This window comes from Flavimarina sp. Hel_I_48, assembly GCF_000733945.1.
In the GTDB taxonomy this organism is placed as follows: Bacteria; Bacteroidota; Bacteroidia; order Flavobacteriales; family Flavobacteriaceae; genus Leeuwenhoekiella.
Window position 1 is genome coordinate 586,717 of record NZ_JPOL01000002.1, and the last position, 57,671, is coordinate 644,387.

General features: G+C 40.9%; 57 protein-coding genes and 1 other RNA gene (1 of these 58 running past the window's edge). 23 read left to right on the forward strand and 35 right to left on the reverse strand.

Going from position 1 to position 57,671, the window contains the following annotated elements; genetic code table 11:
* Positions 1–828: 828 nt before the first annotated feature.
* Genes kdsB through P162_RS02640 form a run of 3 tightly spaced genes read right to left on the reverse strand, consistent with a single transcriptional unit; the run spans position 829 to position 3,590 of the window.
* Positions 829–1,569 (reverse strand): 3-deoxy-manno-octulosonate cytidylyltransferase, encoded by a 741-nt coding sequence (kdsB, locus tag P162_RS02630; RefSeq protein ID WP_031425667.1) that lies wholly within the window; start codon positions 1,567–1,569, stop codon positions 829–831.
* Positions 1,569–2,159, reverse strand: coding sequence for a DUF4126 domain-containing protein (locus P162_RS02635; protein WP_031425669.1), 591 nt, complete (start codon positions 2,157–2,159; stop codon positions 1,569–1,571). Before P162_RS02635 ends, kdsB begins: the two co-directional genes overlap by 1 nt.
* 3 nt (positions 2,160–2,162) lie before the next feature.
* Positions 2,163–3,590 (reverse strand): ATP-dependent RecD-like DNA helicase, encoded by a 1,428-nt coding sequence (locus P162_RS02640; protein WP_031425671.1) that lies wholly within the window; start codon positions 3,588–3,590, stop codon positions 2,163–2,165.
* Positions 3,591–3,712: 122 nt separating this feature from the next.
* Between P162_RS02640 and P162_RS02645 the strand changes: the two genes are divergently transcribed.
* The 4 genes from P162_RS02645 (at position 3,713) to P162_RS02660 (ending at position 6,228) form a co-directional block, all read left to right on the forward strand.
* Positions 3,713–4,363: a hypothetical protein gene (locus P162_RS02645; RefSeq protein ID WP_031425672.1), complete on the forward strand. Its 651-nt coding sequence runs from the start codon at positions 3,713–3,715 to the stop codon at positions 4,361–4,363.
* Positions 4,350–5,129 (forward strand): DUF3822 family protein, encoded by a 780-nt coding sequence (locus P162_RS02650; protein WP_051907749.1) that lies wholly within the window; start codon positions 4,350–4,352, stop codon positions 5,127–5,129. The genes P162_RS02645 and P162_RS02650 overlap by 14 nt, the downstream gene beginning before the upstream one ends.
* Before the next feature lie 8 nt (positions 5,130–5,137).
* The gene (locus P162_RS02655; RefSeq protein WP_031425674.1) at positions 5,138–5,671 is read left to right on the forward strand and encodes an RsmD family RNA methyltransferase; all 534 of its coding nucleotides are present in this window, start codon (positions 5,138–5,140) and stop codon (positions 5,669–5,671) included.
* A 179-nt stretch (positions 5,672–5,850) separates the two neighbouring features.
* Positions 5,851–6,228, forward strand: coding sequence for a hypothetical protein (locus P162_RS02660; RefSeq protein WP_031425675.1), 378 nt, complete (start codon positions 5,851–5,853; stop codon positions 6,226–6,228).
* 152 nt (positions 6,229–6,380) lie between these two features.
* Here P162_RS02660 and rnpB read toward each other — a convergent pair.
* Positions 6,381–6,745, reverse strand: an RNA gene (rnpB, locus tag P162_RS02665) — RNase P RNA component class A.
* 169 nt (positions 6,746–6,914) lie between these two features.
* On the opposite strand from rnpB, the gene P162_RS02670 reads away from it, so the two are divergent.
* Both P162_RS02670 and P162_RS02675 read left to right on the forward strand, forming a co-directional pair.
* Positions 6,915–8,699 carry a DNA polymerase III subunit gamma/tau gene (locus P162_RS02670; protein WP_031425676.1) on the forward strand — a complete coding sequence of 595 codons (1,785 nt, stop codon included), beginning with the start codon at positions 6,915–6,917 and terminating at the stop codon, positions 8,697–8,699.
* Positions 8,699–9,280, forward strand: a complete 582-nt coding sequence (locus P162_RS02675) for a tRNA-(ms[2]io[6]A)-hydroxylase (RefSeq protein ID WP_031425677.1) — start codon at positions 8,699–8,701, stop codon at positions 9,278–9,280. The genes P162_RS02670 and P162_RS02675 overlap by 1 nt, the downstream gene beginning before the upstream one ends.
* Before the next feature lie 88 nt (positions 9,281–9,368).
* On the opposite strand, the gene P162_RS02680 is transcribed toward P162_RS02675, so the two are convergent.
* The 6 genes from P162_RS02680 to P162_RS02705 form a co-directional block, all read right to left on the reverse strand.
* Entirely contained in the window at positions 9,369–10,244 is an 876-nt protein-coding gene (locus P162_RS02680; protein ID WP_031425678.1) for a Ppx/GppA phosphatase family protein, read from the reverse strand.
* A complete protein-coding gene (gene ppk1, locus P162_RS02685; RefSeq protein ID WP_031425679.1) occupies positions 10,241–12,331 on the reverse strand; it encodes a polyphosphate kinase 1 in 2,091 nt (696 codons plus the stop codon). The genes P162_RS02680 and ppk1 overlap by 4 nt, the downstream gene beginning before the upstream one ends.
* Positions 12,332–12,817, reverse strand: coding sequence for a SixA phosphatase family protein (locus tag P162_RS02690; protein ID WP_031425680.1), 486 nt, complete (start codon positions 12,815–12,817; stop codon positions 12,332–12,334).
* 11 nt (positions 12,818–12,828) lie between these two features.
* Positions 12,829–13,473 (reverse strand): pyridoxamine 5'-phosphate oxidase, encoded by a 645-nt coding sequence (gene pdxH / locus P162_RS02695; RefSeq protein ID WP_031425681.1) that lies wholly within the window; start codon positions 13,471–13,473, stop codon positions 12,829–12,831.
* Between the two features lie 169 nt (positions 13,474–13,642).
* Positions 13,643–14,323, reverse strand: a complete 681-nt coding sequence (locus P162_RS02700; RefSeq protein WP_031425682.1) for an SIMPL domain-containing protein — start codon at positions 14,321–14,323, stop codon at positions 13,643–13,645.
* A gap of 45 nt (positions 14,324–14,368) precedes the next feature.
* The gene (locus P162_RS02705; protein WP_031425683.1) at positions 14,369–15,019 is read right to left on the reverse strand and encodes a rhomboid family intramembrane serine protease; all 651 of its coding nucleotides are present in this window, start codon (positions 15,017–15,019) and stop codon (positions 14,369–14,371) included.
* 51 nt (positions 15,020–15,070) lie between these two features.
* Here P162_RS02705 and P162_RS02710 point away from each other — a divergent pair, with 51 nt between their 5' ends.
* Positions 15,071–15,943 carry a lysophospholipid acyltransferase family protein gene (locus tag P162_RS02710; RefSeq protein ID WP_031425685.1) on the forward strand — a complete coding sequence of 291 codons (873 nt, stop codon included), beginning with the start codon at positions 15,071–15,073 and terminating at the stop codon, positions 15,941–15,943.
* A 10-nt stretch (positions 15,944–15,953) separates the two neighbouring features.
* Here P162_RS02710 and P162_RS02715 read toward each other — a convergent pair whose 3' ends face one another.
* The 5 genes from P162_RS02715 to P162_RS02735 form a co-directional block, all read right to left on the reverse strand.
* Positions 15,954–16,652 carry a gluconate 2-dehydrogenase subunit 3 family protein gene (locus tag P162_RS02715; RefSeq protein ID WP_031425687.1) on the reverse strand — a complete coding sequence of 233 codons (699 nt, stop codon included), beginning with the start codon at positions 16,650–16,652 and terminating at the stop codon, positions 15,954–15,956.
* 10 nt (positions 16,653–16,662) lie between these two features.
* A complete protein-coding gene (locus P162_RS02720) occupies positions 16,663–18,405 on the reverse strand; it encodes a GMC family oxidoreductase (RefSeq protein WP_031425689.1) in 1,743 nt (580 codons plus the stop codon).
* 265 nt (positions 18,406–18,670) lie between these two features.
* Positions 18,671–20,059, reverse strand: coding sequence for a phosphoglucosamine mutase (glmM, locus tag P162_RS02725; protein ID WP_031425691.1), 1,389 nt, complete (start codon positions 20,057–20,059; stop codon positions 18,671–18,673).
* Positions 20,060–20,350: 291 nt separating this feature from the next.
* Entirely contained in the window at positions 20,351–20,770 is a 420-nt protein-coding gene (locus tag P162_RS02730; RefSeq protein ID WP_031425693.1) for a nucleoside-diphosphate kinase, read from the reverse strand.
* A gap of 196 nt (positions 20,771–20,966) precedes the next feature.
* The gene (locus tag P162_RS02735) at positions 20,967–21,992 is read right to left on the reverse strand and encodes an alkaline phosphatase D family protein (protein WP_031425694.1); all 1,026 of its coding nucleotides are present in this window, start codon (positions 21,990–21,992) and stop codon (positions 20,967–20,969) included.
* A 78-nt stretch (positions 21,993–22,070) separates the two neighbouring features.
* On the opposite strand from P162_RS02735, the gene P162_RS02740 reads away from it, so the two are divergent.
* From P162_RS02740 to P162_RS02750, 3 genes are read left to right on the forward strand one after another with little or no spacing between them, the layout of a single operon-like run.
* Positions 22,071–23,087 (forward strand): DHH family phosphoesterase, encoded by a 1,017-nt coding sequence (locus P162_RS02740; protein WP_031425695.1) that lies wholly within the window; start codon positions 22,071–22,073, stop codon positions 23,085–23,087.
* The gene (gldI, locus tag P162_RS02745) at positions 23,080–23,637 is read left to right on the forward strand and encodes a gliding motility-associated peptidyl-prolyl isomerase GldI (protein ID WP_031425696.1); all 558 of its coding nucleotides are present in this window, start codon (positions 23,080–23,082) and stop codon (positions 23,635–23,637) included. Before P162_RS02740 ends, gldI begins: the two co-directional genes overlap by 8 nt.
* Positions 23,637–24,800: a peptidylprolyl isomerase gene (locus P162_RS02750; protein WP_031425697.1), complete on the forward strand. Its 1,164-nt coding sequence runs from the start codon at positions 23,637–23,639 to the stop codon at positions 24,798–24,800. The genes gldI and P162_RS02750 overlap by 1 nt, the downstream gene beginning before the upstream one ends.
* Positions 24,801–24,942: 142 nt before the next feature.
* Here P162_RS02750 and P162_RS02755 read toward each other — a convergent pair whose 3' ends face one another.
* The 4 genes from P162_RS02755 to P162_RS02770 form a co-directional block, all read right to left on the reverse strand.
* On the reverse strand, positions 24,943–26,787 hold the full coding sequence (locus tag P162_RS02755; RefSeq protein ID WP_031425699.1) for a CocE/NonD family hydrolase: 1,845 nt from the start codon (positions 26,785–26,787) through the stop codon (positions 24,943–24,945).
* An 82-nt stretch (positions 26,788–26,869) separates the two neighbouring features.
* On the reverse strand, positions 26,870–28,186 hold the full coding sequence (gene tilS, locus P162_RS02760; RefSeq protein WP_031425700.1) for a tRNA lysidine(34) synthetase TilS: 1,317 nt from the start codon (positions 28,184–28,186) through the stop codon (positions 26,870–26,872).
* 66 nt (positions 28,187–28,252) lie between these two features.
* A complete protein-coding gene (locus P162_RS02765) occupies positions 28,253–29,551 on the reverse strand; it encodes an anthranilate synthase component I family protein (protein ID WP_031425702.1) in 1,299 nt (432 codons plus the stop codon).
* A 90-nt stretch (positions 29,552–29,641) separates the two neighbouring features.
* On the reverse strand, positions 29,642–29,827 hold the full coding sequence (locus P162_RS02770) for a CsbD family protein (RefSeq protein ID WP_031425703.1): 186 nt from the start codon (positions 29,825–29,827) through the stop codon (positions 29,642–29,644).
* A 113-nt stretch (positions 29,828–29,940) separates the two neighbouring features.
* On the opposite strand from P162_RS02770, the gene P162_RS02775 reads away from it, so the two are divergent.
* The gene (locus P162_RS02775) at positions 29,941–30,462 is read left to right on the forward strand and encodes a SixA phosphatase family protein (RefSeq protein ID WP_031425705.1); all 522 of its coding nucleotides are present in this window, start codon (positions 29,941–29,943) and stop codon (positions 30,460–30,462) included.
* Here P162_RS02775 and P162_RS02780 read toward each other — a convergent pair.
* Positions 30,440–31,189 carry a DUF6503 family protein gene (locus tag P162_RS02780; protein ID WP_031425706.1) on the reverse strand — a complete coding sequence of 250 codons (750 nt, stop codon included), beginning with the start codon at positions 31,187–31,189 and terminating at the stop codon, positions 30,440–30,442. The two genes, P162_RS02775 and P162_RS02780, sit on opposite strands and share 23 nt — an antisense overlap.
* Before the next feature lie 135 nt (positions 31,190–31,324).
* On the opposite strand from P162_RS02780, the gene smpB reads away from it, so the two are divergent.
* From smpB to P162_RS02805, 5 genes are all read left to right on the forward strand, one after another.
* Positions 31,325–31,792: an SsrA-binding protein SmpB gene (gene smpB / locus P162_RS02785; RefSeq protein ID WP_031425707.1), complete on the forward strand. Its 468-nt coding sequence runs from the start codon at positions 31,325–31,327 to the stop codon at positions 31,790–31,792.
* A 98-nt stretch (positions 31,793–31,890) separates the two neighbouring features.
* Complete coding sequence (locus tag P162_RS02790) at positions 31,891–34,347, forward strand: DUF5686 and carboxypeptidase regulatory-like domain-containing protein (protein WP_031425708.1); 2,457 nt, start codon at positions 31,891–31,893, stop codon at positions 34,345–34,347.
* A gap of 82 nt (positions 34,348–34,429) precedes the next feature.
* On the forward strand, positions 34,430–35,701 hold the full coding sequence (locus tag P162_RS02795) for a T9SS type A sorting domain-containing protein (RefSeq protein WP_164076196.1): 1,272 nt from the start codon (positions 34,430–34,432) through the stop codon (positions 35,699–35,701).
* 55 nt (positions 35,702–35,756) lie between these two features.
* Positions 35,757–36,149 (forward strand): hypothetical protein, encoded by a 393-nt coding sequence (locus P162_RS02800; protein ID WP_031425710.1) that lies wholly within the window; start codon positions 35,757–35,759, stop codon positions 36,147–36,149.
* Positions 36,150–36,167: 18 nt separating this feature from the next.
* Positions 36,168–36,674 carry a DinB family protein gene (locus P162_RS02805; RefSeq protein ID WP_031425711.1) on the forward strand — a complete coding sequence of 169 codons (507 nt, stop codon included), beginning with the start codon at positions 36,168–36,170 and terminating at the stop codon, positions 36,672–36,674.
* Here the strand turns inward: P162_RS02805 and P162_RS02810 are convergent.
* Together P162_RS02810 and P162_RS02815 are read right to left on the reverse strand one after the other, a co-directional pair.
* Entirely contained in the window at positions 36,668–37,141 is a 474-nt protein-coding gene (locus P162_RS02810; protein ID WP_031425712.1) for a nucleoside deaminase, read from the reverse strand. The two genes, P162_RS02805 and P162_RS02810, sit on opposite strands and share 7 nt — an antisense overlap.
* Positions 37,142–37,165: 24 nt before the next feature.
* The gene (locus P162_RS02815) at positions 37,166–37,810 is read right to left on the reverse strand and encodes a protein-L-isoaspartate(D-aspartate) O-methyltransferase (protein WP_031425713.1); all 645 of its coding nucleotides are present in this window, start codon (positions 37,808–37,810) and stop codon (positions 37,166–37,168) included.
* A 275-nt stretch (positions 37,811–38,085) separates the two neighbouring features.
* Here P162_RS02815 and P162_RS02820 point away from each other — a divergent pair, with 275 nt between their 5' ends.
* From P162_RS02820 to miaA, 7 genes are all read left to right on the forward strand, one after another.
* Positions 38,086–39,045 (forward strand): Gfo/Idh/MocA family protein, encoded by a 960-nt coding sequence (locus tag P162_RS02820; protein ID WP_031425714.1) that lies wholly within the window; start codon positions 38,086–38,088, stop codon positions 39,043–39,045.
* Positions 39,046–39,125: 80 nt separating this feature from the next.
* Positions 39,126–40,013, forward strand: coding sequence for a 3-hydroxyacyl-CoA dehydrogenase family protein (locus P162_RS02825; RefSeq protein ID WP_031425715.1), 888 nt, complete (start codon positions 39,126–39,128; stop codon positions 40,011–40,013).
* Between the two features lie 27 nt (positions 40,014–40,040).
* Entirely contained in the window at positions 40,041–41,276 is a 1,236-nt protein-coding gene (locus tag P162_RS02830; RefSeq protein ID WP_031425716.1) for a DUF1015 domain-containing protein, read from the forward strand.
* Positions 41,277–41,398: 122 nt separating this feature from the next.
* Positions 41,399–42,049: a YggS family pyridoxal phosphate-dependent enzyme gene (locus P162_RS02835; RefSeq protein WP_031425717.1), complete on the forward strand. Its 651-nt coding sequence runs from the start codon at positions 41,399–41,401 to the stop codon at positions 42,047–42,049.
* Positions 42,050–42,119: 70 nt separating this feature from the next.
* Positions 42,120–43,457 carry an exonuclease domain-containing protein gene (locus tag P162_RS02840; protein WP_031425718.1) on the forward strand — a complete coding sequence of 446 codons (1,338 nt, stop codon included), beginning with the start codon at positions 42,120–42,122 and terminating at the stop codon, positions 43,455–43,457.
* 123 nt (positions 43,458–43,580) lie between these two features.
* Positions 43,581–44,426, forward strand: a complete 846-nt coding sequence (locus P162_RS02845; RefSeq protein WP_031425719.1) for an ion transporter — start codon at positions 43,581–43,583, stop codon at positions 44,424–44,426.
* Positions 44,427–44,428: 2 nt separating this feature from the next.
* Entirely contained in the window at positions 44,429–45,334 is a 906-nt protein-coding gene (miaA, locus tag P162_RS02850) for a tRNA (adenosine(37)-N6)-dimethylallyltransferase MiaA (protein WP_031425720.1), read from the forward strand.
* Positions 45,335–45,413: 79 nt separating this feature from the next.
* Here the strand turns inward: miaA and P162_RS02855 are convergent, their stop codons facing one another.
* From P162_RS02855 to P162_RS02915, 13 genes are all read right to left on the reverse strand, one after another.
* A complete protein-coding gene (locus tag P162_RS02855; protein ID WP_031425721.1) occupies positions 45,414–46,160 on the reverse strand; it encodes a response regulator transcription factor in 747 nt (248 codons plus the stop codon).
* Positions 46,161–46,164: 4 nt separating this feature from the next.
* Positions 46,165–47,730: a sensor histidine kinase gene (locus P162_RS02860; protein WP_031425722.1), complete on the reverse strand. Its 1,566-nt coding sequence runs from the start codon at positions 47,728–47,730 to the stop codon at positions 46,165–46,167.
* A gap of 65 nt (positions 47,731–47,795) precedes the next feature.
* The gene (coaE, locus tag P162_RS02865; RefSeq protein WP_031425723.1) at positions 47,796–48,386 is read right to left on the reverse strand and encodes a dephospho-CoA kinase; all 591 of its coding nucleotides are present in this window, start codon (positions 48,384–48,386) and stop codon (positions 47,796–47,798) included.
* Positions 48,383–49,330, reverse strand: a complete 948-nt coding sequence (locus P162_RS02870; protein ID WP_031425724.1) for a hypothetical protein — start codon at positions 49,328–49,330, stop codon at positions 48,383–48,385. Before P162_RS02870 ends, coaE begins: the two co-directional genes overlap by 4 nt.
* A gap of 24 nt (positions 49,331–49,354) precedes the next feature.
* Positions 49,355–50,353 carry a glycosyltransferase gene (locus tag P162_RS02875; protein WP_031425725.1) on the reverse strand — a complete coding sequence of 333 codons (999 nt, stop codon included), beginning with the start codon at positions 50,351–50,353 and terminating at the stop codon, positions 49,355–49,357.
* A gap of 68 nt (positions 50,354–50,421) precedes the next feature.
* A complete protein-coding gene (locus tag P162_RS02880) occupies positions 50,422–51,243 on the reverse strand; it encodes an enoyl-ACP reductase (protein WP_031425726.1) in 822 nt (273 codons plus the stop codon).
* Positions 51,244–51,402: 159 nt separating this feature from the next.
* On the reverse strand, positions 51,403–53,064 hold the full coding sequence (gene recN, locus P162_RS02885; protein ID WP_031425727.1) for a DNA repair protein RecN: 1,662 nt from the start codon (positions 53,062–53,064) through the stop codon (positions 51,403–51,405).
* Positions 53,065–53,328: 264 nt separating this feature from the next.
* Positions 53,329–54,216 carry a DUF4835 family protein gene (locus P162_RS02890; protein WP_031425728.1) on the reverse strand — a complete coding sequence of 296 codons (888 nt, stop codon included), beginning with the start codon at positions 54,214–54,216 and terminating at the stop codon, positions 53,329–53,331.
* Positions 54,209–55,411: a bifunctional phosphopantothenoylcysteine decarboxylase/phosphopantothenate--cysteine ligase CoaBC gene (gene coaBC, locus P162_RS02895; protein ID WP_241077720.1), complete on the reverse strand. Its 1,203-nt coding sequence runs from the start codon at positions 55,409–55,411 to the stop codon at positions 54,209–54,211. Before coaBC ends, P162_RS02890 begins: the two co-directional genes overlap by 8 nt.
* Before the next feature lie 6 nt (positions 55,412–55,417).
* Positions 55,418–55,750: a DNA-directed RNA polymerase subunit omega gene (locus P162_RS02900; RefSeq protein WP_031425730.1), complete on the reverse strand. Its 333-nt coding sequence runs from the start codon at positions 55,748–55,750 to the stop codon at positions 55,418–55,420.
* Between the two features lie 13 nt (positions 55,751–55,763).
* A complete protein-coding gene (locus tag P162_RS02905; RefSeq protein WP_051907999.1) occupies positions 55,764–56,555 on the reverse strand; it encodes an outer membrane protein assembly factor BamD in 792 nt (263 codons plus the stop codon).
* Between the two features lie 53 nt (positions 56,556–56,608).
* Complete coding sequence (dapA, locus tag P162_RS02910; RefSeq protein WP_031425732.1) at positions 56,609–57,484, reverse strand: 4-hydroxy-tetrahydrodipicolinate synthase; 876 nt, start codon at positions 57,482–57,484, stop codon at positions 56,609–56,611.
* A gap of 1 nt (position 57,485) precedes the next feature.
* Positions 57,486–57,671, reverse strand: the final stretch of a protein-coding gene (locus P162_RS02915) for a DUF6913 domain-containing protein (RefSeq protein WP_051907750.1). 336 nt of this gene lie beyond the right edge of the window; only the last 186 of its 522 coding nucleotides appear in the window; its start codon lies off the right edge, out of view; it ends in the stop codon at positions 57,486–57,488.

Here is a 57,671-nt window from a genome sequence, read left to right on the forward strand (position 1 = left end):
CAAAAACAGACTAGAATACTTCACAAATGGAAGTTTAGTAATTGAAAAAAGCTGTGAAAATTTAAAATGAAATCTCTAGTCGCCGCAGAAAAAGCGGCTCTGTCGAGATGACAAAAAACATATTAAAAAAATCACATATTTATCCCCGCGTTAGGGATTGAAGTGGAAATCATTTTTGTGAGGCACGAATAAAAAGATTGCAGCGTAAAGCCCGACCCCCAGGGTAACGCCCAAAAACAGACTAAAATACTTCGAAAATGGAAGTTTAGTAAATGGAAAAAGATGTGAAAATTTGAAATGAAATCTCTCGTCACCGCAGAAATAGCGGCTCTGTCGAAATGACAAAAAACATATTAAGAAAATCACTTATTTATCCCCGCGTTAGGGATTGAAATGGAAATCCTTTTTTTAGGTACGAACAAAAAAGATTGCAGCGTAAAGCCCGACCCGCAGGGAAACGCCAAAAACAGAATAAAACACTTCAAATATGGAAGTTTTGTAGGTGAAAAAGGTTATAAAATTTGAGATGCAATCTCTTGTTACCGAAGCAAAACGACTTGACTAGATGTCAAAAAAAATTAAAATTTCATAGAAAATACTATAAACCAAAAAAAATTATCAGAGATTATCTACGACACAGAAACGCTCTTTGCGTTAGGGATTGAAGTGGAAATCCTTTTTTTGAGGCACGAACAAAAAGATTGCAACACAAAGCCCGACCCGCAGGGAAACGCCCAAAAACAGGTTAAAATAACTAGAAAATGACTCAAAAATCAAACATTTGAGCTGTTATTTACACTTTTGCGAATATTTTAAAGTTGAAAAAAACTACGCTCTTGATACAAAAATTTTGCGTGCCTCCTCCAGATCTGCAACTGTATCAATACCCAGCGCCGGAGTTTCGCTTCGCACCATCTTAATACTGCGGCCATATTCCAGATAACGTATGCATTCAATCTTTTCGGAAGCTTCCAGCGGGCGCATGGGCAATTGTGCAAAATCCATGATCGCCTGTTTCCTAAAGGCATAAATACCTTTATGCTTGTAATAGGTAACACCTGCCTCCATATCCCGTGGATAAGGAATGGCAGCCCTGGAAAAGTAAAGTGCAAAGTCATTTTGATCTACGATCACCTTGACATTGTTGGGGTTATTGATCTCTTCCAGTCTGGACATAGGTGTCATGATGGAAGCCAGATCAATCATATGTGCATCGTCACCTTTATACACTTCCAGTACCCTGGCCATATCCGCAGCATTTGTAAAGGGTTCGTCCCCCTGTACATTGACCACTATATCAATATCCATAGGAGCTACTGCTTCGGCAATACGATCACTACCACACTCATGCTCCTTTAAGCTGCGTATGGCCTTGCCACCATGCTCCTGAATAACTTTTTCAATTTTATCGCTATCGGTTACTATATATACTTCCTCAAATAGCCCAGTCGCTACAGCGGCTTCATAGGTGCGTACGATCACAGGTTTTCCACACAAATCCTGCATTAGTTTTCCGGGAAACCGTGAGGCCTCATATCGCGCGGGTATCATGGCAATGGTTTTCAACATCAAAGCGTACGTTTAATAGATTTGTTCTGTTTTTTGCGTTTAATCTTTCTTGCTAATTTGAACACAATATAGAATGCAATAATACAAAGGATAATTGCAATAACCGGGGCGAATATCGCCAATACCGATACCCCTGTAGCAACCCCGGTCTCTGCGGTAGATACTGCGGCATTTCCCAATCCCGCTGTTGTGGCCGTGGATGCGGCACGTACGGTTGCGGTACTACCTGCAAAAAGAACCGCTGTCCCTCCACCAGCTATGATCGCCAGTGCCCATGAGATATAGGGATCAACATCCACAAGGGTGGCAAGGAGAACCAAAGTTCCCGCAATCCCTGCCAGGGGTACTGCTAGGGTATCTAAAAGATTGTCCACCCAGGGTATATAATAGCCCAGAATTTCAATAAAACTGGCCGTAGTCAATAAAATCAAGGCAGGTAAACTTCCTACCCATTGCCAGGAATCTGCAATAGGAACTATGTCAAAACGGGCGGCCAGACTGAGGACCAGCAAAGGTAAGAATACCCTGAATCCTACAGCAGTTGCAAGACCTATACCCAGCGCTGCACTTATGAGCCAGTTGACCTCCATATTTTATTTTGTTATGAACATATCATCCTTAAAACCTATAAGATAAAGCTTTTTACGAGCACGGGTTACAGCCGTATAAAGCCAGCGCAGGTAGTCTTTGTCCATTCCATTAGGCAGATAAGGCTGCTCAACAAAAATAGTCTCCCATTGCCCGCCCTGTGACTTGTGACAGGTAATCGCATAAGAGAATTTTACCTGTAGCGCATTGAAGAACTTGTTGTTCTTTACTTTTAGGAATTTCTTATATTTTGAACTTTCATCTGCATAATCTTTCATTACTTCCTGATACAGATTATTACTGTCCTCATAAGGAAGCGATGGGGTATTTGTTGTAAGCGTATCAAGCATTAAGGTTGTTTCAAACGGTTTTAGATCTGGGTAATCTGTCATTTGCACTTTTACTTCCGCAAAGCGGAAACCATAGAGCTCTTTTATACTGAAGATTTCAAGAACCTGTATGATATCGCCATTCGCTATAAAACTCGCTTCACTTTTAGGATCAAGCCAAAAATAATTGTTCTTGACCACCATGAGGTAATCGCCTGCGCTGATCTCTTCTTCGTTAAATAATATACGCTGGCGTATTTGTTGGTTATAAAGATTTGCGCGTTTGTTTGATCTTAATATGATTGCCGTACCCTCATTTCCATCATTGCCGTAGGAATCACTGATGGCATTCATGATCTCGTAGCCATCTGCCAGGCGCTCCACATCCATTTGCCCTTCAAGATCAAACCGAAAATCCTGATACAGACCGTCATTCAAAAAATCCCTGATGCGCGTCGCATTTTTGAGAATACCACTGGTTTCTGCCTGGCGCATAACTTCATCAAGTTCAATGCCGGCCACTTCTTTATTAAACTGAAGGCTGAGCGATTTCGCGTCAAGGGCCGGGCTCAGTTCCAGCTTTACAGGGGGCAACTGCGCGTCATCACCTATAAGAAGTAATTTACAGTTGTTACCACTATAAACGTACTGCATAAGATCATCAAGCAAAGATCCATTTTCAAAAAGTTTGGATTCTGCTTTTGTATCTGGGATCATTGAAGCCTCATCAACGATAAACAAGGTGTTGCGGTGACGGTTGCGCTGCAGACTAAACGAAACACCCCCGCCCCGCTCTTTCTTGGGGAAATATATTTTCCTGTGAATAGTCTGCGCGGGGCTGTCACTATAGTTACTGATTACTTTTGCCGCGCGTCCCGTAGGCGCCATTTGAACAAATGCCATTTTTACGCGCCAAAGGTTCTTTACCAGTGTACCTATGATCGAGGTCTTACCCGTCCCCGCATAACCCTTTAATAAGTAAATAGTATTGTTGCTCTTATTGAGCACAAACTCGCTAAGTTGTTGCAGTACAATATCCTGCTTCTGCGTAGGATTGTGCTTAAATTCCTCTTTGAGCTTTTTATAGAAAATATGTTGATCCAGAACGGTATATTTTTTGGTGGTCAGTAAAGATAATAATGAATTTTTGTGATAATCTGTGAACGATTGAAAAAAATTTGTAGATTTGTCTATAACCGAAATTAACACTTAAAACCAATTATCGAATGAGAATAGTTATTCAAATAGTCCTTTGGATTATAATCGTGGGGCTGGGCTACTTACTTTTCAACTCAGTATACGGCGAGGTAAAATTTAATGAACTTAAAGAGGTGCGTTATCAGAAAGCCATTGATAAACTGATTGACATTCGTGATTCTCAACTTGCCTATAAGCAGGTTACTGGTAAATTTGCAAAAAATTTCAACGATCTGGAGCGTTTTATAGACACTGCAGAATTTACAATAACTCAGCGTAGGGATTCTGTTGTGTTAGATGAAGAACGCACTAAAGCATTTGGCGTTGATATGACAAAAGAGATTATTCTTGTGGACACCTTAGGAACAAAATCTGTAAAAGATTCCCTTTTTGGTAACACAGGTCGTTATAAAACCATGATGAACGTTCCTGGAACAGATGCTAAATTTGAAATGGATGCAGGTACTATTATGAGTAACGACATTAGAATACCTGTTTTTGAAGCTAAAGTTGCAAAAGAACTATTGCTTCAAGATCAGCCTAAAGATTTTGTGAATAAAGAAAAACAAGTGGTCTCTGTAGATGGTGTTAATGGTGCCTACATTATTATTGGATCTATGACAGATGTTAAAACTGTAGGAAACTGGCCAAAGAGTTACGGCGGCAATGAAGATAATTAGTAAGGAAAAAAATATTGATGAAAATATAGTATCCATCCAAGTCAGCTTGGATGGATTTTCATTTTATGCCTATAACAAAGATACAGGTAACCGTATTGTACTCATAGATCTGACTACTGAGGATACCGGTACTCCAGACTATATACTGCAGCAGTTACAAAAGGTGTTTGATGCGAACGAGGACTATTTAAGTCGTTTTAATAATGTCCAGGTCGTTTATAGTAACGAACTATTTACGGTGGTTCCACAAGCGCTTTTTGATCCTGAGCATATCACAGATTACCTAAAATATAATACAAAAATATTAAGCACAGACTTTATTGTCTATGACGAGCTCAAGGAACTTGATCTCATAGTTGTCTACATACCTTTTGCCAATATCAATAATTTTTTCTTCGATCATTTTGGTAGTTTTTCATACCATCACAGTATAACCCTTTTTATCAAAAATATACATGATAAAGCTGTCGCAGTTGATAAGGAAATAACGATTCAGTTAAGGGATCGAAATTTTGACCTGATTGCCCAAGAGGGAAAAAAATTAGTGTTGATCAATGCTTTCACCTATCAAAATGCAGAAGATTTTCTTTATCATATACTCTTCTGTTATGAGCAATTAAACTTTGATCCTGATAAGGATAAACTTACCATTATAGGCACACTTGATGTGGAAAACGATCTATATCAATTGGCCAGAAAATATATCAGAACTATTACATTGCAGGAAGAAAATCCTTCAATAAGACAGGAAAACACCCTTCATTAGACCAGTTTATGAGAATAATTAGCGGAATACATAAGGGAAGAAAAATCATGGCTCCGGGCAAACTTCCCGTACGCCCCACGACAGACAGGGCAAAAGAATCTCTATTTAACATACTACGCAATAGTTTCACATTCAGCCAGATCAAGGTTCTTGATCTTTTTTCGGGGACAGGAAATATAAGCTACGAATTTGCGTCAAGAGGAACGCCAGTGTTAACTGCGGTTGATGAACACAGCGGTTGTGTTCGCTTTATTGCAGATACAGCGACAAAGCTTGAAATGCCCATAGAGACGGTAAAAGCAAATGTATTTGATTATCTTAGACACAGCCGTGACAAATATGACGTTATTTTTGCTGATCCTCCCTATAATCTGGAAGATTCCCAATTTAAAGACCTCGTAGACACTGTTTTTAAGAACTGTAATCTGCAAGAAGGGGGCATGCTCATTATAGAGCATGGCAAAAATACAGATCTATCAACATCTGAGTTTTTCTTCGAAGTAAGAAACTACGGAAGTAGTTCTTTTAGTTTTTTTAAATAAATATTTCCTGATTCTTCTACTTTGATCATATTTAAGAACATTAATTAAATGGGCATTATTATAATTATTTAATACACAGTTTTTTAAGTAAATTATATTCTTATCTTTACAAAGAAATAAAGGTTATTTTGATATTTATAGTGCAATCAAATATTCTTTAAGCACAAAGACTTTTCCCAATGATTGCTTTAGAAGTTATAGAACTCGATTTTGCGAAAATAGAATTTTTCGAAAATTATGTAATAACAAGTGTTCACGATAATATCACAATTGACAAAGAACATTTTGCACTTTATAAAGAATTATTTACAGCGTACTTTCAGGAAAGGCCTTATGTATACATTTCAAACCGTGCCAAAGGTTATACTGTAAATCCTATTGCCTACATTCATTTTGAGTTTTCCGATATTTTAAAGGGTGTCGCAATTGTAACATCAGGCAAAACCAAAGTTTCGAATGCCAAATTTGAAAAGAGATTCATGGCAAAACCGTTCAGGGTGTTTCTTACGCTAGAGGAAGCTATTCAATGGGCAAACGAAATATGCAGTAATCCCTAATTATTCAAGTGATCTGGAACAAAGAAAAAGCAATTGCTGAGCCGGTTAGTTTATTTGAAAAAGTAAGATTACCAGGGTATAAAGCAAAACACTAGATTTTTAGGTATATTTTCGGCGACTGAAGAAATCCTTTCGCGTCATCCTTTGGAAATAAAAAAAGCAGGTCTATAAGCCGGATTCTGTATCCTGATCACAATACACGTATTGAAAATCAAGATCCTTATCATTTATCTGGATCTATGGTTGCCCATACATTCTATCTGCCTACCCTCCGGCATCGCGCGGGAACGCTTAAAAACCGGTATACATGGCATTGCACCGCATAGAGTTTACCTGGTTGCACTACAGCATTACCTGTACATTCTTTCTGTTGCACTTGTCCTGATCTCAAAAACCAATTATAAAATCAGTATGAAACCGACGGCCGTTAGCCGCTATGCCTCCCTATGGTGTCCGGACTTTCCTCCCTACGTCATTCTTCAAGAAGTCAACGTAGCGCGATAAGGCGACCTGCTTGCGGCAAAGGTAAGCAGAAAGTCATTTCCGGAATACATTTCAACAAAATATACTTTTATAATCCCTGTTGATAAATACGCTTAACAAATAAGGGCTTCAATGACATATCTAAACCACAACCTTTATCTTTGCAAAACGCTACAAAAAGCAAATTCAGAAATTAAAACCCCGTGGAGCATTTTATAGTATCGGCAAGAAAATACCGTCCCGCAACATTTAAGGATGTTGTGGGTCAGCAGGCAATTACCAATACGTTGGAAAATGCAATTGCTAACAATCATTTAGCACAGGCACTCCTCTTTACAGGCCCCCGTGGTGTGGGCAAAACGACATGCGCGCGTATACTTGCAAAAAAGATCAATCAGGAAGCAGATACTAGTGGTGCCGAAGAAACAGCGGTTAAACGCGATGAAGATTATGCGTTCAACATTTTTGAGTTGGATGCCGCTTCAAACAACTCGGTTGACGATATACGGAATCTAATTGATCAGGTACGTATCCCACCGCAGGTAGGGCATTATAAAGTGTATATTATAGATGAGGTGCATATGCTCTCGCAGGCAGCCTTTAACGCATTCCTAAAAACACTTGAAGAGCCGCCAAAACATGCTATTTTCATTCTCGCGACTACCGAAAAGCACAAGATAATTCCCACAATTTTATCCCGGTGCCAGATTTTTGATTTCCGAAGGATCACCGTGAAGGATATTCGGGAACATCTTATGGATATTGCCCAGCAGGAAGGTATTGAAGCAGAAGAGGAAGGACTGCACATTATTGCCCAGAAAGCAGATGGGGCCCTTCGTGACGCGCTCTCTACATTTGATAGGGTAGTGAGTTTTTCAGGATCAAGCCTTACCCGCAAAGCAGTCACCGAAAACCTGAATGTACTAGACTACGAGACCTATTTTGAAGTCACAGACCTGCTTCTTGACAATAATATTCCGCAGTTATTGCTCCATTTTAATGACATTCTATCCCGTGGTTTTGACGCGCACCATTTTGTAGCTGGGCTCGCATCTCATTTTAGGGATCTTATGGTTTGTAGAAGTCCGGAAACCATAAACCTACTGGAAGTAGGTAATCAGACCAAGAAAAAATACCATGAACAGGCGCAAAAAACAGACATGACGTTTTTGCTTACCGCCCTGGAAATGGCCAATGATTGTGACCTCAAATACAGAACCAGCCGCAATCCCAGACTTCTTGTAGAACTTTGCCTTATGCAACTTGCCTCTATCACTTTTGATGGAGAAAAAAAAAAGCATGACAGGCACATAATAGCGCCTGAACATTTTGCCGAAAGCAGCCCGATAATACCAAAAACTGCCCAAAAACAAACCGAAAAGGAACCAATAAACCCTAAACCGGTTCCAACTTCCACTCCACCGCAACCGGCTGTTGTTGCAGATTCAGAAACGGCTCCAGAACCTCCCAAAAATGAGGAAAATGTACCAGAAAAGACTGAAAATAAGCCAAAAATAGCGACTATCGGAACATCCGTTTCCGGACTTTCCCTAAAAGGGATGCAAAGGAAAAAAGAAATCCTGGAGCGGCAGAACAGTCAGCAACCTGATGAAAACAGTCTTCCCAGAGAACCCTTTACTGAAATTGCCATGCAGGCAACCTGGAAAGAATATGTAGATCGCCTGCGTAAAAAAGGGGAAAAGATAATGGCTTCGACCCTTGAGACTGACACGCCAAAATTAAACGGAACCGTTATTCACCTGGAACTCCCCAACGATACCATGCGTGTTGAACTGGAGCGTGCGCAGCACAATTTACTGGAATATCTTAAACGAAAACTCAGTAATTATGACATTGCACTTGCGATAGAAGTCAATGAACAATCTGCAAAAAAATTCGCGTTTACCCCGCGCGAGAAATATGACAAAATGCTGGAGGCCAATCCCAATCTTGAGTTATTATTAAAAACCTTTGATCTTGATCTATAATGCTAGGACTTAAATTACCCACAGACCCCAGATGGGTCAATATTGTTGAAAAAGACATTGATGAGATCCTTACAGATCACGCATTTTGCGAGCAAAAAGCAGCTTCAACAGCAATTTCCCTTATCGTTTCCTTTCCCGAATATTCTGAAATGGTACAGGAAATGATCGCATTGGTAAAAGAAGAAATAAGCCATTTCAAAATGGTTCACGACAGGATTCTTGCCAGGGGGAATACGCTGGGTCATCAACGTAAAGATGAATACGTGGGCGCGCTGCTGAAATTTTTCGGAAAAGGGGGCGATCGTACGACGCAGCTTGTGCACAGATTACTGTATGCTGCACTCATTGAAGCCCGTAGCTGCGAGCGTTTTAGAATCTTGTCACAACAACTGGAGGACAAAGAGCTTGCTAAATTTTACCACGATCTTATGGCCAGTGAGGCCAACCATTACACCATGTTCCTGGGTTTTGCAAGAAAATATGGTGATCGAAAAATTGTGGATCAAAAATGGAACGATCTTCTTGAATATGAAGCTACAATCATGAAAGATCTCAGCAAATCTGGAAGCATTCACGGTTAGCGAACTCAAAATCAGTCATTTTAGCTTATAAATTACCTAAAATGAGCGTTTTTATGGCAATTTATAAGCTATTTACAGGATTTCTTTCCTAGTATAGCGACTTTATAATTCCGTCAGAAAGACCAATTTTTGGAACGTGTATGTTTTTTGCCCTGCTCCATTTCATCGCAGAAAGATAAATGCGCGCCGCTGGCAAAATCACGTCTGCCCGGTCTTCATTAAGGTCAAGTTCAATAATGCGTTCTTCATACGTAAACTGCTGCATAAAATCATAGAAGTTCATTAAATAGAAATAACTGAGCGGCTTGCCCGGTTTTTTTCCACTTATTTTGAAGATTTTATTGATATTCCCGCCCGAGCCTATTAGTTCGATTTTCGAAAAGCCTGTTGTTTTTTCTTTTATCCAGGTTTCCACTTCATTCCACATGCCGTGCCCTACTAAACCTTCTAGAATACGCACGGTCCCTAATTTGAATGATTTAGAAGCTACCACACTACCTTTACTGTACAATGTGAATTCTGTACTTCCGCCGCCCACATCCACATAGAGATATGTTCCTTCAGAATCTATAAAGGCCTGGAGATCTGTATTTGCAATTATAGCTGCCTCATCATTACCATCAATGATCTGTATGGTAACCCCGGTTTTTTTCTTGATCAAAGAAGCTATATCCTCACCATTTGAAGCCTCACGCATTGCAGAAGTAGCGCAGGCCCTATAGGCAACGACCCGGTGGGCATTCATTAAGAGTTTAAACGCATTCATGGTATCTACCATGCGCGTTACGTTCGCTTCAGAAATTGTTTTGTGTTTAAATACATCTGCTCCTAACCTTATGGGAACACGTATAAGGGCACTTTTTCTAAATAAGGGCTCAGCGTTTTCAGCCTCAATAACATTCGCTACCAGAAGTCTGATGGCATTTGAACCTATATCAATGGCTCCGTATTTTTCAATTTTCATGAATCGAGTTCTTCCATTTTGTTCAAATAATAATCATAGGTCGCAAATTGTGAACGCAGGGCAGGTTTATCATTCTTGCGGTACGCATTATCCTGGGCTTTTGTGATTGCCCGGGCCTTTACATTATCATGAAGTCCTATCATAAAGGTCTCTATAATTTCTTTTTTGATCTCAGGATCATAAATGGGACAGGTCACCTCTACCCTATTATCCAGGTTGCGGGTCATCCAGTCTGAAGATGATATAAAAACGGCTTCTGATCCCTCACTACCAAAAATAAGCACGCGTGGATGTTCCAGGAATTTATCTATAACGCTTATGACACTAATATTTTCGCTCATTCCTTTAACCCCGGGGATAATACAGCATACGCCCCGCACGATCATATCAATTTTTACACCGGCCTGACTCGCTGCGTAGAGCTTGTCAATAATTTCATAATTGGAAATACTGTTAAGTTTTAATCGTATATAACCCTCACCCCCATTTTTAACCTTCGTAACTTCCTTATTTATGAGTTTGTAGAAACTATTGCGTGCGTAATGCGGGGATATGATTAGATGTTTATAGGTATTTACTATATAATTGGTATCAAAGAAATTGAACAGTTTATCAATATCCTTTAGAATTTCCCGGTTTGCGGTAAATAGGGTATAATCTGTATAAATGCGTGCAGTATTGCCGTTAAAGTTACCTGTACTTATAATTCCGTAGCGCTTTAATGTACTTCCTTCCAACCGTTCTATAACGCAAATCTTGCTGTGTACCTTTAGTCCCGGTACACCGAAGATGAGCCTTACCCCTTCATCCTGCATTTGATTTGCATACATCATATTTGAGGCTTCATCAAATCTGGCCCGTAACTCGATCTGAACCGTAACCTGCTTTCCGTTCTTAGCGGCATTGATAAGTGCACTTGCCACATGGCTGATCTTGGCCAGCCTATAGATAGTGATCTTTATGGTTTTCACCTTTGGATCTAAAGCTGCTTCGCGCAGAAATTTTATAATGTAGGCAAAGGTATGGTAGGGAGTATATTGCAGAAAATCACGTTCGGCAATACGTTTTAAAATGCTGTCGTTGAGACTAATACCATTAATGGGAAGTGGTTTTAAACGGCTGTACAGCAAATCAGTCCTTCCCAGACTTGGAAAGGCCATATAATCTTTTCTATTGTGGTAACGCCCCCCGGGTATGATACTATCGTTATTTTCAATTCCGAGTAAATTCAGTAAAAAAGTAAGGGTATGATCGTCAATGGACTGGTCGTAAACAAAACGTACCGGCTCTGCATCTTCGCGCCCTTTTATACTTCTGGAAAGTTTTTCTATAAAACTCTTACCAAGGTCTGATTCAATATCCAGTTCTGCATCCCTGGTAATCTTGATCATATGCGCAGAGATTGAATCGTATTCAAATATATTAAAGACAACGTCAAGGTTAAAGCGTATCAGGTCATCAAGAATCATGATATAATCATTCTCGTCAACTTTGGGAAGCACCACAAAACGATCCAGGCTGCTGGGTATTTCTACCAGGGCATACATGGGTCGCGACCTTCCCTTTTTCTTTATTTTTACGGTTAGATAGGCTTCAAGATCCTGTATACGGGGAAGTTCCATATCGTGGTCAAGAATTATGGTCACAAGCGCCGGACTCACGCGTTCCATAAAAAAATTCTTGATAAATTCAATATGTTCAGGATGGGTTATCCCATCTTCCCGAATCACCAAAATACGTTCGGTTTCCAGCTTATTGTGAATATTCTCGAGGATTTTCAAACTTTCGGCCTGCTGCTCTATGACAATACGCGTGATTTTCTCAAGAAGTTCATCAGCGGCATACACCCCAAGAGCTTTACGGCCTTTCTTCCCTGCTTCAACAATACGCTTTACGGTAGCATAACGCACCTTAAAAAACTCGTCTAAATTATTGGAAAAAATACCTACAAAACGTAAACGTTCTATTAATGGAACCTTTTCATCTTCAGCTTCCTGAAGTACCCTAGCATTAAATTGTAGCCAGCTTATCTCCCTATTTAAATATCTATCTTCATCATTAACTGGTGGTAGAGACTTTCTATTCATCTATTTTAATTGCTTCGGTTTTATATGTCTTTTTGTGGTTCCCTTCGTTACCTCTGCCCAGCTGCTTTGTTCGAAAATAATTTCTGTAAATGCAGCTGTAGCGACATTATCAATCTCCAGATCCCCTAACTTGTTTACAAGGTGGGTCATTGCATTATTATGACCAAAAATCATCAAACAATCGACCTCATTAGCTGTACTGCGTATGATTTTCTCAACTTCCCTACCATTAAAATCATATAATTTAGGATTTAAAGCAAGTTGCGCCTCTTCAATCCCAAGGACTTTAAGGTAAAAAAGGGCGGTGGTTTTTGCACGTACCGCATCGCTACTTAATATTTTGTCAGGGAATTCTAATTCCTCATTTATATGCCCTGCCACTAAGGGGGCGTCATGCAGACCGCGTTCACTTAACGGTCTCTCATGATCATCCAGGTCAAATTCCCAGGAGGATTTTGCATGTCTTACCAAATATAGTCTTTTCATGATAATGTAGTTTAAGGAGCCAGTCGATCTCTTTTCCATTGATTTTTATGTCCGCTGTACCGTATTCTATCATGTAGCCGGTTGGGACGGCCTTGCCAGAATTCAAATTCGTGCGGCTCCACAAGGAATCCACCCCAATGTTCAGGCTTTGGGATTTCTTTGCTCTCAAAATCATTTTCAAGCACTTTTTTCCGATTTTCTAGAAATTCCCGATCTGGAATGATTTCGCTCTGTGGGGAAACCAGGGCACCCAGTTGACTCCCCTGGGGTCTGGAATGGAAATAAGCAGTAGATTCTGCTTCGGAAATTTTACTGGCCTTTCCTTTAATGATAACCTGTCGTTCCAGATTTGGCCAGAAAAAGGAAAGGCAAATATGTTGATTGGCAGCAATTGCCCTGCCTTTCTCACTATTATAATTCGTATAAAATACAAAACCGTTATCGCTGTAGTTTTTTAAGAGAACCACCCGGCTTTTAGGATAACCGTCTAAACCAATAGTAGAAACGGTCATGGCATTGACTTCTTCTACACCCCCGTTTTCTTCAACCTCTTTAAACCACCGTTCAAACTGCAATATGGGATTTTCACTACTTCCTGCGATCGTGAGACTATTCTTATCATAAGACTTTCGGTAATCTCCTAAATTCTCGGACATAATACTTCTTTAGTCCCTGCAATTTACGAGAAAGCTTATAAAGTTTAAAAGCTATACCACATGTTTTATTCACAGGAACGGCATTAATATAGCATATTTAAAAAATAAAGGGGATAATCTTTGCTTATCCCCTTTATTGCTAAAATTAAACTACTGCTGTAGTATGTTATTAGCTTCCCAGTTTAAAGGAAACTTCAACACGTTCTGTAATGGTCATTTCACCTGGCGCCAAAGTCTCGCGTGAGGAACTTTCCATCATTGACATTGTTTTCATCATGGGTCTTGGTTGTGGTACGTTAGCACCGGCTTCTGTAATCATAAGTGCAGGCCCTACTTTCTGTCCGGTAACACCTACATACTGTTCCGCTTTGTTTTTTGCATTTTTCATGGCAAGCGTACGAGCCTTTTCTTCATACTCGTCCATCTTAGAGGATCCAAACTCAATGCCGTTTATGGAATTTACGCCCTGAGAAACCAAACCGGTCATGACGTTCTCATAATCATCTAGATTTTCTAATTTCAATTTTACGATTTGACTTGCGGTATATTGCGTCGATTTGTCCTCGTAATTATAATTTTTATTCAAATTAATGTATTGCGTTGTGATATTATTCTGCGATATCCCTTGTTTAAGTGCATATTTGAGAATGGCATCAATGGCCCTGTCATTTTCGGCCTTGACCTTTTCGGCTTCCTTTCCGGTAGTTTCAACGCCTAAGGAAATAGTGACCTGATCTGGAACAACGGTAACTTCCCCTTTTCCGGAAACGGTAATAAGAGGTTCAAAAGAATTCTGTGCCATAGTGGTTGCTGCAAAAAAGATGCAGATGTTAAGCAATAATAATTTCATAGGTTGTAGATTTAGTTCGTAAATCCATTTCCAATAGTCGTGCCATTAAATTTTTCCTGTTTTATTTAATACGAAAAGAACTACGATGGGAATAGCCAGTAAGCTCACCATTAAAAGGTTTGTCTGAAAAAGGACGGGAGCCATTGCCAGCGTAAGCACATACCCGCCTATCGCACCGCCAAAGTGCGCGTCATGGCCTATATTGTCATTTTGTGCGCGCATCCCATAAATAGAATAGAGTAAGTAACCGATACCGAAAATATACGCCGGTATGGGAATAGGTATAAAAAACATGTATAAACTCATACCTGGCTGCAGCAAAATAGCCGAATAAAGAATACCGGAAACCGCACCACTGGCTCCTACGGCAGTATAACCAGAATCGTCCTTGTGAAAGTAAAACGACAACAAATTACCCAGTATCAGGCTCCCCAGATAAATAATCACAAAATTTAAAGTCCCCAGAAGTGCGATTACAATGGACGCAAAAAAGTAGAGCGTAAGCATGTTGAAAAACAGGTGCGAGGTGTTTACATGCAAAAAACCAGAGGTCAAAATCCGAATTTGCTCGCCTCGTCGTACCGCGCCCGTATTGAATTTGTACTTTTCAAAAAAAGAATAATCATTGAACCCTTTCATTGAGAAGAGTACATTCACTGCGATGACGATGACCGTAACCAAGTCAAGATTGCCCATAAAAGCTGAAATTTGGGGCAAAGATACCTATATTTAACCTAATTTTACAGCATGCAACGCATACTCTTTTGGCTCGTTTACCCCTTATTATTGGGCATTTCAAAGCTACCTTTCCCAATATTCTATAAAGTTTCAGATCTGGTCTGTTTTCTGGTATACCGTGTGCTCGGGTACCGTAAAAAAACGGTACGCTATAATCTCGATATGGCCTTTCCTAATATTTCACCAGAAGAGAAAAAAAGGATCGAGAAAAAATTCTATAGGCATATGTGCGATATGTTTCTTGAAATGATCAAATCAATTTCCATTACAGAAGCAGAAATGCGAAAGCGCTTTATTTTCAAAAATCCTGAACTACTGAAAAGTTTTGAAGATAACAATGAAAGTATAATTATTATGACAGGACATTATGCCAGCTATGAGTGGTCTAGCAGCATGCAGTTCTTCATGGATAATACGGGCTATGGGGTCTATAAAAAGATTAAAAATGACCATTTTGACGCGTTGATACGCCGTACCAGAGAGCGGTGGAACAATGAATTACTTCAGAATAAAATTGCGCCAAAAGCCATGGCAAGACATCAGGCAGAGGGTATCAAAGCTACTTATGCTTTCTTTGCAGATCAATCTCCAAAAGCCTCAAAAAACAACCATTTTAGCCTGTTTTTTGATCATAAAGTGCCATTTTTTACAGGTACAGAGCGTATTTCTAAAAATTTAAATATTCCTCTGGTATTTATGAATGTACAGAAAAAAGGCCGTGGCTTTTATGAAGCTAGCTTTGAGGTTATGAGCACGGCACCTTCATCTGTTCCTGATTATGAATTGACCGATCTGTTTGCAAAAAAACTGGAAGCACAAATAAAAAATGCGCCCGAGTATTACCTCTGGACGCATAAAAGATTTAAGCACGTTGAAATTTGAAAAGGGATAGTTAGACTTTATAATTACTCCAATCCATAATTTCCCCTCTTTCTTCCATTTTAATGGAAGTTTTAAGCATTCTATCGTCGTATTTCATGTTGTGCTCGTCAAGCACATCCTGGGGTACTCCATCCCATGCATTAGGGATGTTACCCTTATAACCCAGATATTCAATACCTATTTTACTGGTAAAATACCCAGTTGTAACCAGATTACGAATTCTGCTGAAAAAATTTGCCCCTTGTTGCAACTCCGGCTTGACTTCCTCGGGATAGGCAATATCATCAATAATAGATAGCTGACTATCTTCATCCAGGGCATTGAAAACTTTATTGAACCTACGGTTGCTCTCGTGGTTGAGCCACATAATCCCACCCCGCAATGGCGTTTGATGCTCTGGCATATCTTTCGAAATAAATTCAATAAAAGCTGGTACTTCTGCCTCTGTCGCAGATCCCGAAGTATCGTCTGCAGGAATAATTATATCGCTTAAAATGGCGATAGTCTGCAGTTCATCATCGGTGAAAAAGTTTTTGCTTACAAGGTACTCATCACGGGCTGCCTCAGCAGGTGTTCTTCCGTAATTTTCAATAGTTCCTTCTTTAAGTTCGGCAATAGGGGTTTCCTGCTCTTGCATGCAGCTGGTTAACACCAGGCTAGACCCTATTCCTCCTACAAATAATGTTTTTATCGTGTCTCTTCTGTTCATAACAACTAATTTATATAGACATATTCTTTAATTCTCCCGCTAGATAATCTGAAGCTCTCCACGCCAGTGCCAAAATTGTCCAGGTAGGGTTTTTATCTGCCTGGGAAACAAAAGCTCCCCCGTCCATCACAAATACGTTATCCACATCGTGGCATTGATTGTATTTATTAACGACCGATGTTTTAGGATCATCTCCCATACGTGTAGTACCTACTTCGTGAATGATACGCCCGGGATTTTCAAGGCCATAATTCTGTTCCTTACCAGGCTTTTCACCTAGCGGAATACCGCCCATGGAGTTTATCACTTCCTCAAAGGTATCGTTCATATGCTGCGCCTGTTTCTGCTCCTCACTGGTCCAGTTATAGTTAAAACGAAGCACGGGAATACCAAATTTATCTACCGTATTCGGGTCGATCTCGCAATAATTATCCTTTCGCGGAATACTTTCCCCACGACCGGCCATACCGATGGTCGCTCCGTAAAACCTACTCACATCTTCTTTGAATCCCTGACCGTAACCACCTGCTTTTTTCGTGTTTCCGTCCTTATCGGGAAATCTTCCATTGAGCTTTTCGGTATTAAAACCAAATCCATAGGCCGGCATTCCCATACCTCCCCAGTACTCAATGTGATACCCTCTCGTAAAACCAAGGTTCTTACTATCATTGAGCCACCAGGGCGTATACATATGCATTCCGCCTACACCATCTTCGTTGTAGCGCTTTCTATCCATTAATGAAGGGATAATTCCCATTCTTGAAGAGCCTGTACTATCATGCAGGTACTTACCTACGTGATCGCTGGAATTACCAAGTCCATTGGGGTGTTGTGCAGACTTTGAATTGAGCATTATACGGGCAGAACTGCAGGCACTGGCCGCAAGAATAACCACTTTTGCCTTGATTTCATACTCCTGGGAATCATCCTTATTAATATAAGAAACCCCGGTAGCTTTTCCTTCGCCATTAGTCAGTACCTGGCGCACCATGGCATTTACATAAAGGTCAACGTTCCCTGTTTCCATCGCCGGGTTCACAAGGACAGAAGAAGATGAAAAATCCCCATAGACAGAACAGGAACGCGAACATTGGCTACAATAGAAACAAGCCCCTCGTTTTTTATTCACTGTTTTAGTGAGTATGGAGAGTCTTGAAGGTATCATGGGTATGTTTACCTTCCCTGTCGCCTGCTTAAGGTACAGTTCATGCAAGCGTGGTTTGGGTGGCGGTAAAAAATAACCGTCTGGCTCATTTGGAATATTTTCACGCGTCCCAAATACACCGATCATTTTATCTACTTTATCATAATATGGGCTGACATCCTCATAACTTATGGGCCAGTTATCCCCTTTCCCATCAAAATCTTTTCGCTTATAATCCAAAGGACCAAACCGCAACGAAATACGGCCCCAGTGATTTGTCCTGCCTCCCAGCATCCTAGATCTGAACCAATCGAACTGCGTTTGGTTTTTCTGTGTATAAGGTTCACCCTCGAGCTCCCAACCACCATATGCCATATCGAAATCACCAAATGGCCTGGTCGTACCGGCACCGCGTCTGGGGGACTCATAAGGCCAGCGCAGCTGGGTGCGTTGTTCATCATTTGCAGGGTCAAAATGCGGACCCGCTTCCATCAGCGCGACTTTGAAACCTTGCTCAGAAAGAATATTGGCAGCCATCCCACCGCCAGCTCCAGAACCTACAATACAGATATCGTATTTTTTGGATTGCTCTTTAATTTGAAAAGACATAATACATTTTATTTTTAGAGAAGAACGAGAAAAGGCACTAAACCGATTTATTTAAATTGATAGAATGACCAAAACTGTTCCGTTATGATAACAAAGTCATAAAATTAGGATTAATTCATTGAATCAAACAATGTTTTTATCCGCAAAATTTGCTAAATACTTTTTTTAACAAAACATGCCATCAACTTTATGGATCCTAAAAGTTGATGGCATGTAATAATTTATAATATATGAACAGACCTTATTAAGATATAAACTTTTGATTCTAAAGCCCTGCCACCTTTTTTATATGTTCAATCATATCTTCGGCGATCTGATCTGCTTCGTTCTGGGTCTGTGCTTCTGTATAGATCCTAATGATAGGTTCTGTATTTGATTTTCTAAGATGCACCCAGTGCTTTTCAAAATCTATTTTAACCCCATCTACTGTACTTACCTCCTCGTTTTTATAGTGTTCTGCAACAGCAGCCAATATTTTATCCACATCTAATTGTGGCGTAAGCTGAATTTTATTTTTGCTCATAAAGTAAGAGGGATAGCTTGCTCGCAGGTCACTAACCGCCATCTTCTTCTTTGCCAGATGCGTTAGGAACAATGCGACCCCTACCAGGCTATCACGGCCATAGTGTAATTCTGGATAAATAATACCACCATTACCCTCGCCACCTATAACTGCCTTTTTATCTTTCATAAGTTCAACTACGTTGACCTCTCCCACGGCACTTGCAAAATATTCACCACCATGACTTTCGGTTACATCACGAAGTGCACGGGACGATGACAAATTGGAAATCGTATTGCCCTTAGTTTCACTTAAGACATAATCCGCACAGGCAACCAGTGTATATTCTTCTCCAAACATTTCCCCTTTTTCGGTAATAAAAGCAAGGCGGTCAACGTCTGGATCAACCACGATACCCAGGTCTGCATTTTCCTTGACCACCAGCTTACAGATGTCACCCAGATGTTCTTTTAACGGTTCTGGATTGTGTGGAAACTCGCCATTGGGCTCACAGTATAACTTGACGGTCTCAACGCCCAGCCGCTCCAGAAGCAAGGGTATGGCGATACCGCCGGTAGAGTTAACACCATCTACCACCACTTTAAAGTTTGCAGCAGCTATGACATCTTCATCAACAAGTTCTAGATTGAGCACTTCATCTATATGAATATCTATATAGGCATCATTTATAAAAATCTCACCCAGTTCATCAACTTCAGCGAAATCAAAATCGTTTGCATCGGCGATTTTCAATATTTTTTCGCCTTCAACGCCATTTAAAAATTCGCCCTTCGCATTTAGCAACTTTAGCGCGTTCCATTGTTTAGGATTGTGGGAGGCGGTAAGGATAATACCACCATCTGCGTGCTCCATGGGTACGGCTACCTCAACCGTAGGTGTGGTGGAAAGGTCAAGATCTACAACGTCTATTCCCATACCGGTAAGTGTATTCATGACCAGTTGTTGCACCATACTACCAGAAATACGTGCATCCCGACCTATTACGACCTTATAATTATCTTTATTGCGCTGTTGTTTTAACCAGGTGCCATAAGCAGCTGCAAACTTTACGGTATCTAACGGTGTGAGGTTATCTCCCGGTTTACCGCCTATGGTACCGCGTATTCCTGATATTGATTTTATTAAAGTCATTTCAATTGTTTTTAATTATTCTATATGATCGGCTAAACTAGTCAACTGCCACTCTTACTTTACGCGCCTAAAATAGCGGTTATTAATCAACCTTGCCACTTTTATTTCAGTCTTTCGGAAAAACAAGTCGGTTATACTGGTGAATCCATAATTTGAAACTTTATAACCTAATCACTATTTACTATACTCTACAATAAATGTTGGAGGCATTACCCTATAGCATTGATAAAAAGAAAACGCCGACCAATACTGGAAGGCGTTTAAATTTAAAGGTATAAATAGGTTTTAATACTAGAAAACCTCTCTCCCAGCAAAGTGAAATGCACCTTCTATGGCTGCATTCTCATCGCTATCGCTACCATGTACGGCATTCTCGCCCATAGAGGTTGCATATAGCTTTCTGATGGTTCCCTCTGCTGCATCTGCAGGATTTGTAGCCCCTATAAGCGTACGAAAATCCTCAACAGCATTCTCTTTTTCAAGAATGGCGGCCACAATAGGTCCTCTGGTCATGAACTCTACAAGCTCACCAAAGAATGGACGCTCCTTATGCACGGCATAAAAAGTTTCTGCATCCTGTTGCGTCATGTGTGTTAACTTTAATGCTGCAATACGAAATCCAGAAGCACTTATTTTTTCTAAAATTGCACCTATATGCCCGTTTTCTACTGCATCGGGCTTAATCATGGTGAATGTTTTATTTGTTGCCATTTGTAACTTTTTATATTTCTGCAAACTGCAGAAATTTTGGTTTTTAAAAATCGGTGCAAAAATAGTGTTTTGAGTTTATGTGAAGCAACACATTTTTGATTTATAACTGTTTATCAAAAAAACTTTGAGGTATTAACTCAAAAATTTCAAAACCAACATACAAATGAAGCTTTTAAACCAAGGTCTGCATTGATAATCAATAATTTTGTTCGATCTTTTGAAGTTGATCACCATCTGCCCCTATTATTTCAAAAATGACATTATTAGTCGCTAAATCTACTTTTATCACCCCAAAACTTCGCTCTGCAATTACATTTCCCACGCGATATTTGTTAGGCTCCCCATCAAACTGTGTATACGCATGGGTAAGTCCGCTTGAAGTAAAGTCGATCAGGGGATAGCCCAATTGTGGACTCACTTTCTTTGAAAATTCTGAAATATGGCGGTCACCACTTAAAATGATCACGTTCTTGGCCTTACTTTTTTCCAGTAGGTTCAAAAATCGATCTACTTCGATAGGAAAATTGCCCCAGGTTTCAAACCCGTGCTCTCCACTAAGTAGCTGTATACTGCTCATGACAAAAGTAAAATCAGCCGTATTATTGACCAGCTGATCTTCCAGCCATTCCCATTGCCGCGCTCCCAGAAGCGTGACAGAACTATCTACCGCTGGGGTATAACGTTTATTGGGATGCGGTGAAGGCAATGGCGCACTTCTAAAATAGCGGGTGTCCAGCACGATAACTTTGATTTCTTTCTCCCCTTTACTGAAATTTTCAGCATAATAAATGCCATCCTGATTACGTCTGGGATCGTTTTTATCAACATCAAGAAAATCAAGAAATAATTGTTGGCTCTTTTCTTTTTTGCGCCACTCCTTACCGGCATCGTTCTTACCATAATCATGATCATCCCAGGTGGCCATTATCGGGATCTGCGCTTTTACTTTCGCGTATTCAGGGTTCGCATTTTGCGCATTGTACATTTTTTCCATCTTCTTCATATTCCCGGTATCTGCATAGATATTATCGCCGCCCCAGATAAAAAGATCAGGCTCAAGGGTGGTAACCTGTTCCCAGAAAGGGTTGGGCTCTTCCACTTTGTTGCAAGAGCCAAAAGCGATAACAAAAGCTTTGTTATCTACTGAATTATCTGGTTTTTGAGCATAAATACCGCCCATTACAAGACAAATAAGGAAGAAAATTTTGTTGTTGATTTTCATAATATTCAGAAGTAGGATTCCAGCAAAATTAGAAGTTCTAATTTTAAATGCATAGTATTAAATTGTAACTTCGCTTAAATGGATCAAGAACAAATAAATCAACTGAAAGACCTGCTTTCAGCACCAAAAAAAATCGTAATCGTACCGCATAAAAACCCAGATGGGGATGCGATGGGTTCTACTCTAGCCTTGTATCAATACCTTAAGAAAGATGGTCACGACGCTACAGTTGTTTCCCCTAATGATTACCCCCAGTTCTTAAAATGGCTTCCTTTTGAGGAAAAAGTGGTAAAATTTGATCAACAAAATGCAATCGCAGTACAGCTTATAAAGAATGCTGAAATCATTTTCACCCTAGACTTTAATCACTTGAGCAGAACGGGCGATATGGAACAGGCATTAAAGGATGCCACGGCGGACTTTGTAATGATAGATCACCACCAGCAGCCAGATAATTATGCTACGGTCACTTATAGTGACGTTCATGTTTGTGCTACGTGCCAGATGGTTTACCATACATTTGAAATGCTGGATGCCACCGGAAGCATAGACGTGGATATGGCCACTTGCCTGTATACAGGAATTATGACCGATACGGGTTCGTTCAGGTTTCGTTCTACCTCCTCGCGCACGCACCGCGTTATAGCAAATCTTATTGATAAAGGCGCAGACAATGCATTTATACATCAGCAGATTTATGATGCAAACAGTCCAAAACGTATGCAATTACTGGGCAGCGCACTCAATAACCTTAGGGTTTTACCAGAATTCAAGGCCGCCTATATAACACTCAGTCAGGAAGAACTTGATGCCCACAATTATGAAAAAGGCGATACCGAAGGTTTTGTGAATTACGCGCTTTCCCTTCAGGATACCAGACTTGCCATGATCTTTATTGAAAATAAGCAGGAAGGTATCATAAAAATATCGCTGCGCTCTGAAGGTGATTTTTCGGTAAATGAAATGGCACGGGAGCACTTTCATGGCGGAGGGCACATAAATGCTGCTGGTGGCCGCAGCGACCGTTCTATGGCAGATACGGTTGATTATTTTATTAGTATCTTACCACAATATAAGCTTGCATTAAATGCGTAACCTACTCTATCTTTTGCTCTTGTGTGTCCTGGCCAGTTGTAAAACGCCAGAGGCACGCCGACCGGTTTCTCAGAATTCTGGTTCTTATATTGACGCTTCTATCGCGCGCAATAAAAAGCTCAATAAAGCCGAAGAAAGTGCTATTTTAAAAGAAATAAAGAACAATCCAGAGCAGGAATATATTGCCTCAGCTGATGGTTTCTGGTACACTTATGATACGAAAGAAAAGGATAGTATTGATAAAAGCTTTCCACAAGTAGGCGACGTGGTCACCTTTACCTACGATATTCAATCCATTGCCGGCGAGGAAATTGTTTCCAAGAAAGAACTGGGCACGCAAACATATCAAATAGATCAAAGCAATCAGGAACTTATGCCCGGCCTGCGGGCAGGGATCAAACTCATGAGGGAGGGAGAAACGGTCACTTTTCTTTTTCCATCCCACAAAGCCTTTGGTTATTACGGTTATGAAAATAAAATAGGGATGAACAGACCTATAAAGTCAACGGTCACCCTACAATCTATCACTCTTAAAACCGAACAGGAATAATGACGTCAAAAAATGTGTTTATACTGTGCGCAATGCTTTTCATGTTCTGGGGATGCAAAGAAAAATATCCTGATCTTGAAGATGGTCTGTATGCTGAAATCGTAACGGACAAAGGCACTATGATTGCAGAACTTTATTTTGAAAAAACGCCCGTAACCGTGGGTAGTTTCGTTTCCCTCGCCGAAGGAACAAGTGAAGCCGTAGATTCAACCTATAAGGGAAAACACTTTTATAATGGCCTGTCCTTTCACCGTATCATCAAGGATTTTATGATACAGGGCGGAGATCCTGACGGCAATGGTTCTGGTGGACCAGGATACAAGTTTTTTGATGAATTGCGTCCAGATCTGCGCCACGATACGATAGGTATACTCTCCATGGCCAACTCAGGCTATGGTACAAATGGCAGCCAGTTTTTTATCACCCACAAACCTACCCCGCACCTGGATGGTTATGATATGGAAGGCAACCTGAAAAACTGCGAGAACCCGCGTACGGGTTGTCATACGGTTTTTGGTAAAGTAGTAAAAGGTTTTGAAACACTTAATACCATTGCAAATGTGGAAGTGCCCAATCCTCAGGATGGAAAACCTGCCAACCCCGTTACTATTGAAGAGATAAATATTATTCGCAAGGGTGGCGCCGCACGTAGGTTTGACGCGGCAAAGACCTTTAGGGAAGGTATGGATGCTAAAAAGAAAGAGGAAGCAAAAGCAGCTCAGGAGCAAACGTCCCGCATGGAGGAAATGTCGAGCGGTTTTGAAGAAAAACGTAAAGAGGCCACAATCTTAGATAGTGGTCTGGGAATTCTCAAAACCACTACCGGAGATGGCGACCAGCCAAAATTAGGCCAAACGGTATTAGTGGATTATGCCGGTTATTTTGAAGACGGTCAATTGTTTGACTCAAATAGCAAGGTCATTGCAGATAAATGGAACATGCAAACCAGACCTTCTATAGAGAAGTATGCTCCATATGAAGTGGTTTACGGTCCTGAAGCGAGTATGATCGCCGGTTTTAAAGAAGGATTACAACAAATGAAAGTAGGCGATAAAGCCACTTTATTTATACCGTATCATTTAGGTTATGGTGAACGCGGCTATGCCATTATACCTCCCAAAACAGATCTTGTATTTGAAGTTGAAATTCTCGGGATTAAATAGATAGTATCGGTTTTTTTGAAGAACTGTTGGTTTTCCAAAAGTAGATACCAACCAAGTAAAAACCTGCTAAAAACACCGATTTTCCGTGTTTTTAGCAGGTTTTTTAATACACATTAGCCTTAATTGGATTTAAAAGCTTGTGCTATTCTATTACTGAAAATTCGATAGCAGAATCGCCGTATATTGTATGTTCGTGTTTCTTGAAATCTTCTGCTTTTGCTTTATAAATATTAGGTACAAACGTCTGCGGATTTAAATCTAACAGGGGAAACCAGGTGCTTTGTACCTGTATCTGCAATTTATGCCCTTTTTTAAAGGTGTGGTTTACTGCTTGAAGTTCAAAATTAACCGGTGTTTTGGTATTCGGTTTAAAAGGCTCGGGCTTTGAAAAATCATTTCTAAAACGACCGCGCATCACTTCGCTGCGCACCATCATAAAATAATTCCCCATTTTCAAATACTCCTGCGTTTCTTCAAAATCTTCTGCATCTGCCGGGAAAACGTCTATTACTTTTACGATCCAGTCTGCATCTGTACCGGTCGTGGCTACCTGTAATTTTGCTTTAATTGGGCCAGAGAGCGTCATATCTTCTTCAAGAACTTCCGTTTCAAAAACAAGCACATCAGGACGTCGCGCTGCAAAACGTTGATCATCGGTCATATATTTTCTGGGTGTAAATACCATTTTTATATCTTCTGAATAGGGTACTGGTTTCTTGGGATCGCTGGTAAAGGTATTTTCAAAATCACCAGCTGCATTCTCGCTCAGTATTTGATCTGCCCCCAGATACATGGTTTTTTGAGTTGCTGCTTTTGCGGGCCATTCGGTAAAGGAATCCCAGGTATTTGAACCGGTATCATACATCTGTGCTTCCGGCAGGTCGAGTTCGCCCTTTCCATCTTCCTTTAAAAAGTGGTTGAAAAATTTAGTTTCCACATTTTGCTGGTAATCACGTGAAAGGTTATCGCCAAAATAAACATTGCCTATCGCCTGGCGTACATCACTGCGCGCCCAGTCGCCATGGCTCCACGGACCATAAACGATGGTATTGTAGTTATTGCTCGTTTTCTCAATCTGTTTGTAGGTTTGAAAAGGACCGTAAAGATCTTCGGCATCAAATAAACCGCCCACGATCATAACCGCTGGTTTGATATCTTTTAAATGCGGAAGGATATTTCGTTTTTGCCAGAACTCGTCATAGCTGGAATGGTCTTTTAGCTGTTGCCAGAAGACGTTATCTTCCTTATAAAAACTGTCTAAACTGGTGAGCGGCTCATGCTCCAGAAAAAACTGATATTGATCTTCGGTTCCCAGTTCTGGAAATTTGTACCAGGCTTCTTTTGTAGGTTCATCTTTCATATAACCAAAAACGGCCGTGGCGCGCCAGTAACTCAATAAATAAGCGCCATTATGGTGAAAATCATCAAAAAAGAAATCAGAAATACAAGCTTGTGGGGATACTGCTTTTAACGCGGGGTGCTCGCTCAACAAGGAGTATGTTGCGTAAAAACCAGGATAGGAAATACCCCAGATGCCTACGTTCTCGTTTGTATTTTCCACATTGTTTACGAGCCATTCTATGGTATCATAGGTGTCGCTGGCTTCATCAATTTGTTTGCCCTTTTTATTCGGAATATAGGGGCGCATGTTATCGTAAACCCCTTCACTGTTCCAGCGGCCGCGCACGTCCTGATGTACAAATATATTTCCTTCCTTTACCAGAAATTCATTGGGTCCTATTCGGTTTTTAAATGCGTTTTCCCCGTAAGGTTTGCAGCTATAGGGCGTGCGCATCATCAGCATGGGATATTTTTTTGACTTATCTTTTGGCGAATAAATAGTGGTGTGTAGCTTAATGCCATCGCGCATCTCTATCATTACTTCCTTCTTATCGTAGTGCGCTTTGACGTATTCTAGGTCCTGCGCAATCATTGTAATCCCTATAAAAAGGAACAACAAGGTGCATACTTGGGTAATCTTCTTCATATGTTGGTTTTTTATTTAATTATTCATGTTTAAGTTATCGTAAAAGTAATTACGAACTCATCGCAGTTAATGATTCTAAAGGTTAAGCTAGGTCTGATACGGTGAATTTCAATAGCTTTTTTGCTCCATTTTGAACCCGGTAGCGTTCGTCGCTGCGGTGGCCCATAATCCAGATGATCTCATTGCCATTGCAAAGTACTTTCACCTTTTCTTTGTCTAAAGTAGAGAATTTCTCATCCTTAAAATATTTGCTGAGCTTCTTTTTGCCCTGCATCCCAAAAGGATAAAAATAATCACCTTCCTTCCAATTACGGACCGTAAGCGGAAAATCCAGCATTTCTGCCTCAAAAACAACCGATTTTGAACCTAAATCTGGTATTTTTTCTACCGATTCTATGCTTAACAGCATGCCGTTTAACTGAAGCATTTGATCTGTTTTCTTAACTTCTATAGTCTGCTCCGCTGGGTCTTCATGTTCGGTTAAGAGAAGAAAATCACGATCCTTGATTATTCTATGCGTTTCCGAAAAAACAACTTTTCCTGACTGGGCATCAGGCAGCGCATAAATATCGTCCCAGGCAGAAAACCCAAAACTTTTTAGCAGTTCGTAAAGAACTGCATTACGGTTGGGAAGTTGCGCCAACTGCTCAATATTCAACCGAAAACCGTCAAAAGTATGCGTAACAACTTTTGGGTAAATAAAAGAGATATAATCGTCAACAAGCGCGCTGGTCGCCTGTAAGTGTTTTAGCGATTCTGCAAAATTATCCAGCATATTAGGAGCTGCTTCCAGCAGGGCGGGAATGGCATGATGGCGCAAATGGTTTCGCTGGTATTTATCTGAACCATTACTGGCATCCTCTCGCCACTGGAGTGCGTTTTCTGCTGCGTAATCCGCAATTTCTTCCCGTGAAAATGGCAATAATGGCCTTAAAACCGACCCATTTTGCTCCGGAATTCCTTTTAAACCATCAATACCACTCCCCCTGCTCAGGTTGATCAGAAAAGTTTCGAGCGCATCATTGGCGTGGTGCGCGGTAAGGATATACGTTGCACGCTGCCTTTCCCGGAGTTCCTCAAACCAGGCATAACGCAATTCGCGCGCCGCCATTTGTGTAGAGATTTTATGATCTTTGGCAAAGGCCAGCGTATCAAAATTTTGAACAAAAACCCGATTTTTAAGGGTTTTAGCCAGTTTTTCAACAAATAGGGCATCGTTATCGCTTTCCGTAGCGCGGAGGTTAAAATTGCAATGGGCAAAAATGACATTGATTTTAAGGCTATGCAGAAGATGTGCGAGCACAACGCTGTCCAGACCGCCGCTTATCGCCAGAATGGATGTTACTTTACCAAGATCAGGAAACTGTGCATTCAGATGATTTTTAAAGGCTTCTAGCATAGTTCAAAGATAACCAAAACCGGACTTTTCAAAATTGGCTTTTAGAGAAATTAAAGTTTTGGAATACTATTTAAAATCACCCAGAACTTCCCGCATGGCTTTTGCCTTTAGCAAACATTCATGGTATTCTTTTTCGGGATCTGAAAGTACGGTTATGGCACTCCCCACAGAAAAGGAAATTTTCGCATTTGCACTGTCATAAAGAATACTGCGTATCAACACATTAAAGTCAAAATTGCCATCTGGAGTAAAATAGCCCAGTGCACCGCTGTACATCCCGCGTTTGTGATTTTCAAGATGTTCTATGATTTGCATGGCAGACACCTTTGGCGCACCGGTCATACTTCCCATGGGAAAGGTTTTTTTGATCAGTTCGATTAGTGAAATTTCTGGGTTTACCGTTGCGCTTATCGTTGATATTAACTGATGCACTTGCCTGAAGGAATAAATCCCACAAAGTTCATCAACCCGTACACTTCCTTTTTGCGCTATGCGCGAAAGGTCATTGCGAACCAAATCTGTAATCATAATATTCTCGCTTCGCTCTTTCTCATCAGTGAGAAGCGCGGTTGCCAAAGCGAGGTCTTCTTTAGGATCTGAGCTTCTTCGGGATGTACCTTTTATGGGTTGGCTGATGATTTTGTCCCCTTTTTTCTGTAAATAACGCTCTGGTGAAGTGCAGAGCACGTATTTTTCGGCCTGTCTAAAATAGGCTGCGAAAGGCGCCTGGGAGATTTCGTTGAAATGTTGATAGGTTTGCAACGCATCAAGGGTACCATGCGCCTTAAATTCCTGACAGAAATTCGCTTCGTAAATATCCCCACGTTGAATATGGAAAAGCATTTTTTCAACCTTTGACAGGTATTCAGATTTAGTGAAACGCGCCTCAACTTTGAGCTTATTTGACCCGTTTTTAGGCAAAATCACCTGATTTTTAATTGCTTTAAAATCAGTTTTCGCTTGTTCCTGGATATCTGGAAGATATAATTGGGTGAGCATTTTACCCCGAAGTATAAAAATTTTTTTCGGCTGAAAAAAGTACAGTTCCGGGAACTGCATAAAATCCTCATTTAAGGAATGTAACGCTTCCAGATCGTTTTTTAGGTCGTAAGAAAACTGCCCAAAGATCCAGTCTTGAGCTTTATTACGGTATGCGTCAAGTTGCTCAAAACCCTGGGTACTTTGCTTGCAACATAACGAAGATGAAACGCCCACCGCGAGCAGCGCATCAAAAGTACTGTGGGCATCACTATGGTCGTTACTATCTAGCCATAACAGGGTTTGTTGACCTTGTGCCCAGTATAACATTTGCTGTTTAAACTGCGCTACATTTGCAATAGAATGGTTGTGAATACTTCGTTTCAAGTGGCAAAAATAAGGTTTATAAAAAACTATTTCCCATAAAAAAACCGCCACTAAAACTAGTGGCGGTTTCAATTTTTAAGTAAGCTCAGCTTACATGCTATCGATCTCCTTACGGATTTCTTCTTTGGTTTTTCCTGTTTTTTCTTGCATGCGACCTACCATCTCATCAAATTTACCTTCGGCATATGTAGTATCGTCATCTGTTAATTTGCCATATTTTTGTTTAAATTGGCCTTTAACTTGTTTCCACTTTCCTTCTAAATTGTCAGAATTCATCTTATATTGGTTTTAGGTTATTATTAATTTTGATCTAAATTACTGATGATAATCTTAGTTTTCGCTTAATAAAATGCCAATTTTAATTTATTTAACGTTAGAAATCCAGCTTTATGAGACTCCCAATCATCCTGTTATTATTAGTGCTAACCACACTTTCCTGTGAAAATTCGGAAAAACAAAAATCAACAACCTATTATTTTATTCGGCATGCAGAGAAAGAGCGCGGTCCCAATGTGGGAAGTGATCCTCTTTTAACCGAAAAAGGAATGGAAAGAGCCAAATTCTGGGCAAACTATTTTGAAGATAAAAACATCGACGCCGTTTATAGTACAGATACGAAACGCACCCGTGCCACCGCAAAACCAACCACCGAAAAATTCAATTTGACCACCCTTACCTATGATGCGCAGGATATGTACAATGCTTCATTTAAAGAAAAAACAATGGGAAAAACCGTTCTTATTGTAGGTCACAGCAATACCACACCCCAGTTTGTGAATAAAATCCTGGGCAAAGAGCAATATGAAGCTATTGATGATAGTGAATTTGGTATCGTTTTTAAAGTAACACTTGATGAAGAAGGAAATAGTAATGTTGAGAAAAAAACGATTAACAGTTGGGACACTTTGTAACTTCCACATTTTCCAGATCAATACGTGAAAGGAGTTTCAATTTACCATTTTCAAAAAGGGAATCAAGCGATTGCAAAGGCGGGAATTGTTGCTTCGGCTCATAATTTCTATAATCCACAACGCGCACACCGTTTATTTCCCTGGGATTATACGCTTCACGGAAACGCGTTCCACCCTCGTTCACATGGTAATTGTAAGCCAGGTAATCTACTTTAAAATCCTGGGTGTTGATCCAGTACATATATTCATCTTCGTAGTCTTTTCCGCCTCCTTTTTGTTTAAAACTTACCTTGACCTCATAATAAATTTTACCCCTAATCTGCACCGTATCCGCGATTTCCTTCTTGACCGCCTCATTATCGAGACCATAGGGAAGCACAGAAAAATAATGAACAGAATTGACCGAGTTGCTGTACTTCTCTGCCGTAGAATCTGCGAGATTGATACGTTTACCGTTGATGGTGCGTTCAAAGCCTTCATTGGTAACCACATCTACCGTATCCTTACAGGCAGGGTCAGAGCAGCGCGTTAGCGAATAATTGCCTTTCTCGCGCTTTGCGCTGTAATGGGTATCCCTAAAGTCAAAAGCAATGGTGGCATTGTTGAGGATTTTACCGCCTACCCCGGCTATCCCTTTATTCACAATAGCATCAGCGGGATCGTTTTTTGTAGTTTGACCACAGGAGATCAGTATTAAAAACAGGCCAAAAGCTAGCAAAATCCTCATAAAATCGGTTTAAATTTCGGTAAAATTAAAGCATTGGCGCCAATTGCCCAGCCTAACTTAAAAATAGTATTTTTGTTCAAACGGAAATAGAAAGCTACCAGGCTTACAAAAATTCCCAAAAGCGTTGCACACACGATGAAAAAACAGACCAATACCGTTAATATAAAGAATAAAAAAGCCCGTTTTGAGTATGAATTGCTCGATAAATATGTCGCCGGCATTCAGCTGGAAGGTACCGAGATCAAATCGATACGGGAAGGGAAAGCTTCAATAACCGAAAGTTTTTGCGAGTTTCAGGATGATGAACTTTTTGTAGTCAACATGACCATACAAATCTATTCCCACGCTACTTTTTTTAATCATGAACCTAAAAAAGAGCGTAAATTATTACTGAAGCGCCGCGAACTCAACAGCCTGCACAAAGAGGTGAAAACCGGTGGGACAACCATCGTCCCTCTGAAAATGTTTATCAATGACCGCGGACTTGCAAAACTGCAGATTGCTCTTGCCAAGGGTAAAAAATTGCATGACAAACGCGAGAACATCAAAGATCGCGACAGTAAACGCAGATTGAGCCGTATCAAAAAAGACTTCAATAATTGATCAAATTGGGTCGTTTTTCCGCAAAATAAACCGATTTTTTAGACTTAAATACGTTGACACAATTCCGCTTTTAGGGAGTCTTTAAAGCAAAACGCCGTATGCTGAAAAATATACTGCTCTTTTTTATTTTCGTATTCCCTATTCTGGCAAGCGCCCAAATCATTGGGAAAATAACCAATACACAGGGCGAAGGACTTCCGTTTGTAAATATCTATATCAAAGATTCGCAGCGCGGTACCACCTCAAATGCGGAGGGCAATTACCAACTTGCCGTAGAAAAAGCTGATTCCTATGAAATTGTTTTTCAGTTTTTGGGCTATTCAACAAAAACGGTGCAGGTTGCTCCCGGCAAGTTTCCATACGAACTCAATATCACCCTCACTGAAGAAGCCACTTCCCTTGATGAAGTCGTGGTTGATGCGCGCATAAACCCGGCAGATCGTATCATACAAGCGGTTATCGCAAATAAAAGCAAGGTGCTGGAGAGGCAGAACGCCTATACGGCAGACTTTTATTCCCGCGGTCTGTGGAAGGTACAGAACGCACCAAAAAGTATTCTGGGACAGGAAATCGATCTGGGCAGCGGCCTTGATTCTACCCGCTCTGGCATTATTTACCTCAGCGAGACCATTTCTACCATATCATACCGCGCCCCAGATGATTTTAAGGAAAAAATTACTGCGAGCAAGGTAAGCGGTGATGACCAGGGATTTAGCTTTAACAGCGCACAGGAAGCGGAATATTCTTTTTATGAAAATACCATAGACCTCAACGCCGCTCTGGTTTCGCCTATCGCAGAGTATGCGTTTACCTATTACAAGTTCAAACTTGTGGGTACGTTTTATGAAAATGCCAAGCTCATCAACAAAATTGAAGTCTTGCCAAAAAGGGAAAATGACCGGGTATTTACCGGTTTTATCTATGTGGTGGAAGACGACTGGCAACTTTATGGGGCAGAACTTACCACCACCGGAAACGCGATTCAGGTTCCTTTTATTGAAACCCTGGTTTTCAAGCACAATTTCATCTACAATAAAGAAGAGAACGTATGGGTAAAACGTTCACAAACCATAGATTTTAGCTTTAAAATGTTCGGTTTTGGGGGAGATGGGCGGTTTACCGCGGTATATGAGAACTATGATTTTCAGCCAGATTTTGGCAAAAAAAGCTTTACCAATGAAGTTTTGGCTTTCGCCGAAGGTGCAAACAAAAAAGACAGTCTTTATTGGGAAAACGTACGTCCCGTACCATTAACTTCAGAAGAACAAAACGATTATGTGGTCAAGGACAGCCTGCAGATCGTAGAACATTCCAAAGCGTATATGGATTCTGTAGATGCGGGCCACAACGCTTTTAAACTGCTCGATCCACTGCTGGGCTACACCTATGAAAACTCCTACGATCGCTGGCGTTTTAGCGTGGGCAGTCCGCTATTCAATCTGCGCTTCAACACATTACAAGGATGGAACAGCGCGGTAGATCTCAATTATAGCAGCTGGACAGAAAATTATGAAAGCAGCTTCAACGCAAACCTAAAAGCAAATTATGGGCTTTCTGATGAGCGGTTGCGTTTTATGGGAGGGATTAGCAAGCGCTACGACCGTATTACAAGAAGGACATTATGGCTGCAAGGTGGTCAGGAGGTCAAACAATTTAATGCCCAGGAACCCATTCCCAGCTTAGTGAACAGTATTGCCACGCTTTTCTGGGAGCGTAACTATCTGAAGGCCTATGACCGCAGTTTTACCGAAATAGGCTACAGCGAAGAACTTTTTAATGGTTTTCAGCTCTATGCGAGCTTGGATTATGCAAAACGCCAACCGCTTTTTAATACCACAGATTATGTGCTGATCAAGAACGATTTTGAATATACTTCCAATAATCCACTGGCCCCGGGAGATTTTAAAACCCCGGCGCTACAGACCCATGAATTGGCAACTTTTAACCTATCTGCGCGTATACATTTTGATCAGAAATACATGAGTTATCCTGACGGGAAATTCAATGTGGGCGACTCAAAATACCCTACGCTGGACCTGGCGGTAGAACAAGGTTTTGGCGGTTCTACCGGCAAATTGAACTTCACCCGCCTGGGAACGCGTATTTCTCAGGAAATTGCACTGGGCAATAAAGGTAGCTTGCAGTATAGTCTGGGCGGCGGCACTTTCATGCATGGCGATGCTATCAGTTTTGTTGATTACAGGCACTTTAATGGCAACCAGACCCGCCTCAATCTCAATGTAGGCAGTATTACCAACTTTAACCTCCTGCCCTATTATGACCTCAGTACAAACAAAAGTTATTTTGAAGGCCATTTAGAACATGATTTTAAAGGCTACATCCTTGGCAAAATTCCCGGAATACGGGCGCTCAACCTTAATCTTCTCGCTGGTGCAAAACTCCTTGCCAGGGAAGTGGGAAAACCATACAGCGAACTTTCGTTGGGTCTGGGGAATCTGGGTTTTGGGAAGTTTAGGTTTTTGCGGGTGGATTATGTTCGTTCTTATTTTAATGGAGGCAGTGATGGCGCCTTTGTCTTTGGCCTCAAGTTTTAATGCTATATTTTAAACCCAACTTCAACTGTAGCAGAAAACTTTAGTATCTTGTACGGCGATTACCCCCAAGCAGTCATTAATTATGTATACCGCCCCCAGAATATTACCATTTAACGCCCATTTTTCAGCTAAAATCCTTCATTTATTGCTTCTTTTAGGCTGTTTTTCGGGCTATGCGCAGATCGTTGGCTGTACCGATATCCAAGCGACGAACTACAATGCTGAAGCTACCGTAAACAATGGAGGCTGCATTTATGAAGATACCATTGTAACACCCAGCAGCAGCATAGATCTGCCCGGCGAACTTCTGGAAACCTCCGGACTTCTTTTTTGGAACAATCAACTCCTTACGCACAATGACAGTGAGGATACAAACCTGTATGCGGTGAATCCCGAAAATGGTAAAATTACAGAGCAATTCCCACTGGATGGCATGGTAAATACAGATTGGGAAGAAATTACCCAGGATCAGGAATTTATTTATATAGGCGATTTTGGCAATAACCTAAGCGGAAACAGGAAGGATTTAAAAATACTGCGGGTTTCAAAAAAAAGCCTGCTACAGAAAAAGCCAGCAATTGACACGATCAACTTTAGCTATACTGATCAAACAGACTTTAGTCCGAAATCTGGAAATACAACCGATTATGACTGCGAGGCTTTTTTTGCAACCAGCGATAGCCTTTACCTAATTACAAAACAATGGACAGGTCAACGCAGTAAAATTTATACGCTACCCAAAAATCCCGGCAACTATAAAGCACAATTTAAAACCGAAATTGACGTACAGGGACTTACTACCGGTGCTGCCTTTGTAAAAGAAATAAATTTACTGGTTTTATCAGGTTACGGTACTTCCCTGGAGCCGTTTTTGTTCCTAATCTACGACTTTCAAGCTTTTGATTTTAAAACGGGCAATAAGCGAAAATTAAGGTTGGAACTTCCTTTTGCCCAGGTCGAGGGAATTGCCACTCAGGATGGACGCAACTTTTACCTTACAAACGAATATTTCGCAAAGCCTCCGTTTGTGAATTCGCCGCAGCGCCTGCACCTTTTCAACTTAAATTCCTACCTGTCTGAATATTATGAAAGAGAGCAGCTAAAGGAAGATCTGAATGAAAAAGCCACAGGTTTGATCATTTATCCCCAACCCACCACGGGCTTGATTTCTATAGCGGGTCTTCCATTTGCTTCCTCGTACCGCTATCAAATTTCTGGAGTGAATGGCGAACTTTTACAACTGGGAACCCTCGAGGACGCTGATGAATCCATAGATTTGAGTCCGTTTTCAAACGGTATCTATTTCTTAAAGCTTGATAATCAAAAAGCAGCACTCAAAATTGTTAAACGCTGAGTTTATCAATCCTCAATAGTTTTCACAACACCTTACGATTTGTTAGTTTTGAAATATGAATACAATCCGTTGCCTTTTCGCCCTAAGCATTTTCAGTTTAATTTCCTGTGAGGAAGAAAAAAGTATTAAACTCACCACCATCCAGGGATTTCCCGAAGATTTAATGGGATGCACCTGTTATTTTGCTGAAAATGAAGCCAATTTCAAAGCACAAAAGTTCATTTATGTAGATAGTTATGAGCGCAACCCAGCGTATATTTCGGTGGAAGGGCAGCTTGTACCTGTAGATGCGGAAAGCAGTGATGGCAGCGGCTATGAAGTTATTCTGGATATTGAAAAAGAAGTCCAACTGGGCAGCGAACTTTATCATCGCGAGGGCATCATTACCGTTGTTCACGAGAGCGGTGCCGTTCTTACAAAACCTATTTATGGGGAATGTGGTTGCTAAATCCCTAAAGCTATAACTATGGAAGATTTACCAGAATACTGGTTGCGCGGCCCGGTCAAAAACATTCCCGCGCTTTTGCAGCCCGCTGCACATGCCCTGTTGCAATCGGTTTCAGAAGTAAAAAAATATACGGCGCAGTTTCCCTTGGGTTTGATCAATGAAAAACCTGCGGGAAGGGCTTCGGTCGCTTTTCATTTAAAACACCTTACCGGCGTGCTTGACCGTATGTTGGCGTATGCGCAAAAAGAACCACTTTCTACGCAACAGTTGGACTACTTAAAAAAGGAACAAATAGCCTTAAAAAATGAACAAATAAGTCCATTAATTGGTGCTTTTGAGGCAAAAGTAGACGAAGCACTTCAGTATTTTCAAACCATAGATCCCACAACCCTAACCGAAGAACGTCTTGTAGGTAGAAAGCACTTACCGTCTACGCTGCTAGGCCTGCTCTTTCACGCGGCAGAACATAGCCAGCGGCATGTAGGCCAACTACTGGTGACCGTGAGCGTCCTTAAAAATCAATAATCTATGCGGTCTGTTTTATCGTCCCATTTTTTAAATACGACAACGGCATCCTCGCGGTCTAGCTGTTCAAACGGAATTTTCCTGTCGCTCATGGGTTTTTCGATTTCATCATAAATGAATTGATCGTCAAAACCTATATTGGCCGCATCCCGTTGCCCCGCGCCGTAGTACACTTTTTTAAAACGTGCCCAGTAGATCGCACCCAGGCACATGGGACAAGGTTCACAGGAGGTGTACAGCACACAAGCATCAAGTTGAAACGTTTTTAAGGTTGCGCAGGCCTCCCGTATCGCGGTAACCTCTGCGTGTGCGGTGGGATCGTGAGATGAAGTCACTTTATTGAATCCTTCGGCAATGATTTCACCGTCTTTTACGATTACCGCGCCAAAGGGCCCACCGGCACCCTGCTGCATGCCCTTATCTGCCAGGGCTATCGCGCGCTTCATGAATTTTGAATGTTCGTTCATCTTAAAATTTTAGTCTAAAAAGTATTAATTCTTGTCTTCGAGCAGCGGTACAAATCGGAAATCTCCATATTCCTTTTTCTCAAATTTCCGGACTTCTTTTCGGGTGATTTTTGTCATGATCTGCGTTCCGCCCTCCCCTACGGGAATGATCAGTCTGCCTCCTACTTTTAATTGTTTCAGAAGTGGTTTGGGTATAAAAGGGGCACCGGCGGTAACGATTATTCCGTCAAAAGGGGCGTACTCTGGCATTCCCAGATACCCGTCGCCAAAACTCAGCCTTTTAGGCCTGTAGCCCAGTTTATTCAAAAAATTCTTTGTTTTTTTAAACAGCGTCTGCTGCCGTTCTATGGAATAAACCCGTGCCCCCAGCTCGCAGAGCACCGCGGTCTGGTAACCACTTCCCGTCCCTATCTCTAAAATGGAATCCCCTTTTTTAAAACCCAATAGTTCCGTTTGAAAAGCAACAGTATACGGTTGGGAAATAGTCTGGTCTGCGGCTATGGGAAATGCCTTGTCCTGATAGGCATGATCTTCAAAACTGCTATCCATGAACCAGTGCCGGGGAATTTTTCTAATGGCATCCAGAACAGATTCATCTGTAATGCCCTTATCGGCTACGATCTTGGCCAGCAAACGGCGTTTTCCCTGATGGCGGGTCGTATCTTTCATCTAATAATGTAATTTTTTGACTATATAATAGGTATAAATAGGTCAATATAAGCTCAGAAATAAGGAATAAATGGGTGTTTTTATTCTGAAAAAGGCAAAATAAACAAACCTAAAAAAAGGCTTATTTCTATTTCCGAAACTTCAAAATTAAGCAAATAATATGGCTTTGGGTTTCAAAATTTGTGGTGATCACGGGATAAACCGGTACTCCCATAGCAGTCAAATTAATAGCTATTCTTAACCAGAAACCTTATTTTTGTGTAAAACAAAATCCTATGATCAAAGCTGGCGTCTTGGGTGCAGGCCACCTCGGTAAAATACATTTAAAACTCCTTAATCAATCTAAAAACTACGAGTTAGTGGGCTTTTATGATGAGGCCCCGGGTGCTACGGAAGCTATTATTAAAGAATTTGGCTTTACGCCCTTTCAAAGTTTAGATGCACTTATAGAGGCCTGTGATATGGTTGTTGTGGTCACGCCCACAAGCAGGCACTATGACTGTGCAGAAGCCGTGATCAAAGCAGGCAAACATGTATTTATTGAAAAACCCATTGCCGAAACCGTGGAAGAGGCGAACCTTTTGATCAAATTGGCCGCGAAGCACAATGTTATGGGTCAGGTGGGGCATGTAGAGCGCTTTAACCCTTCTTTTCTTGCCGTGCACGATATTATTGACAATCCCATGTTCATAGAGGCGCACCGCCTGGCAGAATTCAATCCCCGCGGTACAGACGTTCCCGTGGTTCTGGATCTCATGATACACGATATAGACGCCATACTGAGTGTGGTAAAAAGTAAAGTCAAGCACGTTTCCGCATCAGGGGTTTCGGTGATCAGTGATACGCCAGATATCGCAAATGCCCGTATTGAATTTGAAAATGGCTGTGTGGCGAATTTAACCGCCAGTAGAATATCGATGAAAAAAATGCGAAAAGCACGGTTTTTTCAACGTGACGCGTATATTTCGGTTGATTATCTGGAGAAAAAATGTGAAGTCGTACGCATGAAGGATGCGCCGAAAAATCCGGATGAGTTTGCCATGATCCTTCAAAATGCAGAAGGACTTAAAAAACAGATTTATTTTGATAACCCAGAGGTCTCAGAGAACAACGCGATCCTTGATGAGTTGGACGCTTTTGCAAACGCCATCAACAACAATACGTCACCTGTGGTAAGTTTAGAGCAAGGCAAAGAAGCTTTGCGTGTCGCCATGATGGTTATTGAAGATCTTTAGGTAAAAAACAAGTCAAAGCATAAAAAATCAAGATTTTAGGAATCAAAGGTTTCTAAAGTCCAATAGAGAATTTACTACACATGAAAAATATAGCAGTAATAGGAGCAGGTACAATGGGCAATGGTATTGCACATACTTTTGCCCAAAGTGATTTTACGGTTCATCTTGTTGACATCAACGAAGATTCGCTTGAAAAAGGAGTGGCAACCATCTCTAAAAACCTTGACAGGCAACTGAGTAAAGAACGTATCACCGAAGCTAAAAAAAAAGAAACCCTGCAACGTATAATTCCGTCAACGGATATGCAAAATGCGGTTTCCGAAGCAGATTTGGTTATCGAAGCTGCCAGCGAAAACCTGCAAATAAAGACCGAAATCTTTAAAAAACTGGATGAATATTGTCCGGCAAACGCGATTTTGGCAACCAATACTTCATCGATCTCCATAACCCAACTGGCCGCGCAGACGAAGCGGCCAGAACAGATCATCGGTATGCACTTTATGAACCCCGTGCCTATCATGAAACTGGTAGAAGTAATTCGAGGCTATACCACAAGTGAGCCGGTAACGAATACGATCATGGCCCTGAGTGAGCAACTGGGCAAAACCCCGGTAGAAGTCAACGATTATCCCGGTTTTGTGGCAAATCGAATCCTTATGCCCATGATCAACGAAGCCATAGAAACCTTGTACAATGGCGTGGCTGGTGTCATGGAAATAGATACGGTGATGAGGCTGGGCATGGCGCATCCTATGGGACCTTTACAACTTGCAGATTTTATAGGACTTGATGTTTGCCTGGCGATTATGGAAGTTCTTTACGAAGGTTTTAAAAACCCTAAATACGCCCCTTGCCCCCTACTTGTAAATATGGTGCGCGCCGGTAAAATGGGCATTAAATCAAAAGAAGGATTTTATGATTACAGTGAAAACAGAAAAGCCGAAGTACCTGCAGCCCAATTTGCATAATCAACAGCTCAATCTCCAGATAGCACTTTGCACATAAAACCTTTTAAAGCCATTAGACCTACCCGCGATAAAGTAAGCCTTATCGCAGCGCGTTCCTATGAGACGTATACTAAAGCAGAACGGGAGGCACGTCTTGATAACAATCCTTATTCTTTTCTACATATTTTGAACCCGGGCTATAAATATCACAAGGAAATAACGGGCACCGCCCGCTTTGAACTGGTGCGCAACCGCTATCAGGAATTTAAGGAAGACGGTATTTTTATTGAAGAGGAAGCGCCGGCGTATTACATCTATAAAATCGTTGATAGGGATGAACAGGAGTTTGTGGGCCTGGTGGCGGCAGCAAGTGTGGCGGATTATGCCAATAACGTGATCAAAAAACACGAGGATACCATTGCGCTGAGGGAAGAACTTTTTAAAAACTATCTCAAAATCGCTGGTTTTAATGCCGAAGCCGTGCTACTTACCCATCCTGACAACAACGATTTACAGAACATCTATGAGCAGGTCATGTCTGCCAGGGCAGAATACGAGTTTACCACGACCTACCGGGATACGCACTATTTGTGGCCGGTACACGATCCTACGCTGCTTTCTAAAATCACGCTTTTGTTCCGCAATATTGATCCCGTATATATTGCAGATGGTCACCATAGGTCCAGTTCGTCATATCTGTTGGCCGAAGAATTAAAAAAAGAGAACCATCAGCATACGGGCAGTGAATCCTATAACTTTTTTATGAGCTATCTGCTTCCGGAATCACAGCTGCGCATAGATGGTTTTACGCGCATGGTAATGGATTTAAACGGACTGGACAGTGAGGGTTTTCTTATTGCACTAGACCACTATTACAAAATCGAAAACCGCAATGCCGAATATTATGAACCTACGAAGCCGCACCATTTCTGCATGTATCTGGATGGCAGGTTTTATTCCTTAAAACTTAGGAAGGGGCACCGTAATTTTGAGAATGCGCTGGAGGCGCTGGATGCTCAGATTTTGTACACGACCATTTTAAAGCCGCTCTTGAATATCAAGGATTTGAGATCTGACACGCGCATCTCCTATGGCAAGGGCAACAATGATATGATACGCGTAAAAGAACAAGTGGATTCTGGCACGTATGCCGTAGGTTTTAGCATGCCTCCAGCAACAATAACGCAGATCAAGGACATCGCCGATGCAGATTTGAAAATGCCGCCAAAATCGACGTATATTAGGCCGAAATTACGCAGTGGGGTAACGATTTACGAGTTTTAAAACCCGAAAGGAATCAATCCATTTATAAATAGTTTAAAAAGCTGTTGAAATCTGGTGTGGTAAAACGTATTAACTGCTTAATCCTTAACTTTGCGCAACAATAACTTCTTAAAAACAATACTTTGGACATTGCAGCTAATATTAAAAAATTCCGATCAGAAATTTCAGATGATGTGATTCTCGTCGCCATTTCAAAGACGAAGCCCAATGAAGACCTTCAGGAGGCTTATGATGCAGGGCAGCGCATTTTTGGCGAGAACAGGATTCAGGAAATGAGCGATAAAAGCGAAACGCTTCCCAAAGATATAGAATGGCATATGGTAGGCCATGTGCAGACGAATAAAGTCAAGGATATGGCGCCTTACGTGAGCCTTGTGCATAGTGCAGACCGTCCCAAGTTGTTTAAAGAAATCAATAAAGAAGCTGAAAAAAACGACCGCACCATTAAGGTATTGCTTCAGGTGAAAATCGCCGAAGAAGACAGTAAATATGGTATGCCCTTTGAAAAAGCCGAAGCTTTTTTAAAAAATGAAAAAGCAAAAGATTATCCCCATGTAAAACTTATGGGGCTTATGGGCATGGCGACGTTTACAGATGACGAGGAGCAGGTGACCAAAGAATTTAAAACACTAAAGGAACTTTATGAGCGTTTTAAAGAATCTAATGATCTTACAATACTTTCCACGGGTATGAGCGGTGACTACAAACTGGGTCTGGCCCAGGGAAGCAATATGATACGCATAGGAAGTTCCATATTTGGAAAAAGGGGTTAAACCGGTCATTTTTCAACCGATTTTAGTCGATATTTTGGCATTTTTGGCACATTAATGAATAGAGATTTTTATGTACGCAGTTCTTGATCTTGAAACTACAGGAGGAAAATACAATGAAGAAGGTATTACGGAAGTGGCCATTTATAAATTTAATGGGCACGAGATCGTAGACCAGTTTATTAGCCTTGTAAATCCAGAACGCCCTATACAGGCTTTTGTAGTAGGACTTACGGGAATCAATAATAAAATGCTGACCAATGCGCCTAAATTTTATGAGGTGGCGAAGCGTATTATAGAAATCACCAAGGATTGTGTACTCGTAGCGCACAATGCAGAATTTGATTACCGCATTCTTCAGTTGGAATTTGACCGTCTGGGTTACGATTATCAGCAAAAAAGCCTGTGCACGGTTGAACTTGCAAAAGATTTATTGCCAGATGAACCCAGTTATAGCCTGGGCAAACTTGTGCGCAGCCTGGGAATACCACTTACAGACAGGCACCGAGCAAATGGTGATGCGCTGGCGACCGTTAAATTGTTCAAGCTTTTACTGGATAAGGATTCTTCAAAAAAGATCATTCAGGAGTCCGTTAAACTGAACCAAAAAAAGAAACTGGATACTAAACTGCGCGACCTCATTGAAGAAGTTCCCAGTACCACCGGTGTTTATTATTTGCAAAATGAAAATGGCCGCATACTTTTCATAGGAAAAAGCCGAAACATGAAAAAGCGGGTTTCCCAACATTTTACTAGCGAAAATAAAAAATCCCGAAAGCTGCAAAACGATGTTGAAGCGGTGAGTTTTGAACCTACCGGCAGCGAACTTTTGGCGCTTATAAAAGAAAATGAAGAAATAGACAAAAATAAACCTATCTACAACCGTGGGCCGCATAAAAGACTTTTCAAAAATCAGATCAGTTCTTTTAAGGATGATGCCGGTTATATCCATTTTCAAATAGAGCGTGCCGATGCTCGTAAGGCGCAAATAGGGACCTTCAGCAATTATCAATCTGCAAAGGCACACCTTAAAAGAGCAGTAGAAGAATTTGACTTGGATCCCGAAAAATCAGGACTGAAAATAGAAGGGGAAAAAATTCGAAAAGAGGAATCTGTAGACACGTATAACAAGCGGGCAAACGCCTACATTGCAAGCACCTTATTTTCCAGGAAAAATTTTGTGTTGGTAGAACGAGGAAGAACGCGCGAAGAACGCGCGGCATTGCTTATAGAAGATGGTAAATTTAAAGGCTATGGCTATTTTAACCTCAATCACCAGCTCAGTAAAGCCATTCTTCATCGTATACTCACGCCCATAAAGGACAGCAAAGAGGTGCGCCACATTATACAGTCGTATTACAGAACCCGAAAAGGTGTAAAAATCCTGGAACTCGCTTCCCTGGCGGAATAAGGTTTATAGCCATACACACACTAAAAAGAGATAGAATTACCTATTTTTAGCGGGCATAACAGGAATATTCCTTAATTTCTGGCAATTGTCAATGTTTAACCCATTTTTGTGGACCGAAAACCTATGGTGCAAAACACTACTAAATTAAGCTGGAGGGAGAAAATACATACCATCATTGCAGAGGCAGATACCCCGGCGGGCAAGGCCTTTGACATTGTTCTGCTCGTGCTTATCGCCTTCAGTATTATTTTGGTCATGCTTGAAAGTGTTTCCGAAATCAATGCGCACTACCATGAATATTTCTACCTGGGGGAATGGATCATTACCATATTCTTTACCATTGAATATATTCTGCGCGTAATAAGCATAAAAAAACCCACGGCCTATATTTTCAGTTTTTATGGTGTCATTGATTTTCTATCTACCATACCACTTTATTTATCCTTCTTTTTCGTGGGCACGAACGCATTGCTCGCCATACGGGCTTTGCGCCTTCTAAGGGTTTTCCGAATATTAAAAATTACGCGTTATATAGGTGAAGGCAATAAATTGGCACGTGCCTTAAAAGACAGCAGGCCTAAAATCTTCGTTTTTCTGTTTGCCGTTTTGATTCTATCTGTTATTGCGGGCACGCTCATGTACCTCGTAGAAGGACCTGAACATGGTTTTAAAAGTATTCCCATAAGCGTCTACTGGTGTATCGTCACCCTGACTACCGTAGGTTTTGGCGATATAGCCCCGGTAACCGCTGCCGGTCAATTTATCGCGGCGCTGATCATGATTTTAGGATATGGTATTATTGCGGTGCCTACAGGAATTGTCACTTCGGAAATGTCAAAAAACAAAGACAAACCCGTGCCTGAAGATGCAGATTATGTACACACCAACACGCAAACCTGTCATAACTGCGGGGCAAGAAATCATCAGGATTCGGCCAAATTTTGCCATAAATGCGGCACAAAACTGTAATTATGGACAAACTTCTTGTGGCCGTTGTAGGCCCTACCGCCATTGGCAAAACAGCCCTGGCCATAAAACTCGCCAAACATTATGATACCGAAATCCTATCAGCAGATTCCAGACAATTTTTTAAGGAAATGAAAATAGGTACGGCCGTACCTTCTGAAGAAGAACTGCAACAGGCAAAGCATCATTTCATTCAACATATCTCCATAACCGAAAACTATAGCGTAGGACATTTCGAAAAAGATGCTTTAAATACCCTAACAAAAGTTTTTGAGAAGAAAAATATTGCGGTTCTCGTAGGTGGATCTGGTCTTTATGTTGATGCGGTGCTACAAGGTCTCGATAATTTGCCCAGGGTGGATCCTGCAATCCGTGAAATGCTAAATACAAAATTAGCCAAAGAAGGATTGGTTCCACTTCAAAAAATGTTGTTGGAAAAAGATCCTGTGCATTATGAATCCATAGATCTCAACAATCCACAACGTTTGTTGCGAGCGCTTGAAGTTTGTATTTCTACCGAAAAGCCATTTTCCTCTTTTTTAAATAGAAATAACGTAAAAAGACCTTTTAAAGGTCTGAAAATTGGGCTTTCTGCCGACCGTGAAATAATCTATGATCGCATTAATAAACGCGTTGATATCATGATGGAAAACGGACTGGAAGAAGAAGTGCTTTCACTTGTTGATCAAAAAGATCGCAACGCTTTAAATACCGTTGGGTATAAAGAATTATTCGCCCATTTTGATGGAAAAATAACAAAAACGGAAGCTATTTCAGAAATTAAAAAAAATACCAGGAGATTTGCTAAGCGCCAGCTTACCTGGTACCGTAAGGATCAATCCATAACCTGGTTTGATAAAGATTATGACCTAAAAAAAATAATCAACGTGATAGATCATCACATTAATTAAGGTATTTGATAACGTTAATAACCCCGAAAATTGAATCGGGGAATCAACACTATTGTTCTAATTTAGAAATGTAAATGAACTAGTTACTTTGTTCACTATTTACATTCTGCTTCTCTTGTTCATCTTTCTTTACCACAAGACGGAATCCTTCCCCATGTATATTTAGGATCTCAACAGAATCATCCACTTTGAGGTATTTACGCAGTTTTGCAATATAAACATCCATACTTCTGGATGTAAAATAATTGTCATCCCTCCATATTTTTGTCAATGCCAGTTCCCTTGGCATAAGATCGTTTTCATGAAGCGCTAAAAGACGGAGCAATTCATTTTCTTTAGGGGAAAGTTTATTCGGCTCATTATCTTTAAACGTAAGGAAACGTAGTTTTGAGTTCAGGAAAAAATTACCAATATTGAACTCAAATTGTTTGCTATCTGCTACAGAATCTGTGGCTTTACGCATGATTATAGCCTTGATTTTCATCAATAGCACTTCACTATCAAAAGGTTTGTTCAGATAATCATCTGCACCTACCTTATACCCTTTTAACACATCCTCCTTCATAGCTTTGGCCGTAAGGAAAATAATGGGGACTTCCTCATTCTTCTCGCGGATCTCCTTCGCTAATGTAAAACCATCTTTATAAGGCATCATGACGTCAAGGATGCAAAGATCAAAATCATCTTTTTTGAACTTCTCAAAACCTTCCATCCCATTTTTGGCATGTGTTACATCGTAGTCGTTCATTGAAAGATAATCTTTGAGTACGGTACCAAAATTTGGATCGTCCTCTACAAGTAAGATTTTTTTGTTTTCTGTTTCCATGAGTTTATGATATTAATGGTAATTTAATTATAAATGTACTTCCTTTTCCTTTTTCGCTCTGTACGTAAATTTCACCGGTGTGATCTTCTACGATACGTTTTGCATACGCAAGGCCCAAGCCGTGCCCTTTTACATTATGAATATCACCGGTATGTTCCCGGTAAAATTTATCGAAAATTCTTTTTTGAATATTTTTTGACATCCCGTCTCCCTTATCCTTGATTTTCATAACAATAAAGTTCTTGACATTTTCAGTATAAACATCAATTTCTGGTTTACCTGTAGTGTACTTTACCGCGTTTTCCAAAATGTTTACGATCACATTTGTAAAATGGGATTCATTAGCCAAAATAGAAGATTTTAATGCCCCTAAATGAATTTGAACATAGCCACCCCTATCCTCAACAATCAGTTCTATGTGGGTCACGGCATCTTCTATAAGATCGTGCAGCTTTAAACGTTCTTTGGTGATATCAAGCTGGTTTTTTTCTAATTTAGAAATACGCAGCACATTCTCAACCTGGGCATGCATGCGTCTATTTTCTTCCCTGATCATTCCCATATAGCGCGCCAGGGATTCTGGGTTATTTGCGATTTTTGGATTACGGATTGCATCTAGTGCTAAGTTTATAGTAGCAATGGGAGTTTTAAATTCGTGGGTCATATTGTTGATGAAATCGGTTTTGATCTCCGAAATCTGTCGTTGCTTGACCAGTTGCTGAAGTGCGCTGGCGTAAGCAATCACAATAATAAGGGTGAATAAAATACTCAAAGCCGCCATTCCCATTACGGAAGAGATCACAAAACGTTTCTCTCCAGGAAAATTTGCCAAAAGCTGGTAATCTTTATCACCCTCAATATCTTCAAAAAGTGGCTCGCTGAATGTCGTTTCTTTAGTGCCCTTATCAAAACCATCAGAATGTACCGATGTCATCAAATCATTGTTATAAACCGCAAATTCATAACTGGTCTTCAACTCGCGTTCAGCGAGCTCTAAGGCAAGCAACCTGCTAAGTTCTTTTTCGCTAACTCTTTTGTGTATGGGCACTTTTCTGCTGACCTCTGTAACGATCTGCTCCAGGGAATAACGCTGCAGATCGTTCATATTCAGGATACGGGACAAACGCGCTTGCCTGTTTACCGAAGTATTACCATCATAATCAATGATTTTTGCGGCTTGCCGTTCTAAATACCGTTTGAATTTGATGCTGTCGATTTCAAAATCCAATACGGGGATACTCAATTTGCGATCCTGCTCTAAAATACCATTTTGTAAGGTATAAATATCGTCTGTAATAGTATCATCTTTGGGGTAGATAAGATCGTAAAGATTTTCGTTCTCCCCTATACTTTTTTTATCCCGCAGAGCCAGAATATTTGTAGAAAGCTTATCGATCTCCTGATTTTGCAATTGATTGGCTACGGCATCCAGGACTTGCTTTGCATTAAAGGCAAATTGCCCTCGTTTTGTCTCAATACTGTTCGAGATCCAATATCCCTGAACGAATATTATGCCTATAAGAGATAAACTCATAAGCACGACGAGGAGTACGAACAACTTTTTATTCATGCCTCAAATTTAGGATTTTAACATTTAGTCGTCTTTCGGTTTAACCAAATGTTAACATTGCTAAACTAACTATTTACAAGGCTTCGCAAGATTTTAACATGAATTTTCCTAGTCTCTTTTTTACTGTTTTCTAGATCGATATTTTCGATCACAAAATCGGCTAAAGGAACCTTTTTCTCATCTTCCCATTGTTGATCCATTCGCGCACGTATGCTTTTTTCATCAGTTCCATCCCTTTTAATAACGCGTTTCAGACGTATGGCAACCGGCGCGGTGACTAAAATGGTAAAATCACACGTTTTATAGCCCCCATTTTCAAAAAGTATTGCCGCTTCTTTCAGGACATAGGGCGCATCTTGTGCTGCGCTCCACGTTTCAAAATGTGCTGCAACCGCGGGATGCACGATCGCATTGAGACGTTGCAGCATCGCTGCGTCATTGAACACAATATCTGCAATGTACGATCGGTTGAGATTCCCGTCAATGTAAGCTTCGGTTCCAAATATTGCTGTTACGCCTTCAACAAGTCGCGACGTATGCATCAATCTCCTGGCTTCGTCATCTGCGATATATACCGGTATACCAAATTCTTCAAAGAAACGGGCTATGGTACTTTTACCACTGCCTATACCGCCTGTAAGCCCCACTACAATCATTTTACGAGAAGATATTGTACTGTTTTCTCGGCCAGTCTTAAATCACGCACATAACTGGGAGACTGTACTATTTCTGGTGTAAGCGTGGTCGAGGTGCTATCTATTTTATTGAAATCACAGACTACCTTAAAATCAGAGGGCTTTAGCCTATCGTAATTCTTGAAATTGACATTAAAGATAAGTTTTACACGTTTCGGGAAAATCTTTGCCGTCACCTGCGCGGGCACATTGATAAGTTGCAGGGGAACAGTAAGGGCACCTTCTGTAAATTTAGCTACGTTCAAACTGTATTTAACATATCTAGGCTCAATTTCGAGCTGTTTTATAGCTGTTCGAGTGGTCAAACGTATGCTGTCGTTGAGACTACCTTTGATATCCTTAAAACGCTCCGGTAACGTATAAACAGCCTTTAAGGTATCTATACTGCTTTTTGGCCCTCTAACGAGAACCGAATCTGGTTTGATCTCCAACCCCTTCAAACTGCCATAGCCGGGAGAATACGTCAATTCAACTTGTGAACGCACCCGTACTTTTTTCTCATAATTGGTATCCATAACCACAAACAAGGTATCTGGCTGGTAAGCCTTCAAAATACTATTGGACAAGCTTCCATTCAAACGGTCATTTTCGGGATCAAAATCGTAATAGTAAAGCGTACTGTCTTTTCTCTTCACCTTAGAAAGGTCAATTTCAAAATATTGATCATAAAACCTGTACTTGAGGTAATCATAACCGCTGGCGACGCCCGTCACATTTATTTTATCAGCAGTGTACTCTTTGAGCAATTTATCTTTTGGCAGGTTATTGAAAGCGATGGGGACTTTTACCTTAAAGGAAAAATCTTTGTTTAGCTTTAGCATGATAGATGTGAGTGCCGTAATGACCAGAATGATCGTAAAAACGCGAAAATTTATCTTCCTGAACTTGTTGCGTTTTTCTGGCATGGGCTTTATATACTTTGTTTAAAATTAATCAAAAAATAGATGCGGAAATTGTTCCTGCGGAAGCTTTTTAAACCAACGCACGGCCAGCATGGATTCTGCAAATCCCAGGCCATAGCCCACAAATTGAACAAGAGTCGCAAACACGGCCGTTATCCCTATTGCAATGCTCCTGTTTTTTATACTGGCATCAATCATTAAAATAAGCAAATAAAGCAGAAGAATCACAAATGGTAGAGCAAAACCAGCAAGGAAAAGCAGGATACTCATTGCAGCCCCAACGATAAATACCGTGGGGAACCAATACGTGAGCTTCGCCGAATCTGGATGCCAAAGATTGAGGATAGGCCGCACCAGTCCAAATTTACGAACCTGCCCGTAAAAGGATTTCCAACTGATCCTTCTTTTATGGTAAACAAAAGCGTTTGCAATAAAACGGGATTTAAAACCCATTTTCCATAAGCGTAGGGTAAGATCTGGATCTTCGCCGGGATGAATTTTCCCGAAACCTCCAGAGGCCAAAAAAGCTTGCTTACTAATGCCCATATTAAAACTGCGCGGCTGAAATTTGCCTGCTGCTTTTTTCTTTCCTCTGATTCCGCCGGTGGTTAGCATAGCGGTCATACTGTAATTGATTGCTTTTTGCAAAGAACTGAAATCTTCATGCGCCGCATCTGGTCCTCCAAAAAAATCTACGGGCGCGCTATCCAGTTCCCCTTTAACGGCATGTATATAGGTGGGGGGCAAAATACAGTCACTGTCCAGGATGATAAAATAATCGCCTGCTGCCTGCTCCATTCCATAATTGCGGGAAGGGCCGGGACCGCTGTTTTCTTTAAAAAAATAACGTACAGGTAGGTTTTTAAAGCTTTTGACGATCTCTTCTGAGGGAACAGTAGAGCCGTCTTCTACGATCAGGATTTCATAATCCCCTTTATATTCCTGCTTTTCAAAACTGCCCAAAAGTTCCTTCACTTCATCGGGACGGTTGTAAACGGGAATTATAAAAGAGAAGGAAAAAGCCATAAAAACAGTCGGTTTTTGACATAAAAAATCCGGTTTTTGAGCTTAAAAACCGGATTTTCCACTATTTTTTATTCATTTTCTTTCACAAAAGCTTCCATTACACCATCGCTGACGCCCATATTACTGAACCCGCCATCATGAAAAAGGTTTTGAAGTGTAACTTTCTTCGTAAGATCTGAGAAAAGGGTGATTGTATAATCTGCGCATTCCATTGCAGTAGCATTGCCCAGCGGACTCATTTTATCCGCGTAAGCGATAAATCCGTCAAAGCCTTTTACTCCCTGTCCTGCCGTTGTAGGCGTAGGTGATTGCGAGATGGTATTCACACGTACTTTTTTATCACGACCAAAGAAGTAACCAAAACTACGGGCAATACTTTCAAGGTAGGCTTTGTTGTCTGCCATGTCATTATAATCTGGAAATACGCGCTGCGCCGCCATATAGGTGAGGGCAACGATACTTCCCCACTCACTCATAGCGTCTTTTTTATATAAAACCTGCATTGTTTTATGAAAAGAACCTGCACTTACATCCCATCCTTTTGCAGTCCAGTCATAATTTTGATCAGTATAATGCTTCCCTTTGCGCACGTTGATAGACATACCGATACTGTGCAGTACAAAATCGATTTTACCGCCCAGTTCTTTTACCGCTTCATCTACCAGCTTTTCAAGATCTTCTACAGAAGTAGCATCTGCAGGTATGACTTTTGAATTTGTTTTTTCGGCCAGGGTGTTGATACTTCCCATGCGCATGGCAATAGGCGCGTTAGTAAGTACAAAGGTGCCCCCCTCTTCATGAACGCGCTCAGCAGTTTTCCATGCGATCGATTTTTCATCCAGGGCTCCAAAGATTATTCCCCTTTTTCCTTTTAATAAGTTGTAGGCCATTTTTATGGTTTTTGTTTTGGTTTATCTAATTATTTCCGCTTTCGCGGAAATACAATCTTTACTCTTTTATAGATTTTCTCTTTGTTTAAAATCGTTTCAAACCTAAAGAAAAAATAGTTTTACGGCAATGCCATAATATTTGTATTCAATTTCGCACGTTTATCTTCCCTGTTCCAGAAGCTGTTTTGCATGATCACGTGCCGCCTCTGAAGTTGCTTTTCCGCCTAGCATTTCTGCAAGTTCATCAATTCGCATAGCTGTGCTTAGCTGCTCTATTCCTGTGGTTGTGCGTTCCTCTTTATCCTTTTTAAATACCTTAAAGTGATGGGCTCCCTGGCTGGCAATTTGTGGCAAGTGGGTTATACTTACCAGCTGCATACGTTTGCCCATTGCTTTCATGATCTGACCCATTTTCAAGGCCACTTCCCCACTAACTCCCGTATCTATTTCATCAAATATAAGGGTTGAAAGTTGGGTAAAATCACTTAAAACCGACTTAATTGCGAGCATTATTCGGGATAATTCACCTCCAGAAGCCGCTTTTTTAAGTTCCTGCGCACGCATTCCCTTGTTTGCGGTGAATAAAAACTCGAGATCTTCCTTCCCGTTGTCCCTAAATTCTTCTACCGGAATCAAACGCATTTCAAAACGTGCATTGGGCATTCCCAATTGGCTCAAAATCGCCTCCAGTTTTTTGGTCAGCGGTTCAATTTTAGAAGCCCTTTTTTCGGAAAGTTTACTGGCCATCGTGTTAAGTTGCTCTTTTGCGGCAGCAATGTTCTTTTCCAGTTTTGAAATTTTTCCGCCCAGATCATTCATGGACTGCACTTCTTCATCTAAAGCATCCCGAATGACAATGACTTCTTCTATAGAACCGGCACCATGCTTTTTCTGCAGGTCAAAAAATAGTTTTAAACGCGCCTCAAGGTTACCCAGCTCTTCAGGATCACCTTCCGTGTTTTGGGCAATCATATCCACGCTTTCTGCGATATCGTCAAGTTCAATGCCCACACTTTCCAGGCGCTCATTGAGATCTGCCAATTCTTTGCTAAAACCCGCAAGTTTTGAAACCCGCACTTTAATAGCCGTCAATTGATCCAGCACTCCAAGTTCATCCCGGGTAAGCGTCTGGTGCGCTTCGGCGAGACCGTCTGTGATCTGCTCTACATTATTTAATGTCTCGTAACGTGCCTCTAACTTTTCCTGTTCGCCCGCTTTTAAATTGGCTTCAAGCAATTCATCAAGTAAAAAGTTCTTGTACTCTTCCTCGCGCAGCGCTTTGGCCTGTTGTGCTTTGAGCTTCTTAAGTTCCTGTTCTTCTTTTTTAAGGCTTTTATAAGCAATTTTATAGGCTTCAAGGGGCTTCTCATTACCTGAAAAAGCATCCAAAACCTGAAATTGGAAATCATTGTCAGTAAGTTCAAGGGTTTGATGCTGGCTATGAATATCTACAAGTCGCTCCCCAAGTGCAGAAAGTTGACTCAGTGTTACCGGGGTATCATTAACAAATGCGCGGCTTTTACCGCTGGGAAGGATTTCCCTTCTTACGATCGTCTGATTTTCATAATCCAGATCTTCACTTTTAAAAAGTGTTTCAAGATCATAACTGCCCACTTGAAACTGCGCCTCGATCACACACTTGTTTTCGGGATCACCTATGCTTGATAAATCTGCGCGTTTGCCCAGAATAAGCCCAAGGGCACCCAGCAAAATTGACTTACCCGCACCCGTTTCACCGGTAATAACGGTAAAACCAGAATCAAAAGCCAGGTTGACTTCTTCAATAAGCGCGTAGTTTTTAATATGAAGGTTTGTAAGCAAGTTTTTTCTGTTTATTTAATGTCAAATATCAATTATTGATATTCATCTTAAATGTAAAATTCACCATTGACAGGAAACCGTTCCGTAAAAAATAACCTCCCAAATATAGGGTAGTTTAGCGCGTTTTAGCAATATCAATAAATTGCTGAAATGATATGAAAATCGCCAATATAAGCCCATTATTTACCGGAAAATTCAAATAATCCCTAAACATATTCCTGACGTAAAGATAACAGACATTACCTGCACCATCAAATAAAAAGATTACAGTTTGATCTGCTGCCAGAAACTTGATTTGGTAGGCGCCACTTTATTGAGCGTAGAAACGAGACTGGAGATATTTACCTGCGGCCCACCGGAAAAAATTTGAGAAACTTCCTGTGCTTTGGCATCAAAAAAGACCCGCGTCAGGTAATTGTTCGGGCGACTGTTGTACATCTGGTTAAATAGCTCTAAGGTAACGGCGATAGATTGCTTGGCATCTTTTGTATTATCTGCCATATAATCCAGGCCATTGCGATGGTACGCGAATAAAACCTCGTTAAAATCAGCAAAATTAGCTGATAAAAGATCTGAATTTAACCGAAATCGACTTTGAGTTCCGCTTTGCGCAGACCATCCTGCATTACCGCCCTGCTGCGCGGTATTGACCACACGCTTGGCTTCTTCAAAATAGGGAATCCCCGCATCGCGCTCGTATGTTGCGGCATCAAGACCTATCATCGTGTAAGCGTAAAAAGCGAGCACAGAAATAAGATTGGAATCAAAACTGTTTGGGTTGTAATTCATGGGTTGAAATTCGGTATATCGAAAACCAAACTGCGTGTCGTTATAATTTAAAACCGTTGAATTGTAAGTGGAATTATAAATGGGCCTGGCCGATTGAATCTGCATGCTCGCCGTAAAATAATCTGAATCCTGGTTGGAAACAATTATGATCAAACTGCAATCAATACGCTCCTGTTGCTTATAATCACTATCAGTCCAGTTTGTATTGTTCATGAATTCCTCTATGGAATTACGCAGGGTTTTATAAACCTGTAAGTTGGCCTGGCCGGTCTGTTCCGCATTGATCTCAACGGAACAATTCAATTCCTGTGCGGTCGCGGAAAAACTGGTTAAAAGAACAAAAAACAGTACTATTTTATACATAAAGTGCTTGTCGTATACGGTTGAAAATATCTTTGGCCACATCTTCTTTGGGTTTCAGTTCCTGTGGGTACACACCACCCCTGGCATCTATAAAAGTAACTTTATTTGTAGGAGTGCCAAAACCGGCGCCGCTGTCATTCAGCGAATTCAAAACGATTAGATCCAGATTTTTACGTTTCAGTTTATCCTGGGCGTTCTCTACTTCATTCTCCGTTTCAAGGGCAAAACCTATAAGGTACTGATCTCTTTTATGAGCGCCCATATATTTCAAACTGTCCTCGGTGGGTTCTAGCTGAATTTGAAAATCAGCCGACTTTTTCTTGATTTTTTGCGCTGCTGGATCTGCTGGTCTGTAATCTGCCACTGCAGCGGCTGCAATCGCGATATTTACCCCATCAAAATAAGTTTTCACCCGTTCAAAAAGCTGCTGTGCACTTACAATAGAAATAATCTTAACGGAAGGATGATCAAGCTTTAAGGCCGTGGGACCTGAAATCAAAATCACTTCTGAACCCAGGTTTGCTGCACATTGCGCCAGTGCATAACCCATTTTGCCACTGCTATGATTCCCTATAAAACGTACGGGATCAATGGCTTCGTATGTAGGACCGGCGGTAATAAGTACTTTTTTGCCATATAAAGGCAATTTTGACTGAATATCGCCATTTATAAACGCAACGATATCATCAGGTTCTGCCATTCTCCCCTGCCCTTCCAGGCCACTGGCCAGTTCCCCGCTCGTTGCCGGAATCATGATATTGCCAAATTCCTGTAACTTTTCAAAGTTGGCTTGTGTTGTGGGATGCTTGTACATATCAAGATCCATTGCAGGTGCAAAATAAACAGGACACTTAGCCGATAAATAAGTCGCAAGCAGTAGGTTATCGCTTGCGCCACTCGCCATCTTGGAAAGGGTATTTGCGGTGGCCGGAGCTATAACGAAAAAATCGGCCCAAAGGCCGAGTTCTACGTGATTGTTCCACAGTTCATTTTCTTCATCCTGTGTGAATGAGGAAAGCACTGCATTTTTAGAAAGTGTTGAAAGCGTAAGTGGAGTGACAAAATCTTTGGCTTCTGGTGTCATAATCACACGAACTTCTGCACCGGCTTTGATAAAAGCGCGCACAAGCCAGGCAGATTTATAGGCAGCAATACCTCCTGTAATTCCCAGGATTATTTTTTTGCCGCTTACCACTATACGTTATATTTCAGTTTCTGTGGCAGAAGTATCCCTGTAATAGATTTTGCTATCCAACCATTCCTGAACGGCCATAGCGTGAGGCTTAGGCAGTTTTTCATAGAATTTGGAAACTTCGATCTGTTCTTTGTTTTCAAAGATCTCTTCAAGACTATCGCTGTAGGTTGCAAACTCGTCAAGTTTTTCAAGTAATTCCTTCTTGATATCTGTATTGATCTGAGTTGCCCTTTTAGCTATAATGCTGATAGCTTCATAAATATTATCAGTAGGAGCATATACCTCTTCTCTGTTTAAGGTAATTGTGTTTACTGGTGCTTCAAGATTTTTAACGTCCATGGTGTGATTTTAATTATGAATAATTTTGCATGCGCGAGTCAATATCGGCCTTTATCTCATCTGCCTGTGCGCGGTAGTCCCCGTCTGGGTAGTAACGTATCAAGGTATTATAAATATCCAGTGCTTCTTTAAGACGGTCTTTTACAAGAATATCAAAACTTCCCACCGCATATTTATATTGTGAATCTAATTTATAGAAAAAAGCGGCCTCCCTAAAGGAAGAACCGGGATAATCTGAAATAAAATCATCCAGTGCCGCTAAGGCAACGGGATATTTCATAATAGTATTGTATTGCTTAGCGATTTCAAAATCTTTCTTTTGCAATTTTGTACTAAGCTCTACAATCAGGGAATCTGCCTGTTCTGTATACGCAGATTCTGGATACTGACCTATAAATGCCTGTAGTTGATCTACCGCTTTCTGCGTTTGTTCCTGATCTAAATTGAAAGTAGGCGAAAGCTCGTAATAACTTTTAGCTGCCTTAAATTTTGCCTCCTGAATTTTTTCAGATTGGGGATAGGAAGTAGCAAAACGGTCAAACTGATATCCAGAAAGGTAATAATCACCGGCTTTGTAATAGGTATCCGCATAAAGAAACATCACGCGTTCGGCCTGAGGCTTCCCTCTATAATTGGGCACCACCTGATCCCAAAGCTTAATCGCTTTGGCATATTTCCCTGCATTATACAAGGAATCTGCCATGGTATATTTTACGCCCATGTCGTCAGATTTTAATGCTTCTTGATATTCGCTACAAGAAGCTAATAAAAGGAGTCCACAAGCTGTAAAAAAAAGATTCTTCATAGGTTTTGAAAACATCGTGCAAAAATAAGGTTTTTTAGCTAATAAACAAAGTACTACATTTCCTTAAGGTATGTTGCAATATCCTGTGTTAAATCTTCACTGGCTTTTACAAGTGGCAGGCGCACGGAAGAAGTTCCGGTGCCTTTAAGTGACAGCAATGCCTTGATTCCCGCAGGGTTTCCTTCCTGAAATATGAGGTCAATAAGCGGCATAAGTTTGTAATGTACCTCATTTGCCTCTTTTATTTTAGCATCGAGCCCATCGCGCATCATATGGCTAAACTGTTCTGGAAACCCTTGCCCAAGAACAGAAATGACGCCGTCGCCACCTGCTAAAACGGTGGGCAGGGCAAGCATGTCGTCTCCTGAGATAACCAGAAAGCCTTTAGGCCTGTCTTTTAAAAGACGCATCATTTGCACCATATCCCCTGCTGCTTCTTTTATCCCTATAATATTATCAAAAGCCTTTGCCAGTTTAAAAACGGTTTCTGGCAGTATGTTGCTTGCCGTTCGGCCGGGGACGTTGTAAAGTATAATGGGAAGTGGCGATACTTCGGCAAGTGCCGCATAATGGGCGTAAATTCCCTGTTGGGTGGGTTTGTTATAATATGGCGAAACAGACAAAAGGGCATCAAAACCGCTGAGATCACGATTTTTAAGCTCCTCACACAGCAGTGCCGTATTGTTTCCCCCTACTCCAAGTACAACCGGAACACGTTTATTGACCATCTCAAGTACCGTGGTGATCACAAGTTCTTTTTCCGCTGTGGTTAAGGTCGCATTCTCTGCCGTGGTTCCCATGACCACAAGATATTCTACGCCACCTTTGATATTGTCTTCGACAAGTTCTTTAAGCGCGAGCGTATCTATGCTCAAATCTTCTTTAAAAGGGGTGATTAAGGCAACACCTGTACCTCTAAATTGCTGCATGCTATTCAATGCGTTTTAATATTTTTAAATAGTTTTTTAATTCCGTACAGAAAACCGATATGTTCTCTGGTTTTGTATCAATTGTAAGATCATTTAAAAGGTAGGTGCCGTTTCCGGGAAAACCTACCTTAAAATGGGCATTTGCTTTTGCGGTTATAAATTGTAGGATGGGAAGCGCTTTTACATA

Coding starts and splice junctions, on each gene's coding strand:
- P162_RS02780 (WP_031425706.1), bottom strand. CDS start 31,189: ATGAGGATTTTGCTAGCTTTTGGCCTGTTTTTAATACTGATCTCCTGT.
- P162_RS02905 (WP_051907999.1), bottom strand. CDS start 56,555: ATGAAGAATCTTTTTTTTACAGCTTGTGGACTCCTTTTATTAGCTTCT.
- P162_RS02755 (WP_031425699.1), bottom strand. CDS start 26,787: ATGAAGAAGATTACCCAAGTATGCACCTTGTTGTTCCTTTTTATAGGG.
- gldI (WP_031425696.1), top strand. CDS start 23,080: ATGCGTAACCTACTCTATCTTTTGCTCTTGTGTGTCCTGGCCAGTTGT.
- P162_RS02735 (WP_031425694.1), bottom strand. CDS start 21,992: ATGAAAATCAACAACAAAATTTTCTTCCTTATTTGTCTTGTAATGGGC.
- P162_RS02795 (WP_164076196.1), top strand. CDS start 34,430: ATGTATACCGCCCCCAGAATATTACCATTTAACGCCCATTTTTCAGCT.
- P162_RS02815 (WP_031425713.1), bottom strand. CDS start 37,810: ATGAAAGATACGACCCGCCATCAGGGAAAACGCCGTTTGCTGGCCAAG.
- P162_RS02880 (WP_031425726.1), bottom strand. CDS start 51,243: ATGGCCTACAACTTATTAAAAGGAAAAAGGGGAATAATCTTTGGAGCC.
- P162_RS02790 (WP_031425708.1), top strand. CDS start 31,891: ATGCTGAAAAATATACTGCTCTTTTTTATTTTCGTATTCCCTATTCTG.
- P162_RS02720 (WP_031425689.1), bottom strand. CDS start 18,405: ATGTCTTTTCAAATTAAAGAGCAATCCAAAAAATACGATATCTGTATT.
- P162_RS02700 (WP_031425682.1), bottom strand. CDS start 14,323: ATGAAATTATTATTGCTTAACATCTGCATCTTTTTTGCAGCAACCACT.
- P162_RS02730 (WP_031425693.1), bottom strand. CDS start 20,770: ATGGCAACAAATAAAACATTCACCATGATTAAGCCCGATGCAGTAGAA.
- P162_RS02715 (WP_031425687.1), bottom strand. CDS start 16,652: ATGAACAGAAGAGACACGATAAAAACATTATTTGTAGGAGGAATAGGG.
- P162_RS02845 (WP_031425719.1), top strand. CDS start 43,581: ATGGTGCAAAACACTACTAAATTAAGCTGGAGGGAGAAAATACATACC.
- P162_RS02740 (WP_031425695.1), top strand. CDS start 22,071: ATGGATCAAGAACAAATAAATCAACTGAAAGACCTGCTTTCAGCACCA.
- P162_RS02655 (WP_031425674.1), top strand. CDS start 5,138: ATGAGAATAATTAGCGGAATACATAAGGGAAGAAAAATCATGGCTCCG.
- P162_RS02635 (WP_031425669.1), bottom strand. CDS start 2,159: ATGGAGGTCAACTGGCTCATAAGTGCAGCGCTGGGTATAGGTCTTGCA.
- pdxH (WP_031425681.1), bottom strand. CDS start 13,473: ATGTCCGAGAATTTAGGAGATTACCGAAAGTCTTATGATAAGAATAGT.
- P162_RS02870 (WP_031425724.1), bottom strand. CDS start 49,330: ATGCCAGAAAAACGCAACAAGTTCAGGAAGATAAATTTTCGCGTTTTT.
- kdsB (WP_031425667.1), bottom strand. CDS start 1,569: ATGTTGAAAACCATTGCCATGATACCCGCGCGATATGAGGCCTCACGG.
- P162_RS02775 (WP_031425705.1), top strand. CDS start 29,941: ATGAGACTCCCAATCATCCTGTTATTATTAGTGCTAACCACACTTTCC.
- P162_RS02675 (WP_031425677.1), top strand. CDS start 8,699: ATGCTAGGACTTAAATTACCCACAGACCCCAGATGGGTCAATATTGTT.
- P162_RS02890 (WP_031425728.1), bottom strand. CDS start 54,216: ATGTATAAAATAGTACTGTTTTTTGTTCTTTTAACCAGTTTTTCCGCG.
- P162_RS02805 (WP_031425711.1), top strand. CDS start 36,168: ATGGAAGATTTACCAGAATACTGGTTGCGCGGCCCGGTCAAAAACATT.
- glmM (WP_031425691.1), bottom strand. CDS start 20,059: ATGACTTTAATAAAATCAATATCAGGAATACGCGGTACCATAGGCGGT.
- P162_RS02690 (WP_031425680.1), bottom strand. CDS start 12,817: ATGAAAAGACTATATTTGGTAAGACATGCAAAATCCTCCTGGGAATTT.
- P162_RS02650 (WP_051907749.1), top strand. CDS start 4,350: ATGAAGATAATTAGTAAGGAAAAAAATATTGATGAAAATATAGTATCC.
- tilS (WP_031425700.1), bottom strand. CDS start 28,186: ATGCTAGAAGCCTTTAAAAATCATCTGAATGCACAGTTTCCTGATCTT.
- P162_RS02645 (WP_031425672.1), top strand. CDS start 3,713: ATGAGAATAGTTATTCAAATAGTCCTTTGGATTATAATCGTGGGGCTG.
- P162_RS02705 (WP_031425683.1), bottom strand. CDS start 15,019: ATGGGCAATCTTGACTTGGTTACGGTCATCGTCATCGCAGTGAATGTA.
- P162_RS02750 (WP_031425697.1), top strand. CDS start 23,637: ATGACGTCAAAAAATGTGTTTATACTGTGCGCAATGCTTTTCATGTTC.
- P162_RS02770 (WP_031425703.1), bottom strand. CDS start 29,827: ATGAATTCTGACAATTTAGAAGGAAAGTGGAAACAAGTTAAAGGCCAA.
- P162_RS02680 (WP_031425678.1), bottom strand. CDS start 10,244: ATGAAAATTGAAAAATACGGAGCCATTGATATAGGTTCAAATGCCATC.
- miaA (WP_031425720.1), top strand. CDS start 44,429: ATGGACAAACTTCTTGTGGCCGTTGTAGGCCCTACCGCCATTGGCAAA.
- P162_RS02710 (WP_031425685.1), top strand. CDS start 15,071: ATGCAACGCATACTCTTTTGGCTCGTTTACCCCTTATTATTGGGCATT.
- coaE (WP_031425723.1), bottom strand. CDS start 48,386: ATGATTGTAGTGGGGCTTACAGGCGGTATAGGCAGTGGTAAAAGTACC.
- P162_RS02900 (WP_031425730.1), bottom strand. CDS start 55,750: ATGGACGTTAAAAATCTTGAAGCACCAGTAAACACAATTACCTTAAAC.
- smpB (WP_031425707.1), top strand. CDS start 31,325: ATGAAAAAACAGACCAATACCGTTAATATAAAGAATAAAAAAGCCCGT.
- P162_RS02840 (WP_031425718.1), top strand. CDS start 42,120: ATGTACGCAGTTCTTGATCTTGAAACTACAGGAGGAAAATACAATGAA.
- dapA (WP_031425732.1), bottom strand. CDS start 57,484: ATGCAGCAATTTAGAGGTACAGGTGTTGCCTTAATCACCCCTTTTAAA.
- P162_RS02810 (WP_031425712.1), bottom strand. CDS start 37,141: ATGAACGAACATTCAAAATTCATGAAGCGCGCGATAGCCCTGGCAGAT.
- P162_RS02800 (WP_031425710.1), top strand. CDS start 35,757: ATGAATACAATCCGTTGCCTTTTCGCCCTAAGCATTTTCAGTTTAATT.
- P162_RS02820 (WP_031425714.1), top strand. CDS start 38,086: ATGATCAAAGCTGGCGTCTTGGGTGCAGGCCACCTCGGTAAAATACAT.
- P162_RS02825 (WP_031425715.1), top strand. CDS start 39,126: ATGAAAAATATAGCAGTAATAGGAGCAGGTACAATGGGCAATGGTATT.
- P162_RS02875 (WP_031425725.1), bottom strand. CDS start 50,353: ATGGCTTTTTCCTTCTCTTTTATAATTCCCGTTTACAACCGTCCCGAT.
- ppk1 (WP_031425679.1), bottom strand. CDS start 12,331: ATGAATAGAAAGTCTCTACCACCAGTTAATGATGAAGATAGATATTTA.
- P162_RS02660 (WP_031425675.1), top strand. CDS start 5,851: ATGATTGCTTTAGAAGTTATAGAACTCGATTTTGCGAAAATAGAATTT.
- P162_RS02860 (WP_031425722.1), bottom strand. CDS start 47,730: ATGAATAAAAAGTTGTTCGTACTCCTCGTCGTGCTTATGAGTTTATCT.
- P162_RS02855 (WP_031425721.1), bottom strand. CDS start 46,160: ATGGAAACAGAAAACAAAAAAATCTTACTTGTAGAGGACGATCCAAAT.